This is a genomic window from Vibrio sp. 10N.222.55.A1 (genome assembly GCF_041473835.1).
Taxonomy (GTDB): Bacteria; Pseudomonadota; Gammaproteobacteria; order Enterobacterales; family Vibrionaceae; genus Vibrio; species Vibrio crassostreae_C.
On record NZ_JBFRSX010000035.1, the window covers coordinates 57,672 to 115,342 of the forward strand.

49 protein-coding genes, 2 pseudogenes and 1 riboswitch (1 of these 52 only partly in view) are annotated in these 57,671 nt (G+C 44.3%); of the genes and pseudogenes, 31 read left to right on the forward strand and 20 right to left on the reverse strand.

What is annotated here, in order from left to right; genetic code table 11:
* Both AB4493_RS11690 and cyoE read left to right on the forward strand, forming a co-directional pair.
* On the forward strand, positions 1 to 215 hold the 3' end of the coding sequence (locus AB4493_RS11690) for a heme A synthase (protein ID WP_372155001.1). The gene continues 841 nt to the left of window position 1, outside the view; 215 of the gene's 1,056 nt are visible here — the last part of the coding sequence; the start codon falls outside the window, past its left edge; it ends in the stop codon at positions 213 to 215.
* Positions 205 to 1,179 carry a heme o synthase gene (gene cyoE, locus AB4493_RS11695; protein WP_017064833.1) on the forward strand — a complete coding sequence of 325 codons (975 nt, stop codon included), beginning with the start codon at positions 205 to 207 and terminating at the stop codon, positions 1,177 to 1,179. Before AB4493_RS11690 ends, cyoE begins: the two co-directional genes overlap by 11 nt.
* 111 nt (positions 1,180 to 1,290) lie before the next feature.
* On the opposite strand, the gene gbpA is transcribed toward cyoE, so the two are convergent.
* Entirely contained in the window at positions 1,291 to 2,757 is a 1,467-nt protein-coding gene (gene gbpA, locus AB4493_RS11700) for an N-acetylglucosamine-binding protein GbpA (RefSeq protein WP_229648182.1), read from the reverse strand.
* A 72-nt stretch (positions 2,758 to 2,829) separates the two neighbouring features.
* Positions 2,830 to 2,919, reverse strand: a riboswitch (cyclic di-GMP riboswitch).
* 323 nt (positions 2,920 to 3,242) lie between these two features.
* Here gbpA and AB4493_RS11705 point away from each other — a divergent pair.
* The 4 genes from AB4493_RS11705 (at position 3,243) to aroG (ending at position 5,963) form a co-directional block, all read left to right on the forward strand.
* Positions 3,243 to 3,596, forward strand: a complete 354-nt coding sequence (locus tag AB4493_RS11705; protein WP_372155002.1) for an XRE family transcriptional regulator — start codon at positions 3,243 to 3,245, stop codon at positions 3,594 to 3,596.
* Positions 3,597 to 3,696: 100 nt separating this feature from the next.
* Positions 3,697 to 4,368, forward strand: a complete 672-nt coding sequence (locus tag AB4493_RS11710; protein WP_372098249.1) for a DUF3313 domain-containing protein — start codon at positions 3,697 to 3,699, stop codon at positions 4,366 to 4,368.
* A 13-nt stretch (positions 4,369 to 4,381) separates the two neighbouring features.
* Positions 4,382 to 4,597: a DUF3820 family protein gene (locus AB4493_RS11715; protein WP_004730103.1), complete on the forward strand. Its 216-nt coding sequence runs from the start codon at positions 4,382 to 4,384 to the stop codon at positions 4,595 to 4,597.
* Positions 4,598 to 4,910: 313 nt separating this feature from the next.
* Complete coding sequence (gene aroG, locus AB4493_RS11720; protein WP_017061746.1) at positions 4,911 to 5,963, forward strand: 3-deoxy-7-phosphoheptulonate synthase AroG; 1,053 nt, start codon at positions 4,911 to 4,913, stop codon at positions 5,961 to 5,963.
* Between the two features lie 110 nt (positions 5,964 to 6,073).
* On the opposite strand, the gene AB4493_RS11725 is transcribed toward aroG, so the two are convergent.
* From AB4493_RS11725 to AB4493_RS11735, 3 genes are all read right to left on the reverse strand, one after another.
* A complete protein-coding gene (locus AB4493_RS11725; RefSeq protein ID WP_017061745.1) occupies positions 6,074 to 7,498 on the reverse strand; it encodes a phosphomannomutase/phosphoglucomutase in 1,425 nt (474 codons plus the stop codon).
* Between the two features lie 15 nt (positions 7,499 to 7,513).
* Complete coding sequence (locus AB4493_RS11730; protein ID WP_372155028.1) at positions 7,514 to 9,049, reverse strand: mannose-1-phosphate guanylyltransferase/mannose-6-phosphate isomerase; 1,536 nt, start codon at positions 9,047 to 9,049, stop codon at positions 7,514 to 7,516.
* A gap of 86 nt (positions 9,050 to 9,135) precedes the next feature.
* The gene (locus AB4493_RS11735) at positions 9,136 to 10,305 is read right to left on the reverse strand and encodes a mechanosensitive ion channel family protein (RefSeq protein WP_017061743.1); all 1,170 of its coding nucleotides are present in this window, start codon (positions 10,303 to 10,305) and stop codon (positions 9,136 to 9,138) included.
* 186 nt (positions 10,306 to 10,491) lie between these two features.
* Between AB4493_RS11735 and AB4493_RS11740 the strand changes: the two genes are divergently transcribed.
* Both AB4493_RS11740 and AB4493_RS11745 read left to right on the forward strand, forming a co-directional pair.
* Positions 10,492 to 11,148 carry a TrkA family potassium uptake protein gene (locus AB4493_RS11740; RefSeq protein WP_372155003.1) on the forward strand — a complete coding sequence of 219 codons (657 nt, stop codon included), beginning with the start codon at positions 10,492 to 10,494 and terminating at the stop codon, positions 11,146 to 11,148.
* 19 nt (positions 11,149 to 11,167) lie between these two features.
* Positions 11,168 to 12,535, forward strand: coding sequence for a TrkH family potassium uptake protein (locus AB4493_RS11745; RefSeq protein ID WP_372155004.1), 1,368 nt, complete (start codon positions 11,168 to 11,170; stop codon positions 12,533 to 12,535).
* A gap of 98 nt (positions 12,536 to 12,633) precedes the next feature.
* On the opposite strand, the gene msrB is transcribed toward AB4493_RS11745, so the two are convergent.
* The gene (gene msrB / locus AB4493_RS11750) at positions 12,634 to 13,776 is read right to left on the reverse strand and encodes a peptide-methionine (R)-S-oxide reductase MsrB (protein WP_017061740.1); all 1,143 of its coding nucleotides are present in this window, start codon (positions 13,774 to 13,776) and stop codon (positions 12,634 to 12,636) included.
* A 200-nt stretch (positions 13,777 to 13,976) separates the two neighbouring features.
* Here msrB and AB4493_RS11755 point away from each other — a divergent pair, with 200 nt between their 5' ends.
* A complete protein-coding gene (locus tag AB4493_RS11755) occupies positions 13,977 to 14,375 on the forward strand; it encodes an OsmC family protein (protein WP_017061739.1) in 399 nt (132 codons plus the stop codon).
* Between the two features lie 161 nt (positions 14,376 to 14,536).
* Here AB4493_RS11755 and AB4493_RS11760 read toward each other — a convergent pair whose 3' ends face one another.
* From AB4493_RS11760 to phnW, 4 genes are all read right to left on the reverse strand, one after another.
* Positions 14,537 to 15,604, reverse strand: a complete 1,068-nt coding sequence (locus AB4493_RS11760) for an OmpA family protein (protein WP_102428795.1) — start codon at positions 15,602 to 15,604, stop codon at positions 14,537 to 14,539.
* 332 nt (positions 15,605 to 15,936) lie between these two features.
* Entirely contained in the window at positions 15,937 to 16,755 is an 819-nt protein-coding gene (gene phnX, locus AB4493_RS11765; protein WP_372155006.1) for a phosphonoacetaldehyde hydrolase, read from the reverse strand.
* Positions 16,756 to 16,847: 92 nt separating this feature from the next.
* The gene (locus AB4493_RS11770) at positions 16,848 to 18,269 is read right to left on the reverse strand and encodes an aspartate aminotransferase family protein (protein ID WP_372155007.1); all 1,422 of its coding nucleotides are present in this window, start codon (positions 18,267 to 18,269) and stop codon (positions 16,848 to 16,850) included.
* Positions 18,269 to 19,372, reverse strand: coding sequence for a 2-aminoethylphosphonate--pyruvate transaminase (gene phnW, locus AB4493_RS11775; RefSeq protein ID WP_372155009.1), 1,104 nt, complete (start codon positions 19,370 to 19,372; stop codon positions 18,269 to 18,271). Before phnW ends, AB4493_RS11770 begins: the two co-directional genes overlap by 1 nt.
* 367 nt (positions 19,373 to 19,739) lie before the next feature.
* Here phnW and AB4493_RS11780 point away from each other — a divergent pair, with 367 nt between their 5' ends.
* The 6 genes from AB4493_RS11780 (at position 19,740) to AB4493_RS11805 (ending at position 27,251) form a co-directional block, all read left to right on the forward strand.
* Positions 19,740 to 20,750, forward strand: coding sequence for a putative 2-aminoethylphosphonate ABC transporter substrate-binding protein (locus tag AB4493_RS11780; RefSeq protein WP_372155010.1), 1,011 nt, complete (start codon positions 19,740 to 19,742; stop codon positions 20,748 to 20,750).
* Positions 20,751 to 20,949: 199 nt separating this feature from the next.
* On the forward strand, positions 20,950 to 22,371 hold the full coding sequence (locus AB4493_RS11785) for an FAD-dependent oxidoreductase (protein WP_372155011.1): 1,422 nt from the start codon (positions 20,950 to 20,952) through the stop codon (positions 22,369 to 22,371).
* A 227-nt stretch (positions 22,372 to 22,598) separates the two neighbouring features.
* Positions 22,599 to 23,708, forward strand: a complete 1,110-nt coding sequence (locus AB4493_RS11790) for a putative 2-aminoethylphosphonate ABC transporter ATP-binding protein (RefSeq protein WP_017067332.1) — start codon at positions 22,599 to 22,601, stop codon at positions 23,706 to 23,708.
* A 21-nt stretch (positions 23,709 to 23,729) separates the two neighbouring features.
* Positions 23,730 to 25,439 (forward strand): putative 2-aminoethylphosphonate ABC transporter permease subunit, encoded by a 1,710-nt coding sequence (locus AB4493_RS11795; protein WP_372155013.1) that lies wholly within the window; start codon positions 23,730 to 23,732, stop codon positions 25,437 to 25,439.
* Between the two features lie 67 nt (positions 25,440 to 25,506).
* A complete protein-coding gene (gene phnR / locus AB4493_RS11800; protein ID WP_029235340.1) occupies positions 25,507 to 26,211 on the forward strand; it encodes a phosphonate utilization transcriptional regulator PhnR in 705 nt (234 codons plus the stop codon).
* A 137-nt stretch (positions 26,212 to 26,348) separates the two neighbouring features.
* Positions 26,349 to 27,251 (forward strand): multidrug transporter, encoded by a 903-nt coding sequence (locus AB4493_RS11805; RefSeq protein ID WP_372155015.1) that lies wholly within the window; start codon positions 26,349 to 26,351, stop codon positions 27,249 to 27,251.
* 133 nt (positions 27,252 to 27,384) lie between these two features.
* On the opposite strand, the gene AB4493_RS11810 is transcribed toward AB4493_RS11805, so the two are convergent.
* The 3 genes from AB4493_RS11810 to AB4493_RS11820 all read right to left on the reverse strand — a co-directional run bounded on the left by AB4493_RS11810 (position 27,385) and on the right by AB4493_RS11820 (position 31,632).
* Positions 27,385 to 28,167, reverse strand: coding sequence for a siderophore-interacting protein (locus tag AB4493_RS11810; RefSeq protein WP_017070633.1), 783 nt, complete (start codon positions 28,165 to 28,167; stop codon positions 27,385 to 27,387).
* Positions 28,168 to 28,367: 200 nt separating this feature from the next.
* Entirely contained in the window at positions 28,368 to 29,846 is a 1,479-nt protein-coding gene (locus AB4493_RS11815; RefSeq protein WP_080582209.1) for a peptide MFS transporter, read from the reverse strand.
* Positions 29,847 to 30,261: 415 nt separating this feature from the next.
* Positions 30,262 to 31,632, reverse strand: a complete 1,371-nt coding sequence (locus AB4493_RS11820) for an L-serine ammonia-lyase (RefSeq protein WP_017059518.1) — start codon at positions 31,630 to 31,632, stop codon at positions 30,262 to 30,264.
* A 356-nt stretch (positions 31,633 to 31,988) separates the two neighbouring features.
* On the opposite strand from AB4493_RS11820, the gene AB4493_RS11825 reads away from it, so the two are divergent.
* Positions 31,989 to 32,867, forward strand: coding sequence for a YdcF family protein (locus AB4493_RS11825; protein WP_017064809.1), 879 nt, complete (start codon positions 31,989 to 31,991; stop codon positions 32,865 to 32,867).
* A gap of 166 nt (positions 32,868 to 33,033) precedes the next feature.
* Here the strand turns inward: AB4493_RS11825 and AB4493_RS11830 are convergent, their stop codons facing one another.
* Entirely contained in the window at positions 33,034 to 33,294 is a 261-nt protein-coding gene (locus tag AB4493_RS11830) for a DUF333 domain-containing protein (RefSeq protein ID WP_017059521.1), read from the reverse strand.
* A gap of 302 nt (positions 33,295 to 33,596) precedes the next feature.
* Between AB4493_RS11830 and AB4493_RS11835 the strand changes: the two genes are divergently transcribed.
* From AB4493_RS11835 to AB4493_RS11855, 5 genes are all read left to right on the forward strand, one after another.
* Positions 33,597 to 34,115, forward strand: a complete 519-nt coding sequence (locus AB4493_RS11835; protein WP_017059522.1) for an NUDIX hydrolase — start codon at positions 33,597 to 33,599, stop codon at positions 34,113 to 34,115.
* Between the two features lie 228 nt (positions 34,116 to 34,343).
* Positions 34,344 to 36,107: an ABC transporter ATP-binding protein gene (locus AB4493_RS11840; RefSeq protein WP_102332038.1), complete on the forward strand. Its 1,764-nt coding sequence runs from the start codon at positions 34,344 to 34,346 to the stop codon at positions 36,105 to 36,107.
* Positions 36,101 to 37,885, forward strand: a complete 1,785-nt coding sequence (locus tag AB4493_RS11845) for an ABC transporter ATP-binding protein (RefSeq protein WP_017064807.1) — start codon at positions 36,101 to 36,103, stop codon at positions 37,883 to 37,885. The genes AB4493_RS11840 and AB4493_RS11845 overlap by 7 nt, the downstream gene beginning before the upstream one ends.
* Positions 37,886 to 38,120: 235 nt before the next feature.
* Positions 38,121 to 38,387 carry a hypothetical protein gene (locus tag AB4493_RS11850; RefSeq protein ID WP_017067627.1) on the forward strand — a complete coding sequence of 89 codons (267 nt, stop codon included), beginning with the start codon at positions 38,121 to 38,123 and terminating at the stop codon, positions 38,385 to 38,387.
* A 74-nt stretch (positions 38,388 to 38,461) separates the two neighbouring features.
* On the forward strand, positions 38,462 to 38,896 hold the full coding sequence (locus AB4493_RS11855; protein WP_017059526.1) for a hypothetical protein: 435 nt from the start codon (positions 38,462 to 38,464) through the stop codon (positions 38,894 to 38,896).
* A gap of 77 nt (positions 38,897 to 38,973) precedes the next feature.
* Here the strand turns inward: AB4493_RS11855 and AB4493_RS11860 are convergent, their stop codons facing one another.
* The gene (locus AB4493_RS11860; protein WP_082151303.1) at positions 38,974 to 39,489 is read right to left on the reverse strand and encodes a cytochrome b; all 516 of its coding nucleotides are present in this window, start codon (positions 39,487 to 39,489) and stop codon (positions 38,974 to 38,976) included.
* Positions 39,490 to 39,765: 276 nt separating this feature from the next.
* Between AB4493_RS11860 and AB4493_RS11865 the strand changes: the two genes are divergently transcribed.
* Both AB4493_RS11865 and AB4493_RS11870 read left to right on the forward strand, forming a co-directional pair.
* Complete coding sequence (locus tag AB4493_RS11865; protein WP_017067625.1) at positions 39,766 to 40,605, forward strand: tetratricopeptide repeat protein; 840 nt, start codon at positions 39,766 to 39,768, stop codon at positions 40,603 to 40,605.
* 161 nt (positions 40,606 to 40,766) lie between these two features.
* Entirely contained in the window at positions 40,767 to 42,023 is a 1,257-nt protein-coding gene (locus AB4493_RS11870; protein ID WP_372155017.1) for a peptidoglycan DD-metalloendopeptidase family protein, read from the forward strand.
* Between the two features lie 147 nt (positions 42,024 to 42,170).
* Here the strand turns inward: AB4493_RS11870 and AB4493_RS11875 are convergent, their stop codons facing one another.
* Positions 42,171 to 42,491 (reverse strand): heavy metal-binding domain-containing protein, encoded by a 321-nt coding sequence (locus AB4493_RS11875; protein WP_004730185.1) that lies wholly within the window; start codon positions 42,489 to 42,491, stop codon positions 42,171 to 42,173.
* Between the two features lie 36 nt (positions 42,492 to 42,527).
* Positions 42,528 to 43,493 carry a LysR substrate-binding domain-containing protein gene (locus AB4493_RS11880; protein WP_372155019.1) on the reverse strand — a complete coding sequence of 322 codons (966 nt, stop codon included), beginning with the start codon at positions 43,491 to 43,493 and terminating at the stop codon, positions 42,528 to 42,530.
* 91 nt (positions 43,494 to 43,584) lie between these two features.
* On the opposite strand from AB4493_RS11880, the gene AB4493_RS11885 reads away from it, so the two are divergent.
* Positions 43,585 to 44,610, forward strand: a complete 1,026-nt coding sequence (locus tag AB4493_RS11885) for a DMT family transporter (protein ID WP_017059531.1) — start codon at positions 43,585 to 43,587, stop codon at positions 44,608 to 44,610.
* A gap of 42 nt (positions 44,611 to 44,652) precedes the next feature.
* On the opposite strand, the gene AB4493_RS11890 is transcribed toward AB4493_RS11885, so the two are convergent.
* Positions 44,653 to 47,676: an HD domain-containing phosphohydrolase gene (locus AB4493_RS11890; RefSeq protein WP_372155020.1), complete on the reverse strand. Its 3,024-nt coding sequence runs from the start codon at positions 47,674 to 47,676 to the stop codon at positions 44,653 to 44,655.
* A gap of 321 nt (positions 47,677 to 47,997) precedes the next feature.
* Between AB4493_RS11890 and AB4493_RS11895 the strand changes: the two genes are divergently transcribed.
* The 4 genes from AB4493_RS11895 (at position 47,998) to AB4493_RS11910 (ending at position 51,583) form a co-directional block, all read left to right on the forward strand.
* Positions 47,998 to 48,744 carry a phosphatase gene (locus tag AB4493_RS11895; protein ID WP_017059533.1) on the forward strand — a complete coding sequence of 249 codons (747 nt, stop codon included), beginning with the start codon at positions 47,998 to 48,000 and terminating at the stop codon, positions 48,742 to 48,744.
* Positions 48,745 to 48,888: 144 nt separating this feature from the next.
* Entirely contained in the window at positions 48,889 to 49,284 is a 396-nt protein-coding gene (locus tag AB4493_RS11900) for a cytochrome b562 (RefSeq protein ID WP_017059534.1), read from the forward strand.
* A gap of 301 nt (positions 49,285 to 49,585) precedes the next feature.
* The gene (locus tag AB4493_RS11905; protein ID WP_017064798.1) at positions 49,586 to 49,936 is read left to right on the forward strand and encodes a hypothetical protein; all 351 of its coding nucleotides are present in this window, start codon (positions 49,586 to 49,588) and stop codon (positions 49,934 to 49,936) included.
* 111 nt (positions 49,937 to 50,047) lie between these two features.
* Positions 50,048 to 51,583, forward strand: coding sequence for a PepSY-associated TM helix domain-containing protein (locus AB4493_RS11910; protein WP_372155022.1), 1,536 nt, complete (start codon positions 50,048 to 50,050; stop codon positions 51,581 to 51,583).
* Between the two features lie 111 nt (positions 51,584 to 51,694).
* Here AB4493_RS11910 and AB4493_RS11915 read toward each other — a convergent pair whose 3' ends face one another.
* Positions 51,695 to 52,078 (reverse strand): VOC family protein, encoded by a 384-nt coding sequence (locus tag AB4493_RS11915; protein ID WP_102393573.1) that lies wholly within the window; start codon positions 52,076 to 52,078, stop codon positions 51,695 to 51,697.
* Positions 52,078 to 53,010, reverse strand: a complete 933-nt coding sequence (locus AB4493_RS11920) for a LysR family transcriptional regulator (RefSeq protein WP_017059538.1) — start codon at positions 53,008 to 53,010, stop codon at positions 52,078 to 52,080. Before AB4493_RS11920 ends, AB4493_RS11915 begins: the two co-directional genes overlap by 1 nt.
* 455 nt (positions 53,011 to 53,465) lie before the next feature.
* On the opposite strand from AB4493_RS11920, the gene AB4493_RS11925 reads away from it, so the two are divergent.
* Both AB4493_RS11925 and tdh read left to right on the forward strand, forming a co-directional pair.
* Complete coding sequence (locus AB4493_RS11925) at positions 53,466 to 54,659, forward strand: glycine C-acetyltransferase (protein WP_017064793.1); 1,194 nt, start codon at positions 53,466 to 53,468, stop codon at positions 54,657 to 54,659.
* Between the two features lie 110 nt (positions 54,660 to 54,769).
* Positions 54,770 to 55,801: an L-threonine 3-dehydrogenase gene (gene tdh / locus AB4493_RS11930; RefSeq protein WP_050649238.1), complete on the forward strand. Its 1,032-nt coding sequence runs from the start codon at positions 54,770 to 54,772 to the stop codon at positions 55,799 to 55,801.
* 111 nt (positions 55,802 to 55,912) lie between these two features.
* Here tdh and AB4493_RS11935 read toward each other — a convergent pair.
* A pseudogene (locus AB4493_RS11935) lies at positions 55,913 to 56,701 on the reverse strand (tyrosine-type recombinase/integrase); the annotation flags it as partial.
* Positions 56,702 to 56,764: 63 nt separating this feature from the next.
* On the opposite strand from AB4493_RS11935, the pseudogene AB4493_RS11940 reads away from it, so the two are divergent.
* A pseudogene (locus AB4493_RS11940) lies at positions 56,765 to 57,662 on the forward strand (IS3 family transposase); the annotation flags it as partial.
* Between the last annotated feature and the right edge of the window lie 9 nt (positions 57,663 to 57,671).

The window sequence follows — 57,671 nt, forward strand, 5'->3', positions numbered from 1 at the left end:
GCATGATTGTCGCAATAGTGTTGTTTACTCAAATCAGCCTTGGGATCAGTAATGTATGGTTTCACCTGCCAATCTCAGTTGCGGTTTTGCATAACCTAGTCGCAGCAATGTTGCTCATCAGCATGGTTGTAACCAATTTTGTGGTGTGGCAACGCAAACCGAGTGAGAGCTTGGTGAAGAACAGTGTATTACAAGGAGGTAATCATGGTCAGTAGAACGTCAACACAGTATGAAGTGGTGGCTCAAGACGCAGCCTTAACTCATAAGATAACAGCCAATAATGACATAACTTTAAGTAACGAAAAGGCTGAAAAAAACAAAGCCACTTGGAAAGTTTATTTAACGCTGACTAAGCCTAAAGTGGTGGCTTTGATGTTGCTGACAGCATTGGTTGGGATGTGTTTGGCCGTGCCGAATGGATTGCCTTTGCAACAAACTTTGTTCGGAATGATTGGGATAGGGTTAATGGCAGGTTCAGCGGCTGCGTTTAACCATTTGATCGATAAAAAGATCGACGGCCAGATGACTCGAACAAATCGACGCCCTTTACCATCCGGTGAGCTGAGTAGTGTGCGTGTGTTTAGCTTTGCAGCAGGTATCGGCTTATTTGGGTTCGCTACGTTAGTGGTGTGGGTCAATCAACTCACGGCTTGGCTAACCTTTGCAAGTTTATTGGGCTATGCGGTCATCTATACCATGTACTTGAAGCGAGCAACGCCGCAAAACATTGTGATAGCAGGGATCGCTGGTGCAATGCCTCCGTTACTGGGCTGGACGGCGGTTACCAATGAACTGCATTCAAATGCTTGGTTGTTGGTGATGATCATCTTTATTTGGACACCTCCTCATTTCTGGGCGTTGGCAATTCATCGTCGTGATGAGTATGCCAAAGTGAATATCCCCATGCTGCCTGTGACCCACGGAATCGAATACACCAAGACTTCTATTTTGCTCTATACCTTGCTGCTAAGCATCGTATGTATATTGCCGGTATTGGTCGGCATGAGTAGCTGGATATATTTGAGCGCTTCTTTGGTTCTCAACGGCGGGTTTGTTTATCACGCTTGGGTACTTAAATATCGTGATGAACCTAATATGGCGATGAAGACCTTTAAGTTCTCCATCTATCATCTCATGATCTTGTTTGTGGCTCTGTTGGCGGACCACTATCTACTTTGATAACTGATGCTTCAGCTGTTACAGAATAAGAAAACGGATGCTTTGGGCATCCGTTTTTGTTTGGTTGATGACTAAAACTCACCCAATACAAAGTAAGTATCTAGCGAGTACTTAGTCCACTTTGTTCCAAGCACTTTGCCAGTGTGAACCGACACCTGGTTCGTACTGAGTTGCTGTTGGAGCCCATTGAACACAGTAGCCAGAGTATGGGAACTCTTTACACTGATAAACGCCACCATCGCTGCTTAGAACCTTTGTTCCTGCTGTGTAAGACTCAATGCTTTCTGGGAACACGAAGTCGTAGTCGCCTGCTGGTGGCGGTGTTTGCTCGTCCATTAGGTGGAAATCAAGCGTGTTCTGATCCACTAAGTTACCTTGGTCATCTTTCGTCACAACCACAAGCATGTGGTGGCCAGCTTCAGACTTAGAAAGAGTCAGTTGAACATCTTCAACTTGTCCGTCTGTTAGATCCGATTTCTGAGATGCAAGTGCTTCACGGTGATGGTTGTACACGGTAAGCTCAGCTTGGATATCGCCTGTTGCCGCTAACGTAAGATCAAGCTGAGTAGGTTGGCTCTCATCGATAATGTACTCTGATTCTAAGCCCGAGACTTCAAGATCATGCTCGGGTTCTGGAGTATCAATCTTGTAGCCGATTTCGACACTGTTAAAGCCAGAGCCTGCTTTTAGATAAACAGGATTCGTGCCGTAAACGGGTGCGAAATCGCCTTGGTCATTCAATTGACCTGCTTTGATTTGCGTCTGCTCTTGGTTGATCTTAGAAGCAAGCGCGTAAGACCAGTTATTGGCTTTGCCTTGTTCAGAAGTTTCAATCACAAGCTCAGTGCTGTATGAAGCGTTCTCACCAGACTGGTCGAATACACGCGTATAAACAGCGTCACCAACATTCAGGTCTTGTGTCGGGTTGATTTGACCACCTTGATCCCAATCAGGAATGATAGGGCCGTCACCATCAAATTTCACGTCGATAACGTTGTAGAAAGCCGCTGCAGTGTCACCTACATCCCATACCGCAAGGATCACTTGATAACCTTCACGCTCTGGCACATTACACAAGTGACTGACTTGCATCGGTGGCTGTTCCATATTGCCTTCAACAACACAGAATGGCGTTAAGTCAAAAGAGCTGCGAGCCAACGGCTGGTTTGGATTCCAGTCGGGTTGAGTAATGTAATATTTCCAATCGCGAGTCTTGTGGTTAGCTGTGAATGTCCACTCGAAGTATTGAGAACCAGACTTGATAGGGCGTTTAACCCAGCGGTCTGCCTTTTGTTCGTCTAGTGCTGCTGCTAAAGAAGATTGCGCACTGGCGATTTTCCCATCAGCAGGGCCAACTTCTGGGAAGCCTTCAGGGCCTTCTACACTTTGTGGTTCGTATTGGATACCACCACAGTTGGTGTTTTTCTCTTGCGTATCACTCGCAGGGAACTTACATAGGGCAACACGGCTCTCAGCTACGCCATTGTTGTATGCCGAGACATAACCGTGACCGAAGCTTGCACCGCTTACGCTAAGAAGCGATAGCGCGATGAGTGATTTTTTTTGGAGTTGTTTCATTATTTGTCCTTACTGTATTTGGCCGACAAAAAAGAGAACACCCCGGCATGCATTTACACTTAGATTCTATTAAGTGGCGGCCCCGCTATCATAGACAGAATATTTGTCGACAGACCGGTGGCTTTGCGTCCTATTCTTTCAAATAGTTTGCCAGAAGTGCGTTTGAGCAATCGAAATGTAGCCAACCAGTTTTATAAATGCGAATCAATCGATTGAAATGTGGAATGCCAATCTCGAACTTTTAATTCTTGATACAAATTAACTTGCTATATGTTTAGTTCGTTAACGTATAAATTATTGATATAAATAAAGAAAGCATTTGATCTAATCGTTTTAGTGAATGACTTTGGGTTGTTTCGCTTCGCTCTGTACAACAATTGTGCACATATCAAAACCAAACCTTTGGTTTCCACTAACCGAACCCTGACACGCCATGTATGAAAAACCGGACAATTGATTGGTATGAATTATATAAAGGAGCCGGTATGGAATTCACAGAACTAGACAGAGACGCGTTGTATCAAACGTGGATGTCACAAAAATCGAGAATGCGAATTACGCAGATGGAGTTTTCAAAAAAGCTAGGCATGAACCAGCTTGATTTCTCAAGAGTGCTAAGAGGGGAGACGCTATTAACCATGTCTTTCATTAGTCATTTTTGTCGTTTACTTCATTTGGAACCAAGGAATGTATTCCCCTCGCTAAAAGAGGTCAATGAATCGGGGCCTAAAGTGGTCTACCTGAAAAGTAGAATGAGTGTTGATGGTGAGATCCAAAATGCTTATATTGAAGGAAATCAGGTAATTGTAGAGTACGCACACACTGTTCAACATGATTAATTTTAGAGTTAGCTCTGATTTTTAACCCCCTTTTTCTACAACCTTTTCACATAGGGTATGTCATACTTAATTAGATTCCTTAATTTTGACTAAGTGCGTTATGAACCCTTTAAAAGTCCTTTTGCTTGTTGCAACCAGCATTTTCTTGCTTGGTTGTGCAGGCGGCCCAATTAGAACCGCTACTAAATTTACCAGCTACGAAGATTTTCAGGCTGGGCCTGACGGAGGCGTCGACTTGGTTTGGGCAAGGGTTGGGCTACGTGACGCGCAGCGTTTGAAATCCAAGTTAGATGACTACGATTCTGTAGTGATCGACCAAATTTTTGTTTTAACAGAAGAAGGTTCGTTGGATCAGGAAGAGATTCAGGAACTCACTGAGCACATGGTTGCGCGCTTGGAAGATAAAATATCGCCTCATAAAACGATTGTCGATGAACCGACAGGAAAAACGCTCCGCTTGAGTATCGCTCTGAGTAACGTTGAAACGCCCAATCCGATCTTAGCTGTAACGAGCAGCGTTCTGCCGTTTGGCCTTGCGATGTCAACCATATCTAAGGTCACGACTGGTGAGCACACCAATGTTGGGAGTGCGAGTGTAGAGTTATTGGTCAGTGATGCTCAAGAGGGCACACCACTGTTTGCAGCCATCGACCGTGAAGCGGGTAACAAAGATTTTTCAACCATGATTGATTCGCTGGATGATGCCAAAGACGCGATCAACTATTGGGTTGAACGTTTAGGTGATACTCTACACAACATAGATGACGCATAGTAAAGACCGAATAATGCTAGAGAAAGAGAACCTGATTAAGTTGGCTCGAATGCAGATGCCATTTGGAAAGTACGCGGGTCGTACACTGATTGACTTACCTGAAGAATATTTGCTGTGGTTTGATAAAAAGGGATTCCCGTCTGGTGAACTCGGCGATTTATTGAAACTGTGCCTTGCTCTGAAAATTGAAGGGCTTGATAGTGTCGTCAAGCCATTGAAAAGAATGTAATTAAATAAAAGCTCACGCTGATCACGTGAGCTTTTTTGTTTTTGAGTTCGACACAATTTTACATGCATGATGTAGCTTGAAGAATGGCTCTTCTTACCTTGCTATAAAATACGCAATCGATAGCGTGTAAATAATGGTATACAGGGTGTTTTAAATATAAAACACAAAAAAAATTGCGTTTATTTTTAATTAGTGATTGAAACTAGAGTTTTTACTAGTTAAGTTACAGGGAACAAGAAGATTAGTGCTGATAGAAAGTGACGTGAGACAACGTACATTCAGCTCAAGGATAGAAAAAAGGAAGAAGTAAGCAATGTTCCAGACTGATGATGTAAGAATTAACAAAGTAAAAGAGTTATTACCCCCTGTTGCTGTTTTAGAAAAGTTTCCAGCGACAGAAGTTGCTTCTTCTACAACCTTTGAAAGCCGCAAAGCGATCCACAATATTTTAGAAGAGAGCGATGATCGCTTGCTTGTTATTGTCGGCCCATGTTCTATTCATGACACAGAAGCTGCTCTTGAGTACGGTAAACGTTTGAAAGTGTTGCGCGACGAACTTGGTGATAACCTTGAAATCGTAATGCGTGTTTACTTTGAAAAACCACGTACAACTGTTGGTTGGAAAGGTCTAATAAATGACCCGTACATGAACGATACGTTCAAGCTAAATGATGGCCTTCGTCTAGGACGTAAGCTACTGCTGGACCTAACTGACATGGGCATGCCAACGGCAAGCGAATTCCTAGACATGATCACGCCTCAATACGTTGCTGACCTAATCAGCTGGGGTGCAATCGGCGCACGTACTACAGAATCTCAAGTTCACCGCGAACTGGCTTCTGGCCTATCTTGCCCAGTTGGATTTAAGAATGGTACTGATGGCAACATCAAGATTGCAACAGATGCTATTCGCTCTGCTAGCGCTTCTCACCACTTCTTATCAGTAACTAAGTACGGTCACTCAGCTATCGTTGAAACAGCAGGTAACCCTGATTGTCATATCATCCTACGTGGTGGCAAAGAGCCAAATTACAGCGCAGAACACGTTGGTAAGATTAAAGAAGAGCTAGCAGCTTCTGGTCTTCCACAAAAAGTGATGATCGATTTCAGCCACGCAAACAGCTCTAAGCAGTTTAAGCGTCAAATGAACGTATCTGATGACGTAAGCGCACAAATTTCTGGTGGCGACAAAGCTATCTTTGGTGTGATGATTGAATCTCATCTTGTTGAAGGTCGCCAAGACCTGGTTGAGGGCAAAGCTGCAACGTACGGCCAATCTGTTACTGATGCGTGTATTGGTTGGGAAGACACTGAAACAGTACTTCGCCAGCTGGCAGACGCTGTTGAAGCTCGTCGTAACAAATAGACTAATTACAGTCAGCGATTAAGCTACTGAAAATTCAAAGCCCTTAGTTAGCAACAGCTAATAAGGGCTTTTTTGTGGATCTTAGTTGAAAACTGGAAGTGTCTGTATTCTTAAATGAGAAAAGACAGTAACTCGTCGACTTTAAGTGACAGTAAAGCTTTATCTTGTTTGGTTTCAACGTTAAGGCGTATTAATGGCTCGGTATTGGACTTTCTTAAGTTGAAGCGCCATGAGCCCATATTCATGCTGATTCCGTCTGTGTGATCGATCTCAACGGCATTATCTTGGTAGTGCGATAACACGCAAGCCATGACCTGCTCTGGGTCTGAGACTCTTCGATTGATCTCCCCGGAAGAGGGGAATCTATCTATACTAGTACTCGTTAATTGGTGAAGAGATTGTTGAGTTTTCGACATCAGCTCGATAACCAATAGCCAAGGAATCATGCCTGAATCGCAATATCCAAAATCACGAAAATAATGGTGTGCGCTCATTTCGCCCCCATAGACGGCATTCGTTTCACGCATCTTCTCTTTGATCAGTGCGTGTCCTGCTTTAATTCCAATCGCTTTTCCACCATGCGTTTTTGCGATTTCAATTGTGTTCCAGGTCATGCGCATATCGTGCAATACAGTCGTGTTAGGCTGTTTGACCAAGAATGCTTCAGCAAGCAACCCTACAATGTAATAACCCTCGATGTAATCGCCTTGCTCATCAAAGAAAAAGCATCGGTCGAAGTCTCCATCCCAAGCAATTCCAAGGTTGGCAGAATGCTCTAAAACGGCATCTCGAGTGGCTGCTTGGTTCTCTCTAATCAAAGGGTTTGGAATACCATTTGGGAAGTTTCCATCAGGGTTATGATGAACTTTGATGAAGGTGATAGGGACACCGAGTTCGTTAAATTTATTATCTAAAGCATCAATGATATGTCCTGCAACACCGTTCCCAGCATTAACCACAATCTTCATCGGTGACAGCTTTGATGGGGTTATGTACGAGAGTAGGTGCTCGACGTACGGAGCAAGAATACTGTTCGATCTACTAGAGTTACTTGGTTGTGCATGAACGAACGGTAAATTGCAGTTCAGCTCTTGATTAAGTTCTTCAATGCGTCGTTTGATTTCATCTAAACCACTGTTTTTACTGATAGGGCTAGCGTCTACACCGACCATTTTCATGCCGTTGTAATTGATTGGGTTGTGGCTGGCTGTGATTTGTATTCCGCCAATCGCTTTTAGGTAACGAGTCGCAAAGTAGACCTCTTCAGTGCCAGTCATACCTAGATCAATGACGGTAATCCCTGACTCGATTAAGCCTTTGGTCATGGCTTCTTGTAATGACAGGGAGGTTTTGCGGTTATCACGACCAATCACTACCTGCGCCAAACCATCGAGTGAGGTTTCAGGCTTAGCGGATAGGACGTATTCGCCAAATGCCTTACCGAGCAGGTAGGCGAGTGGCTCATTGATTTGTTTACCAATGACGCCGCGGATATCGTTGTTCTTAAAGCAGTTTAGGTCTAATGTTGGTTTCATCGATTTGTCGCTGCTTTATTTCGTTTGGTTGTGCTTTGATGAGTGGACTTGTTGCTTGCGCACGTCTCGCCCATAACTGTCTTGATATCGAATGATGTCGCCTTCACTTAAATGACTGCCTGTTTGTACTTCAATCATCTCGAGTGGGAGATCCCCTGGGTTCTCTAGGCTGTGAATATGACCTAAAGGGATGTAAGTGGATTGATCTTCTTCAACCAGATAGGTTTTCTCATTGTTGGTCACTTTCGCAGTACCCGCCACGACTACCCAATGTTCCGCTCTATGGTGGTGCATTTGTAACGACAACTTGTGACCGGGTTTAACGGTGATACGTTTAACTTTGTCGCGCTTGCCTAGGTCGATAACTTCGTATTTACCCCAAGGTCTAAACACCTCACGATGATGCACATGTTCTGTGCGACCCGCTTGATTTAGTTGACTGACAATCGATTTAACACCCTGAACCCTGTCTTTATTTGCAACCAAAATAGCGTCTTTGGTTTCGACAATAATCAGGTTGTCGACACCTACCGTCGCAACCAGCTTATTTTCAGCATGGATGTAGTTGTGTTGAGAGTCGACGGTTAACACATCACCTTCAATGACGTTATTGTGCTGATCTTTTTCGCTTACATCCCAGATCGCGGACCATGAGCCAATATCGTTCCAGCCGACATCCATCGGGATCACCGCGGCGTGCGAGGTCTTTTCCATCACGGCGTAATCGATTGAATCACTTGGACTGCTTTTGAATGCTTCAGCGTCTATACGGATAAAGTCGAGGTCGGTATTTTGCGTTGCAAGAGCGAGTTTACAAGCCGCTACTATCTCAGGGTGGTGTTCGGTGAGTTCTTCAACATAGCGTGATGCCTTAAACATGAACATGCCACTGTTCCATAAGTATTGTTCTGAGCGGATGTACTCTTCTGCTGTTGCTGTGTCTGGCTTTTCTACAAAGCATTCTATGGCGAAGGCGTGATTGATTGGCTGCTCTGTTCCATTAGTATCAGTTTGAGCACTGGAGGAAAGAGGCTCTCCCTGCTTGATATAGCCATAGCCAGTCTCTGGGGAGCTAGGTGTTATACCGAATGTCACCAGCTTGCCTTGTTTTGCATAATCAACACCACGACTAATCGCTTGTTGGAATTCAGAGGTTTTCGCGATGTGATGATCAGCAGCCAGCACTAACAAGATAGGGTCGGATGCGCTTTGTTCATTAAGCGGTGGTTTACTTAAAGCCTTTAGGGCGGCAAGCGCAATGGCTGGGGCTGTATTTCTACCGACTGGCTCTAGCAGAATACCACTATGTTGAATGTTAGCTGATCGAGCTTGTTCAGCGGCAATAAAGCGATGCTCTTCATTACAGATAATGAATGGGGCATCGCATTTACTATCCATCAAGTGCTCTTCAAGGCCTTGCAGGCGTTGAAGTGTGTGCTGAAGCATTGACTGGTCGCCGGCAATATTGAGAAATTGCTTAGGGTAAAGCTCGCGAGACAGTGGCCAGAGACGACTTCCGGAGCCGCCGGCTAGAATGACAGGTAAAATCATAGCGTGGTAATTAGGTGCATTAGAATACTGCCAGCATATTACCACGCTTCACGCTTATTACTTATCGATAACCAAGAAGGATATGACTATCGATGACCTTCCGTAGGGGAGTTCAACATGTCTTTGGGATCGCTAATATTCTGATTATCACCTAGGCTTTGAACGCTGTTATGATCTTGAACATTAGAAAAGTCTTGAGGGTCAATCTTGAGTGTCTGTGTTGGGAACGCGATGTCTGCATTGTGTTTATGAATAATCGCCAGAACCTGTAACAGAACGTCTTGCTTCACTTTGTGGTACCTGATCCAGTTGACTGTTTTTGTGAAGGTATAGATAAAGAAGTTGAGCGTTGATGGCCCAAATTTGTCAAAGTTAACGATCAACGTCTGTTTGGCATCAATATCTGGGTGGGTCTCGAGCATGGTTCTTACATCATCAACAATGAGCGCCAATTTGTCTGCATCTTGATAACGAAGACCAAAGGTTTCATTGATTCTACGATTCAACATTCTCGATGGATTCTCTACCACAATACTACTGAACACCGAATTTGGCACGTACAAAGGACGCTTATCAAAAGTGCGGATGATCGTCATGCGCCAACCAATGCGTTCGACAGTGCCTTCGATTTGACGATCGGGAGAACGTATCCAATCACCGACTTTAAAAGGGCGGTCGAAGTAAATCATCATGCCACCGAAGAAATTCGACAGTAAGTCCTTAGCCGCTAAACCGACGATCAAACCACCCACACCACCAAAGGTAAGTAAGCCGGAAAGGCTGAGCCCAAACGCCTGCATGATGGTTAGGCCGCCCATCACCATAAAGAACAAGCGAGCGACTTTCGCTATCGCTTGTACTGTGGTTTCGTCTCTGGTTTTTTGCTCTAAGACATAGGCTTCAGTGTTAGTGATCATTCGTAAGGTAAACCAAACGAATGTACAGATAATCAATATGTGTTTAAGCGTTTTTAACCAATTGATTTCATTGCCAAACTGGTCTTGAAGTATTAGCCCGATAGAGACTGTAGCAGGCCAACACCAAAGTAATGTGCTGACAGGGGTTTTTAGTGCTTCTAGCAGTAGATCGTCCCAGTGGAATGGGGTTTTCTGAACCAGAATTTCTAAGCGATTATGGATAATTCGCCAAGCTACCCAAGCGAGAAAACTCGCAATAGTGATGAATAGGACGCTGTTTGCCCAATCACTATGGCTCTGGTTGATGTAGGTTTGTACTTGGGTTATGAATTCATTCATTGTGTGTGCTGCCGCAGAAATTATGAATTGGAAATTAGCAGAAACTCGAGTTGTTCTCTACCTTTATAAATCAAGCGATTATGACAATAGTATAACCTTATTCTTGCAGAACTAACTTTTTTTGAGATAGAAACTAATGTAGGTTTGGCTATCCCGTGTAATTAAAATTTCTAAACAGGATTTCAAATGAGCGACAAACAATATGCAGTTATCGGTTTAAGGCGATTTGGTCTGTCTGTTTGCAAAGAGCTACAAAGTTCAGGGGCACAGGTACTGGCCGTCGATATTGATGAAGAGCGAGTGAAAGAAGCGGCGGCTTTTGTTTCACAAGCGATTGTTGCGAACTGTACAAGCGAGGAGACAGTTAAAGAGTTAAGACTCGACGATTACGACATGGTGATGGTGTCGATTGGCTCTGATGTTAATTCCAGTATTCTGACTACTCTGGTGGTAAAAGAGTCAGGCGCAAAAGCTGTTTGGGTAAAGGCGAACGATAAGTTTCACGGCAAGATTCTCTCTAAGATTGGTGCTGACCATATCATCATGCCTGAACGAGATATGGGCATTCGTGTTGCGCGTAAAATGTTGGATAGACGCGTTCTTGAGTTTATCGATCTTGGCAGCGGTTTAGCGATGACGGAGATTGTTATTGGTTCTAATTTGTTGGGTAAGAAACTTGGCGACCTTAAGCTGTGTAAAGAAAATGGTGTTGAAGTACTTGGCTTCAAGCGAGGACCGAACCTAACTAAAGCTCCAGAACTGGATGTGAGTTTAGAAATTGGGGATGTGGTGATCATCGCTGGGCCGAAAGAGACCTTATCTAGAAAGCTACGCAATTGGTAATTGGCAATAAGGTAACAGTATGAATTCGTTAAAACGAAAAGGTACTTTCTACACGCTTAAGAGTGATAAAAAGCCACGTAAAGGCTCTGAACCTAAGATTATCCTTACGAGCTTCTTAGGCGTACTTATCCCCTCTGCAATATTGTTGACGATGCCTGTATTCTCTGTGACAGGCCTAAGTTTTACGGATGCACTGTTTACAGCAACCTCGGCGATCAGTGTGACAGGATTAGGTGTTGTCGATACCGGTGAGCATTTCACCTTGGCGGGTAAAATCTTACTGATGTTCTTGATGCAAGTCGGCGGGTTAGGGCAGATGACTCTATCTGCGGTACTGCTTTACATGTTCGGTGTTAGGTTAAGCCTTAAACAACAAGCACTCGCGAAAGAAGCGCTTGGCCAAGATCGTAAGATTAACCTTCGTAAATTGGTTAAGAAGATCATCATCTTTGCATTAGTGGCTGAATTTATCGGTTTTGTATTGCTCTGCTTCCGCTGGGTACCTGAGATGGGATGGTCAACGGGCAGTTTTTATGCACTATTTCACGCGATTTCCGCATTCAATAACGCAGGGTTTGCGTTGTTCTCAGACAGTATGGCGAGCTTTGTTGACGATCCATTGGTGATCTTTACCTTAGCAGGCTTGTTCATTTTCGGCGGATTAGGCTTTACTGTCGTGGGCGACCTATCGACTAACTGGCGGAAAGGCTTCCAACATCTGCACTTACACACCAAGATTATGCTAACCGCCACTCCGACTCTATTGTTGGTAGGTACGGTATTGTTCTGGCTGCTGGAAAGAAATAACTCAGCAACCATGGAAGGGCTATCGACTCAAGGACAGTGGCTAGCCGCATTTTTCCAGTCGGCAAGTGCTCGTACTGCTGGCTTTAATAGTGTGGATTTGTCTCAATACACTCAGCCGGCATTGCTGGTAATGATTGTACTGATGTTGATTGGTGCCGGTTCTACCTCAACGGGTGGTGGTATTAAGGTTTCGACCTTTGCCGTCGCGTTTGTTGCGACGTGGACGTTTTTACGCCAGAAGAAACATGTAGTGATGTTTAAGCGAACCGTAACTTGGCAAGCGGTAACAAAGTCATTGGCCATTATTGTGGTAAGTGGGGCGTTATTAACCACCGCGATGTTTTTGTTAATGCTTACTGAAAAGGCAGCGTTTGATCGAGTCATGTTTGAGGTGATTTCAGCCTTTGCAACGGTTGGTTTAACAGCTGGCTTAACCGCAAACCTGACTGAGCCAGGTAAATACATCATGATTGTGGTTATGGTGATTGGACGTATCGGCCCCCTGACCTTGGCTTATATGCTAGCTCGTCCAGAACCTTCCTTGTTGAAATACCCTGAAGACACGGTGTTAACGGGTTAATTAGGTCCACGGGCTGATAAATAAAGCTCTGTAAATAAAAACAAAGCTAGCGATATGCTGGCTTTGTTGTCATAGGCTGATCGTTAATTGCTGAATGCCTATCCCTCAAACATCTCAACGTATTCCTCATAGCCTTCTTCTGCTAATTTATCCGCAGGGATAAAGCGCATTGCGGCTGAGTTCATGCAGTAACGTAACCCTGTTGGTTTTGGACCATCTTTGAATACATGCCCCAGGTGGGAATCGCCAAACTTACTTCGAACCTCTGTTCTTGGGTAAAGCAGTTTGTAGTCAGTAGTTGTGACGACATAAGCCTCGCTGATTGGCTGTGTAAAGCTCGGCCAGCCTGTGCCTGACTTGTATTTGTCTTTTGAAGAGAACAATGGCTCCCCAGTTACGATATCAACGTAAATACCTTCTTGCTTGTTATCCCAGTATTTGTTGTCAAATGGGCGCTCAGTAGCGTCTTCTTGCGTTACATCGTATTGAAGTGCTGTAAGCTTCGCTTTGATCTCTGCATCAGACGGTTTTACGTATGTTTTAGCATTCGCTGTCGCATTCTTACTGTCGATGATCTGACGTAGTGTTTTAGGGTTGTCCTTTCTATCATCACCGAAGATCTTATCTAGGTACTGATCGCGGCCAGAAGCATAGCGGTAGTAGTTATAACGAACCTTACTCTTCTTGTAATAATCTTGGTGGTAATCTTCTGCTGGCCAGAACTTCTCAAATTTTATCAGTTCTGTTTTTAGTGGTGCACCAAAGATATTAGCTTTGTCGATCTCCATCATGAAGTTCTGAGCAACATCTTTTTGTGCTTGGTTATGATAGAAAATAGCCGGTCGATAATGACGGCCTCGGTCTACAAAAGAGCCTTTGTCATCGGTTGGATCGATGTGTCTGAAGAATTGGTCAAGAACCTGTTCATAGCTAACAACATCAGGGTTGTAAGTCACGTTTATCACTTCGATGTGACCCGACTTGCCTGAGGATACTTGTTTGTAGGTTGGGTTTTCTAGTTCACCGCCAGAATACCCAGAGATAACGTCGGTGACGCCTGTCAGCTTTTCTAGGTCGGATTCTGTACACCAAAAACAACCACCAGCCAGTGTCGCGATTTCACTATTACCTGAATTAGCTGTTTTATCCATTGTATTGGCAGTGCCAGTCTGGCTTACAAACAGCGAAATCAGTGGTAGCGCAACCACGAGTGATACCAATATTTTAGATAATTTATTCATAGATACCTCATCTTGACGTTCTTCTCATTCGATTTTGAATGTACGAATAGAGACAGGTTTTAGATGGAAAAAATTGCATCATTCACAAAAAAATATGTCGCCGAGAAAATCTTGCTCATAAATGCCGCCAGTAGTAGGGTGTCAGTATTGATATCCAATAATAGACAGCGATGGCGGTTATCGTACATCTAAGGAACAACATGCAAGCAGAAGTTAAATGGGTCGAAGGCTTTAAATTCCTAGGTCAATCTCAATCTGGCCACTCTGTAGTAATGGATGGCAGTGGTGGTGCAACCGCGCCAAGCCCAATGGAAATGGTCCTTATGGCCGCTGGTGGTTGTAGCTCTGTTGATGTCGTCGATGGTTTGAAATCTGCAGGCCAGAACATCACAGGCTGTAACGCAAAACTTGAAACGACACGTCGTGAAACAGCACCAAAAATCTTTACTGTGATTAACATTCACTTTGAAGTGTCTGGTGACAACCTTGATCCTGAGCAGGTCGCTAAGGTGTGTGCGGATTCATTAGAAAAGTACTGTTCTGTATGTCTAATGTTAGGTGCTGGCGTAGAAATGACTCACAGCTGGGAAATCGTCTAGTCTTCTGATTGTACAGCTTGGCGGTAGGCTAATCTTTACGGCTTACGGCTTACGGCTTATCGCTTACGGTTTTTAGGCATAGCCAGACAAAGAAAAGGGCGGAGCACTTTAAAGTGCTCCTCCCTTGTTATTAAGGAAGTCGTTATTACGTTAGAATACGATTATTCCACTGTTTCAATGATAACTTCTTCAACTTGAACATCTTCTTGGTACTCGAAGCTTGGGATTGTTGCTTCCACACGACGGTTTTGAGCACGACCTTCAGCCGTATCGTTTGATGCGATTGGGTTTTCTTCCCCTTCACCAGAAGCGGTAATGCGATCAGCTTCAATACCTTGCTCTTCGATGTATGCTGCTACTGCTGCCGCACGTTTCTTAGAGATCATCATGTTGTACTCAGCTGCACCTGTTGAATCTGTGTGACCAACAATGTTAACGGTAGACTGAGGGTATGTTTGTAAGACTTCCACAATTGGCTGTATAGCGGCTTTACCTTCGTCTGAAAGTTCTGTGCTGTTAGTCGCAAATGTACCTTGAGAGAAACTCTCAGTTTGCGCTTTGGTAACCACTACCTCCGCTTCCTCTTCAACGACCACAGCTTCTGGCTCTGTGATTGGTTCAGAAGGTGCTTGAGTTACAGCCGCCGCAGAAGCTGCAGCCGCTGATGCGGTTGTATTACCCGTGCCGAAATTGTAGCTAAGACCTACTGTGACAAGGTTGGAGTTTAGGTCTTGGATGATCTTATCGTCAAAATCATCGAAGTATTGGTATTCCACTCTCAGCGCCCAATCGTCTGAAAGCTGTTTCTCGGCACCGATACCTAAGGCTAAAACAACGTCGTCTTCGTCATCGTGCATGATGTAAGCAGGACCTGCTTTAAAGAAGATATCAAACTCTTGTTTAATCGCTAGTCGATACATTGGGCTTAAAGAAATGGCTACGATAGAATCGCTGTATCTTTGAGTCGCTCCGTTGTTGTTAAAGCTGGTGTCATAATCACCTAAGTAATCTGCATTCAATTCTAGAGCAATGTTATCGGTAAAGTTGTAACCACCGTAAATACCGCCCGCCACTGAATCATCTTCACAATCAATGTTGTCGACACAAGCGCTATCTAGCCAACCCATGCCAACTTTTGCGCCTACGTATGTCGTTGCGGCAATTGATGGAGCAGCAGCGAAACCTGAAGCAGCTATCACAGCACACATGATTTTTGACAATTTTTTCATAATCTTATCCTTGGATTAACTCTTATTGTTATCTGAATGAGCCTTTAAAGCGACGACTTACTGATTGGGACACTGCAACAGTAGATCGTTCAAGGCGTAGATTCAGGTCGAACCTATCTTGGAACTGTTATTACATTGTTAGTACAGTTGCTTAGTATGGTCAATGAAATTGTTAAAAATTATATATTTAAGGTGCTATTTACAGAGGTTTTTGTCAATTAATTGCTGTCTCAAATGTTGGAAACGAAGAAACCTCGTATCATTTTTAGGCGATACGAGGTTTCATTTTCATGTGTACGGAATGTTTGGTTGGGTAATCTAGGTGATTACCGTTATGGGCGCTCACCAGCTAACAAACGTTTTTCAATATCTGCAATGACACCTGGTAGGTCTGCAATGGTATCGATTAGGTAGTGTGGGTTTGATTTGTTTAGCTTAACGCTTGCTTTTTCACGTGCAGCTGCCAGTGTTGTCTCGTCTGCATCTAAATATTCTTGATACGTTAAGCCTGCTTCGTTCCCCGATAATACAAGTCCAACTGTCCACATGCCTGCGTTGTGACCCTCATCGATCCCCGGTGCTGCGTCGTCTACTTTTACACACGCAGCAACGCTAGTTACACCTAGATCGATTACGTTTTTCAGTGCCATAAATGGAGCAGGGCGACCACCTTGAGGTAAGTCATCGGTCGCTACCACGTTATCTGGTCGGTAACCGTAATCTGCAGCAGCAGGAATTAAAACATCCATCACTTCACGTGGGTAACCTGAACAAGACCCGATCTTCACGTTCTTCTCTTTTAGGTTATTGACCACTTCTATCGCATTCAAAATAGGTGCTGCGTGATCGGCTACTTTCGCTTTTTGAAGAGGCATGAATGCCGCGTAGATCGCATCAACGTCTTCACTGGTCATCGAACGTCCGAACTGGGCATTCCAACGAGCATCAACAGCAGGGATTCGACCCACCGCTTGGATGTGATCCCATTTACCGATACCCATAGGTTCACGAGCTTCAGCTAAGTCGATGTCAAAGTCGAAACCTTGTTTGAATGCTTCAACGAAGATGCTAGTTGGAGCAAACGACCCAAAATCAACGATAGTGCCGGCCCAGTCAAAGATAACCGCTTGGAGAGGTGATGTCGTGTTCATAATAGTGTCCTATTTTTGTGTCACTCCCAGTTCAAAGTTCTGGGAAACAAATGGTTGTTTAAGGTTATTGGTTTAAATGTTGATTTCGAGAATTAAAGGTATTCAAAATCTTTGCAGACTTTGGCTATCGCTTTTTCGAATACAGACAGAGCGACTTCTAGCTCGCTGCGACTGATGATCAATGGCGGGCTTAATTGAATCACGTTACCTTGTGACACCTTAAAGCTCAGGCCATCGTTCAGACATTGGTAAAGTACTGCTTCTGCTTCATCGAACGCTCGGTTTTTGGTGATATGGTCAGTGACCAATTCCACTCCCCAGAGCAGGCCGATGCCGCGAACGTCACCAATGACTAGGTATTTCTCTTTCATTTGAAGCAGTTGTTCACGCACGAATGCGCTGTCCGCTTGTACTTTTTCAAGTAGATTTTCTTGCTCAATCACTTCCATCGTAGCCAGTGCCGCCGCGCAGCCAATAGGACTTTTCTCGTGGGTGTAGTGACCAAGTGATACTTGCGCTGCCGTGTTGTATTTGTCTTTAGTGACCATGGCTGCAATTGGAACCAAGCCCCCGCCAAAACCTTTACCGATACAAAGAATGTCAGGTTCGATATCAAAGGCCTGGTGAGTGAACCATTCGCCACTACGACCCATACCGTTTGGAATGTCGTCGATGATCAACATGACGTTATGCTTATCGCAGATCTCACGGATGCGCTTCCAGTAAGCTTTGCTTGGAACCTGAACGTCTGTGTTACGCACTGCTTCGGCAATGAAGGCTCCAATGCCACCTTCTTTTTCAATCACATACTCTAAATAGTCGGCATAGTGAACGTCGCATGCAGTTTCGTTTGTATTGACTGCGCTATTCTCGTTAAACGGGAAAGCGCCACGATAAGAAACGGCTGGTGGAATACGTTCTACGCCAGCCATTAATGGCCCCATGCCTTCGCGGAAACACGCTTCGCCCCCCACTGAAATTGCATCGAGTGACGCGCCATGGAATGAATCCCACAATGACACTACTTTGAAATTGTTGGTGACATGTCGAGCTAGTTTGAGCGCCATGCCGATCACTGATGTGCCACCAGGAGCAAACAACACGCGATTCAAATCACCACCGCAGATCTGTGTGAGTTTCTCAGCACACTGAACCGCAGTTTCATTGGTAAAGCGACGCGGTGAAAACGGCAATGACGCCATTTGCTGAGTCACTTTATTGATGATGTAGGGATGACCATAACCTAGCTGGTGAACATTATTGCCGTGAAAGTCCATGTACTTCTTGCCCGTCGCATCTTGAATGTAGATGCCTTCGGCTGCTTCAAGTGTGTCTAGGCAAGGCGTTGACATGGCTTGATGAAGAAACACGTCAGCATCACGCTTTAACATTACTTGAGTCGCATCATCGTTTAGCGACTCGTTCCATTTTTCGCGTGCTGGCGTGGTGTTCACATCGCCTTCGCTTCGAAAGTGTGTGGCCTTTAGAACTGGCTCTGGATTGGTCGTCGTCATTATTTGATGTCCCAGTACATAGCGTTTTTCACTGCGCTAATGAGAGCTTCAATGTCTGACGGATACACTTCACCAATGTTACCGATTCGGAAGCAGTCTGCGTTTGAAACCTTGCCCGGGTAAATCACAAACCCTTGCTCTTTCAAACGGTCATAGAATTCCTTGAATTGGTAATCGCTATGAGTTGGAGAATAGAAAGAGGTGATGATAGGTGAATGAAGGTCATCATTAAGCAGTGGTTCAAAACCAAGAGAACGCATACCTGCAACCAATGTGGTTTGGTTGGTTTGGTAGCGACTATGACGAGCTTCAATGCCGCCTTCCTGTTCCAGTTCAAGCAGGGCTTGGTAGAAAGCACGCACTGTGTGAGTCGGAGAGGTGAAGCGCCATTTACCATGGTTGCTTTCCATGCAGTACCATTGGTCAAACAGGTCAAGGCTTAATGAACGAGCCTGGCCTTTGCATTTTTCCAGTTCCGATTGCTTCGCAATAACAAAGCCGAACCCCGGTACACCTTGAATACACTTGTTTGCTGAGCTGATCATGTAATCGACACCTAAGTCAGCGATATCCATAGGGATGCCACCAAAGCTCGACATTGCATCGAGAATGACGGTTTTGTTGTGCTGTTTTGCCAATTTGGCAATGTCTTCAATTGGATTCAGCATGCCTGTCGTGGTTTCACAGTGCACAATCGCAACGTGAGTAATGTCTGAATCCATGGCCAATGCCGTTTCCATTTCGTTCAAGTCAGGCTGTGATGTTTCACCTGGGGAAACGACATGGCATGGAATGTTTAAGTATTCTGCGATTTGAGCAATACGAGCGCCGTACGCACCGTTATCAACAACAAGAAGCTTACCGTTGTTAGAGATAACGCTACCGATTGTTGCTTCTACCGAAGCGGTGCCGCTACCTTGCATTAATACGCTTGTATATCCCGCTTGCTTAGTCGCTAAAGTCACTAGCTTGCTACGAATCACTTCAACAACGTCTTTGTTGTATTCATCATCCCAAGTACACCAATCTTTTAACATCGCTTGGCGAACGGTTTCAGAAGTAGATAAAGGGCCCGGTGTCAGCAGTAAGTATTCGTTTCTCATGTTCAACTCTCGTGATTTTAATTTTGGACTATACCAATATTTAGAGTTACTTTAACAACCAATTTAAACGGTCGTAAATAGCCCAAACATCATTTTTACAAAAGCTTCATATTAAAAATGGTCACTTGTCTTGAGAAAGTTTTCGATCTTTAAATTGCCATTTTTCGTTCATTTAATCGTCACAAAAGCCAGTTAGCTTAATAATTGAAATCTGGTACATACCAATGTGTGGGGTGTGTGCCAACAACTGGAATGAATTTTTGAATATAGGTGCCTCTCGATAGGGCTTCTAGCTTTAACAACTTTAACTTTGGCAATTTTTAATTTTGGCAGCTTCTCACTTTAGAGTAGGGCCTGACTGGAGAAAATGATGAAAAACCGTTTTATGAAAGGATCACTTGCAGCATTAGTCACACTATTAGCTGGTAACGCTTATGCGGCACAGGAAGTGACGGTTTATACCGCTTTTGAAACTGACATCTTAGCGAAGTACAAAAATGCTTTTGAAAGCGAAAACCCAGACATCAACATCAAATGGGTTCGTGATTCAACCGGGATCATGACGGCAAAATTATTAGCTGAGAAAAACAACCCTCGTGCAGAAGTGGTGTGGGGCCTTGCGGGTTCTTCAATGGCATTGCTTAAAGAAGAGGGCGTCCTGAAACCTTATACGCCTCAAGGTGTAGAAGCGCTGCGCTCAAACCTCAACGATCCGCAATCTACTCAAGCTTGGTATGGCAACGATGCATTCTTCAATGCGGTTTGTTTCAACGAAGCGGTAGCGAAACAACTTAACCTACCAGCACCTAAATCTTGGGATGACCTAACCAAGCCTATCTACAAAGGTCATATTGCGATGCCAAACCCAGCGTCTTCTGGTACGGGTTATATGCAAGTGTCTGCTTGGCTACAAAACATGGGTGAAGACCAAGGTTGGAACTACATGCAGAAGCTAGACCAAAACATCGCTCACTACACGCACTCTGGTTCTAAGCCATGTGTTCAAGCGGGCATGGGTGAAGTCGCTATCGGTATTTCTATGGCGAGCCGTGGCGCTAAGCTGAAAACTCAAGGCGCGCCACTTTCAGTGATTACGCCTGAAGGTATCGGCTGGGAATCTGAAGCGGTAGGCCTTGTTAAGCCTTCTGATGCAGCACAACGTGTTATCGATTGGTCTATTTCTAAAGCGGCAAATGAGCTTTACATCGAAATGTACCCAGTTGTTGGTCACCAAGATGTGACAGGCAAAGCAGAGAACTTCCCTAATGTAGAAAAGAACATGGCAAAAATGGACTTCGCTCGCATGGGCAGTGAACGTGCAGACGTTCTTAAAACATGGTCTGAGAAGTTTGACGCTAAATCAGAGCCAAAATCTTAATCTGCTGAGCTTTTTAGTTCATGAGCTCCTTGGTTAATTATCTACCGAGCTTATTAGACACATGGTTTATTAGATATATGACTTATTAGACACGTAGTCATTAGATATGCAGCTCATTAGAAGTTAGAGATCAGTAAAGGAAGGCTTCGGTCTTCCTTTTTTAGTTTTACGCCTTTAGGTTTTAAGTAAGGTACAACAAATGACAAAGCACTACTCATATTGGTTCAAGCAAGCGTTAGAACAAGAGTTTGGCAACATCAATGAGGGGCTAGATTCGGCGAAGTCGCTCCAAAAAGACGTCAACTGTGATATCGCCATTGTTGGCGGTGGCTATACGGGTTTATGGACGGCGATTTTAATCAAACAACAGCAACCCGAAAAGCATGTTGTCGTGATTGAAAAAGGTCTATGTGGTAGCGGTGCTTCTGGTGCGAACGGCGGTTGCATGCTGACGTGGTCAACTAAGTATCCGACGCTGAAAAAGCTCTACGGAAAAGAACAAGCGAAATGGTTGGTTAAGGAATCGGAAAAGGTTATATACGAGATTGAAGCCTTCTGTAACGAACACAAGATTGACGCGCATCTATATCGAAGCGGTACTTACTACACGGCGACCAATGAAGCGCAAAAGGGTGGAATGGAGCCTGTTGTTAATGAGCTGGTTAAGCAGGGTATCAATAGCTGGAAGAAGTGCGACAATTCTTTGGCTGATAAAGCGGGATCTGATCGCCACATTGAGGGTTACTACTCAGAAGCTGCGGGTAGTGTGCAGCCAGCGTTATTGGCTAGAGGTTTGCGCCGAGTCGCGCTCGAACTGAGTGTCGAAATTCACGAAAACACAGAGATGACATCACTCGATTATGGCTCCCCAGCTCGAATTCAAACCAAAGGCGGTTCCGTATTTGCAGATAAAGTGATTTTGGCACTCAATGCGTGGATGCTCGATCACTTTAAAGAGTTCAAACGCAGCATTGTGGTTGTCTCTTCAGATATGGTGGTGACCAAGCCCATTCCGGAAAAGCTCAAGCAATTTGGCCCAGAGAAAGGGGTGGCGGTGGTAGATTCGCGTATCTTTGTCCACTACTACCGAGATACCCAGGACGGACGACTCATGTTGGGCAAAGGCGGCAATAAATTCTCGTTTGCGAATCAGGTTGAAAGCATGTTCAACCAAACGACTAACTACCTACCGATTCTCAATCAATCGTTTCAAAAATTGTTCCCTAAATTGGAACAAAGTGAATTCGATTACAACTGGTCTGGCGGCTCAGATCGTTCGGTCACCGGATTGCCATTTTTCGGTAATCTAAAAGGCCAAAGCAACATCTATTATGGGCTTGGTTACTCTGGAAATGGCGTTGCTCAAACCCGTATGGGCGGGAAGATTTTGTCAGCAATGGTACTCGATATCGACAATGCTTGGACGCGAAGCGGTTTAACTAAAGGCCCATTAGGACACTTCCCGCCAGAGCCATTCCGTTGGGTAGGTGCGATGATAGTGCGTGATGCGGTACGAAGAAAAGAGAACGCGGAAGATTCGGGTAGCACGCCATTGTGGCTAGATAAACAGTTATCCAAACTCGCAGGTGCGGCGGGCAAAGCCGACAAGGTTGAATCATAGATTAATCTAGCGTTTAAATTAGAAGTTTACATTGAGGCTCTCAGTGATTTATGGGCAAGTCACTGAGGGCTTTCAACGTTGAACTAACTTTCAATGTTGAACAAATAGCAATTTTTAATGCTTATTATATCTGCAATATAACTGTCATTTAGCTTCTATAAATTTGTCACTCAACTGCAATATTCTCAGTATAAATTTGGTATATACCATATAGAGAGTGCTGTAGTATGAGCAACCAAACTTATTTGAATATTGAAAACGTTGTAAAGCAATTTGGCCAATTTACAGCGTTAAAAGACATCTCCCTATCGATAGATAAAGGCGAGTTCGTCTGCTTCCTTGGCCCATCTGGCTGTGGAAAAACCACCTTATTACGTGCGATTGCAGGCCTAGACTTACCAACGTCAGGTTCTATTGAGCAGAACGGTAATGATACGACCTTCTTGCCACCAGAAAAGCGCGACTTTGGCATCGTGTTCCAATCTTACGCTTTGTTTCCAAATCTCACTGTGGAAGAAAACATTGCGATTGGTCTGAAAAACCAAGGCATGTCGACCAAAGAAGCCCTTGAGACGGTTGAGTCTTGGTTAGAGACCATTGGCTTACCAACGTCTGGTCAGAAATTTCCAAATCAGCTATCTGGTGGACAGCAGCAGCGTGTTGCTCTGGCTCGCGCATTAGCCTTGTCTCCAGGCTTGTTGCTACTCGATGAACCGCTTTCTGCGTTGGATGCGAAGGTAAGAACACACCTACGTGATGAGATCTGCCAACTGCAACGCAAATTGGGTATCACCACTATTATGGTGACGCACGACCAAGATGAAGCGTTAACGATGGCAGACCGTATTGTCGTGATGAATCATGGTGTTATCGAGCAGGTCGGTGCTCCTCAAGAGATCTACCAAAAACCTGTCAGTCGTTTTGTGGCTGAGTTTGTTGGTAGCATGAACTTTATTCAAGCTTCTGTTGCGGCTCAAGGCAAGATGCGTATTGCTGAGTCAATGCTGCCGTTACCTGGCTTAGATAATCTCACGCCAAATCTGGGTGATGTTTTTGATATTGCCGTTCGTCCAGAGCAAATCCAGTTTGTTGATCGTTTTAGTGAATCCTTGCCAGTGAGAATCGTATCAAGCGAATTCTTAGGGGCGTTTTATCGTGTTGAGTGTCAATTGCAACATGACTCAACGGCGAAAGAGATCATCGTTGATGTACCCGTCAAAGAGTTCAACCGATTGAAGCTGCGTCGCAGTGATATTCGTTACGTGGCGTTTGATCAAGAAGGCCTTAGAGCTTACTCATCGAAAAGCCTGCAAGTGATGAAAGACGAGGCGGCGTAATCAATCATGGAATCGACTCAAATGATGCAATCTAAGCTGCTAATTCAACGACGAGTACAACCTTTTCTGGCTCGGTTAAGCAAAGACAACGTAATTCTATTTGGGCTGTTGGCCTTTTTGTCTGTGGTCATGACGTTGTTTATCCTGATGCCATTGTGGGCAATGTTGAAAAAGAGTGTTCAGAACGCAGACGGTGAATTTGTAGGTTTACAGAATTTCGCTACGTATTTTGCGTCTCAAAGCCTGTGGCAGTCGGTAGGCAATACCTTCACGCTTGGATTGCTAGTGACCGTAATCGTGGGTGTCTTGGCGTTTGGTTATGCCTATGCGCTAACTCGTTCATGCATGCCTTTTAAGGGGCTTTTTCAAGTACTGGGTTCTGCGCCTATTCTTGCTCCGTCACTGCTTCCTGCAATCAGTCTTATCTTCTTATTTGGTAACCAAGGTATCGCTAAAGAAGTCTTGGGGGGCAACTCGGTTTATGGTTTGATTGGTATCTCACTGGGCTTGATATTTTGGACGTTTCCACACGCCTTGATGATTCTAACCACCTCATTAAGAACCTCTGACGCTCGCCTTTATGAGGCAGCACGTGCACTCAATACTTCATCGTTAAAAACTTTCTTTATGGTGACGTTACCTGCGGCAAAATACGGCTTGATCAGTACCCTGATCGTTGTGTTTACGCTGGTGGTTTGTGACTTTGGTGTGCCAAAGGTGATAGGTGGTAGCTACAACGTGTTATCGACTGACATCTTTAAGCAGGTGGTTGGTCAACAGAACTTCTCTATGGGTGCAGTAACCAGTATCTTGCTGCTATTACCTGCGTTGCTTGCGTTTACCCTTGACCGCTGGGTTCAAAAGAAACAAAAGAGCTTGTTTGATACTCGTTCTGTCGCGTACCAACCTGAACCTAGTTCACTACGTGATGGCTTATGTTTCCTTTATTGCACCATCATCTCTGCTGCTGTGGTTATTGTGTTGGGCATGGCGATATACGGTTCGATGGTCACCTTCTGGCCTTGGAACAAAGCGCTGACGCTAAACAACTACAACTTCGCAGAAATGAGTACTTATGGTTGGGCGCCATTCTTCAACTCCTTAACGCTTGGTGCTTGGACTGCGGTTATTGGTACTGTTCTGATTTTCTTAGGTGCATACTGCATTGAGAAAGGTCGCGCCTTCGGTCCTGTTCGTCAAGCGATGCAAATGCTCAGCGTTGTTCCGATGGCCGTTCCGGGTATGGTGCTGGGTTTGGGTTATATCTTCTACTTCAATGATTTGAGTAACCCACTTAACTTCTTGTATGGCACGATGGCGTTCTTGGTGATTAATACCGTGGTTCACTACTACACGGTAGGGCACATGACGGCGTTAACGGCATTGAAACAACTGCCTTCCGAAATTGAAGCAACAGCGGCTTCGGTAAACTTACCGCAATACAAGCTGTTCTTTAAGGTGACGGTACCTGTTTGTCTGCCGGCGATTTTAGATATTGCGACATACCTGTTTATTAATGCACTTACCACGACATCTGCGGTAGTATTCTTGTATTCTACCAATACGATTCCAGCGTCAGTATCAGTACTGAATATGGACGATGCAGGTCAAACCGGTGCAGCAGCAGCGATGGCGGTGATGATCATGATATCTGCAGCGAGTGCGAAGTTGATTCATATGCTAATCAACAAGTTATTCGATAAGCGCACCCAAGCTTGGCGTAAACGCTAGCGAACCACTTATATTGCAGTTGGCCAAGGAGTGGCTGACGACAAGAACAAGAATGAAAGGAAATGAAGTGCAGTACGTAAAAATCAAAGATGTCATCGTAGAGCAGATAGAGTCGGGGATGTTAACACCACGACAGAAGCTGCCTGCGGAACGTAAGCTGGCTGAATCGTTTGATACGACTCGAGTTACCTTACGCGAAGCCTTGTCTTCACTTGAAGCGGAAGGGCGCATTTATCGAGAAGACCGACGTGGTTGGTTTATCTCTCCCGAGCCGCTTCGTTACGATCCAACACAAACGCTGAACTTCACCAATATGGCTCTATCGCAGAATCGACAGCCGAAAACTGAGTTGGTGGCGGCGAAAGGAATGTTAGCAACCAAGGAGGCGACTCGGCTTCTTGAGTTACAACCTTTCTCGGACGTTTATCGAGTAGACAGAGTTCGTTATCTTGAAGATAGGCCGGTTGTGTATGTGACCAACTACATTCGACCAGAGTTGTTCCCTAACTTGCTTGATTATGACTTGTCTAAATCGTTGACGGACATCTACCGCGAACACTTTGGTGTGGTGTATCAGAAGATCCGTTACCGAGTGAGCACAACGTCTTTACTTGGCGAAACCGCGCAAGCCCTGCGTGCGACTTCTGGTTCTCCTGCAATGGTCGTAGAGCGTGTGAACTACAACCAAAACGGCGACCTGATTGACTGTGATATTGAGTATTGGCGTCATGACGCGATCAGTATTGAGTCAATCGCGCAGCTAGAGCGCTAGTCATACGTTATAACGTTGGCATATCTGCAATTATGCAGGATTGCCCAATTGAAACGCTCAAAGGTCTCTTATTCGGAGGCCTTTTTTATCACCTGTTGTCAGCCGTTGTGCTAATTCATCAATAATTTAGGAATGAAATGGAATTCTCTGCGATTGTAATCGTGATCATTTCGGCTTTGCTTCACGCGGGTTGGAACGTTCTAGGTAAATCTAATCAAGGCTCGGGCTCGTCTTTCTTTTTAGCCTCTGGCTTTGCCGCTGCCGCGATATTGACGCCTTACTTGATCTGGTATGTTCACAGTGTAGGGCTGTCAAATATCTTACTTCCATTCTGGCAACTGGTTTTCTTGAGTGGGATCTGTCAAATCATCTATTTAATCGGCTTAGGTGTAGCCTACAAGCAGGCCGATATTGGGGTGATTTACCCGATGGCACGAGCGCTGCCCGTGTTGATGGTGGGTTTAGGCACGGTGTTGATAGGCTATGAGCTGTCACCTAATCAATGGTTTGGCTTCACCTTGATTACCTTGGGTTGTTTGTTTGTACCACTTAAGAAGTTTTCAGATCTTAGGTTAAAAGCGTATCTCAACCTTGGCGTACTGTGGGCGTTAATCGCGGCCATTGGTACCACGGGCTATTCCATCATTGATAAAGAAGCGCTTCTGTTACTCGATCCTTTGAGCACACCAGTTATAACTAACAAGCACACCGCGATTTTCTACCTAGGTATCCAGTTCTGGGCAATTGTGATTCCGTTGAGTGTTTGGTTATTCGTAACCAACCAAAGAATCGAGTTTACTAATGCTTGGATACTGCGAAAGAAAGCCACGCTTGCAGGCATTATGATGGCTTCGACCTATGGCTTAGTGCTGTTTGCGATGACCATGACTGAAAATGTCAGCTTGGTTGTTGCTCTTAGGCAAGTGAGTATCATTTTCGGCGTAGTGATGGGGATCTACTTTTTAAAGGAAAAGTGGCACGCGACTCGCGGTGTAGGCGTCTCTCTAATTATTGCTGGCTTAGTTATCTCATTGACTTAAAAGCTCGCCGGAACGATTGGATATTTGTGCAGAGGCATCTATATTAAGCTAAATCAAAAACGCCCTTAGAGATACAAACTTCGTCAAGGGCGTTTTCTCTTTATCTAGTAAGAAGCTGTAGGTAGTAAAAGACTTAACCCGCTAAATCTTGAGCATCTTGCTGTTTCAACACTTTGTGGCCATCTTCAGTGACACCACGTTTCCAGTAGCTGCTGATGTAGATGTTCTCTTTCGCGACTTCTTTTTCGTTGCGGAAGTATTGTCTTAGCTCACGCATGCTTTCAAATTCACACGCTGTCCATATTGAAACCTGACCTTCTAACCATTCTGTGTTGCGCACGGTTTGTGAAAGTGACTCTGAGGTTTCATCTTCAATCAACCAGGTTACTTTGATACCTTGAGGAGTCTCAAGTACCTGCTTATCTGCTGCTGAGTTGATCTGAATGATAGCGTGCCCCGTTGCTGTTTCTGGGAGCGTTTTTACTTTTGCAGAAAGCGCAGGTAGGGACGTCATGTCTGCAACTAAGAAGAACCAGTCTGACTCTAGGTTAAGCCCCTGAATTAAACCAGGGCCAGCCACTGAAACCGTGTCACCCACTTTTGCGTTCATTGCCCATCGAGCCGCAAAACCACATTGCAAATCTGTAGTGATATGGCGAACAAAATCAACTTCAATCCACTGCTCTACAGGATTGTACTGACGAATGGTGTAAGTGCGCATGGTTGGGCGCTCACCTTCGTTTAGCTGGCTTAAATCAGTCGTGCCAAGTGGCGAGAATAAAAGCTTGATGTAGCCGCCGGCACATTCTGTTGGGTATTTACTTAATCCCTCACCGCTAAGCGTTATGCGCTGCATGTTTGGAGTAATTGTTGAGGTTTGAGTAACGGTTAATGTGATAGGGCTAGGCTTGCTCATATAAGGCTCTCTTAGATTTGGATTTCCACATCATAATCCTGAACTAAAAAACACTCAATACTAATAGTTATCATTTACTTTGATTTACACATGTACTACCTAACTTATACGACAGATCCTATTGAGAAACGGATCCTACAAAAAAGAGCCCTTTAGAAAACTAAAGGGCTCTTAGGATTGGTTTGACTCAGCGAACAGAATTAGCTGTTTGCTTGCTCTAGTTCAATCGTTTCTTCAGCGGCTTTCGCAGCTTCTAGCATCTTACGAATAATGAACGATGCTGCCATTGCGATACCTACCATCACGACGGCAAGAACAGTCAGCATTTGGAAGTAATCACCGTAAACCGTTTGCACGATCTCTTGTGTGATCTCTTGACCTTTCTCTAGTGCAATAGACGTTGAGAATACCGCGCCAACAATGCCTGATAGTGCGATAGCAACAGAGAACAAGCTTACTGAGAAGTTTTCAATGTGCTTAGGTGCAACAGACAGGATGAAGGCTACAACCATTGAACCTACAATCACTTCACCGAATGCTAGGAAGAAGTGAATCGCTAGGAAGACTTCTGGGCGGATCAGAATATCGTCACCAACTGTCGTTACTGCCATCGTAAGGATACCGAAAGCGATAGCCGTAAGGATGAAAGAGAAACCGACTTTGGTTGCAGTTGAGAAGTTAATGTTTTTCTTTTCTAGGTTAGAGAAGATACCCGCGATGATAGGGCCAGCAACCATACACCATAGTGGGTTCATTGCCATTGAAGCTTCAGGTGCGACAGGGATGAAACCAAATAGATCGCCACGCATTGTGTTGATCGCTACCATTGTCATCGAAGTCATCATCTGACCGTAGTACACGAAGAAACATGTCGTCAGGAATGTGATGATTAAGATAGTCCCCATTTTTAGCATGTCTGATTTCTTCGATTTCATCATCAAAGAGACAAAGTAGATGATCGCTGCACCACCGATTGCGTACACGATGTTTTGGCCAATATCCATGTTAGAGAACATGAAGAATACCAAGCCGATCATTGCTGCAGAAAGACCAAGGAACGCTGCCCAGTTTTTAGTGCTTACTGGTTTTTGGTCGATTTCAGCACTTGCTTCAACAAGGCCTTTGCGAACAAAGATCATCATCAGAAGCGCAGCACCGGCTAGCACCGCTGAAAGAAGGAAACCACCGTGGAAACCAACAACAAGTACTAGCATTGGGAACAGGTATTGGCCTAACAGAGCACCAATATTGTTTACTGAGTAGTTGATTGGGTAGCAGTTCTCAAAATCTTCTTGAGTTTTGAACGTGCGTTTGTAAAGACTTGGGTAAGAAGGGGACATCAAACCACGTGCATAACTTGCTAACGCAATACCACATAATGCCATCGGAACATTGGTTGCTGCTGCACCAAGTACCAGTAGAACGTAACCACTTGCGAACCCTAGGAAGGCAATGGTTAAAGATCGGTAGGCGCCTAAAAACTTGTCGGCGATAAAGCCACCTGCGATAGCAAATAGCGGTCCGATTGCAGAGAAAGCACCAACAACCATCATGGTGTCGGCTTCATTGTAGTTCAGATCTTCAAGGAAGAAACGAGTCAAGATCACCATGACGCCATAGAACGAAAGTCCGAACATCATTTGGCAGAACATCATTGATTTGTTTAATCTATTCCACATTATTTTATTCTCACGTTTGTATTAATATGTAGTGTAATTGCCCGATTATAATATCATTAGTAGTAATACATAAACTTAAACATCTGTCCCAAGCAGAACTTTACTCGATATATCTTTTCTTATGAGTGCATTCATATTTCTCATGAATGAGATTTGCAACGTTAGATTTTGCAAGTGGATGCATGGCGGTATGAAATTTAGCCATCATCATTTGTGGCTAAGTAATGAACTAATAAAGGGAAAGTTAGAGGTAGTCATTCTGTAAGTTATTTTGAGTGAGTATCACTTTCAATTAGCTGTTGGGCTTTAGCCAATAAAAAAGCCAGCTTGGTGGCTGGCTTTGTTGAGATATTGAAAACTAAGTTTACAAGAATGCTGTCTCTATAGAGGCTTTCTCCACTCGTGTTCCTGTCTTTTATTCACAAGGTGGTGCCATGTGGATCACGGCTAGGCCGCCTAGAGAAGTTTCACGGTACTTCTTGTTCATGTCTTTACCTGTTTGGTACATGGTCTCGATAACCTTGTCTAACGAGATAAGACACTTGCTGGTACGTTTCAATGCCATGCGCGATGCATTGATCGCTTTCATTGCACCCATTGCGTTACGTTCGATACATGGTACCTGTACTAGTCCGCCGATTGGGTCGCATGTCATGCCCAGTGAGTGTTCCATCGCGATCTCAGCGGCAATACAAATCTGTTCGTTGCTACCACCACGTAGGGCAGTTAGGCCTGCTGCGGCCATTGATGAAGAAACGCCGACTTCACCCTGACAACCTACCTCTGCGCCAGAAATCGAAGCGTTGGTTTTGTATAAGATGCCGATTGCGCCAGAGACTGCCAAGAAGTCTTTAAGCTGCTTGGTGTCTAGCTCCTTGATGAAACGATGGTAGTACATCAATACCGCAGGAATAACCCCAGCTGCACCGTTGGTAGGTGATGTAACGACCTGACCGCCCGCTGCATTCTCTTCACTCACGGCAAAGGCAAATAGGTTAATCCAATCCATGATCTCCATTGGATCGTTTTCAATCGAGGCATTCGCTTCAAGCTTTTTAAGCAGAGCAGGTGCTCGACGAGTGACTTCTAGGCCGCCATCAAGGATGCCTTCCGTGTCAAAGCCACGCTGCATACACAGAGACATCACCTTCCAAATTTGGTCGGCTTTCTGGTCAATCACATCCATACCTTGGAATGAAACTTCGTTACGTAGAATTAAGCCACCAAGGCTCAGTCCTTGTTGTTCGGATAGTTCAAGCAACTGATCAGCAGAAGAGAAAGGGAACTCAACTTGAGTTTCTGCTTCCTGTTTGCCGTTTTGTAGCTCATCAGCGGTTGCGATAAAGCCACCACCAATCGAGTAGTAGGTTTCCATATCCAGAAGGCTGCCGCTTTCGTTAAAGGCAGAGATAGTCATACCATTTTCATGCAGCGGAAGGTTGGTCTTGTGGAAGAGCAGATCGCTTTCTACATCGAAATAAATTTCATGGTTACCGCTAACCAATAGAGATTTATCTTCAATCGCCTTACGCATTGCTTGGTTAGCACTGGTGATTTTAATGGTGTCGGGGCGGTTACCTAGCAAACCTAACAAGGTTGCTCTGTCTGTGTGGTGACCAATACCCGTCAATGATAACGAGCCGTATAAGTCGATTTGAATACGCTTCACTTGCTTAAGCTGAGCATCAATTTTTTGGGTAAAGTTAAACCCAGCGATCATTGGTCCATTTGTGTGGGAGCTGGATGGTCCAACCCCAATTTTGTAGATATCAAAAATAGACAGCATAGTAACTTCCTGTGAAGACGGTTCGATGGACGAACTCTGTGTAAAATTTGTATTTGGTTAGTTGCACTTCTTTGAGTGAACCTGTTCTGTGGGTGAAACAGCTATGCGATAGAGCGTATTCATTGATTGAAAGGGCTCTTTTATCGACTAGTGCTAACAAGCATAGAGCGATGAAATACAAGAGCGTGCTATGTTTGCTGTAAAGCGACACGTTTATTCTTGTATTACCTAAGATGTCGCTATCAATAGTGAGCATTATTGCGAGCAACATATAAGAATTTCAAAATACTTTTGTTAACAAGTATTGTATACATAATTCACTCCATCTAATCCCCAAAACGAGACTTGAACATAAAATGAGCATTAATCACCTCCTTATTGTGCTGGGTAAGCGACTTAATGAGAATAAATTGACTGATGAAGGAATCAGTCGAGTTGATGCTTTGGTTGAGTATCTGGCGGAGCCTTTGGTAGAAGAGTCGAATCAGCAAACTGCGGTAGCATTTTGTGGTGGGCTAACAAAAGGGCAAACACTGTCTGAAGCCGACGCGATGCACCAGTACTTTAGAAAGCTTGAAAAGCAGCGTGAACATCCGTTTTCTTTAGGGGCGATTTTGCTCGAGCAGCACTCGACCAACACTGTCGAGAACATACAGAACTTGGCCTCAGAGATGATTGCAAGCGGGCTGTTTACTCGCGGGCAAAGTGTGCAAGTGACATTCGTTTCGAATGACTACCATTTACAACGTATATTCGAGATTCAATCGCTCATGGGCGAGCAAGGTTTGCTTAAAGTTCTCATCGAGAAGTGTTCCGCACTTGGGGTAGAGCAGCAAATAGATCGCAGGTTGGAGGCTCATGTTGCGGTGCCATACCCACATCAAAGTGCTCAGGGGCAATTGTTTCTGTTGATGGACGTACTGACGACCTACCGAGTTTATCTTGAAGGTGTTTGTGCGGGCGCATTTAAGCGAGATTTAGAGTTGGTTAGACGAGAGCCAGAAAGACTGTCTTTGGAAGCATTGATTACTGCCAAAGAGCTCGTTGGACGTTCATCTGACTTTGACATTGTGGAGAGTTTACTCCCAGCATTGGAGCGCTGTATCCAGCAGACTTCAGTGGGTACCGATGTAAAAAAAGTCAGGGAATACCTAGCTCTACTAGATACTAACCTGACTTTATTGAATCGTTATTTAGATCCGGAATCGGATCACACACATCGCTGGTGGCGATAGGTGATTATTTCTTTCTCGTGATGCCAATAACGGTCTTTAAACTCGCAAAGGCAATCAGACAGTAAGCTAGAAGCTTAGTGCTTTCTTCAGCGATGTTTTTAACCGCTCGAACGTAATCATCGCCCATAACATTGTGCCAGAAGGCTCATGTGTTTTTTTACAGTGATTAACTTTGGTTTTCTGAATCTTGCTCATGGTTATTGCGGTAGTACTCCCACTGTTCAATGCGCTCGCCGTCATCGAATACACAGTAAGTTGTACGCTGATTGTTTTCAGTAACCGTGTCTAATTCACCGTCCTGTTGAACACAATAAACCGCTGCTGGGTTAGCGACTGAAACACGTTGGCCCTCGCTATATTCTGCATAGTCGTTTGCACAACCGCCTAATACAACGGCACATACAGCCATCAAACCAATTTTCTTCATGTCTATCTCCTACGTGATAACTCTATAATCGAATGCGTTAAGTTCTACAGAACCAAATGAGAAGCTCTATGAAATTAGTATATTTTAGATTTCAGAAAAGGTTGTCCTAATTTGGTCAAGATATTGAAATAGGTTGATATTTCTTCATGTTTAACGACTTTTTGAGTGTTAGATCAAGCTAAGTGGATTCAAGTTACCGTAGGAATATCCCCGTCCGATCCGTTCTGGTTAGCGGTTGTGAACCTCGAATCTATTGATGATTATGATATGATGCCGCCAAATTCAGTAGAGCAGTCAGAATCATGAGACACCTAAAAACAACCATCCATCCTGATATCGACCATCTAGACAATAAAACGGTCTATAAGCGCAACGCTGCCCGTGCCATTGTGTTAGATGGTGAAGACATTCTGATGCTGTATACAGAGCGTTATCACGACTACACCATTCCTGGTGGTGGTTTGGATGAAGGGGAAGATGTGATCGCAGGTATGGTTCGTGAACTCGAAGAAGAGACTGGCGCGAAGAATATCCATAGCATCAAGCCGTTCGGCATTTTTGAAGAGTTTCGTCCTTGGTACAAAGACGATGCAGACATGATGCACATGATTTCTTACTGCTACTCATGCAAGATCGATCGTGAGCTTGGTGAAACGGCTTACGAAGATTATGAAGTGAAAAACGGGATGAAACCGGTGTGGATGAATATCCATGAAGCGATCGCTCATAACGAAAAGACCATGGCAGAGAGCCCTAAGAAGGGCATGAGTATTGAACGTGAAACCTTTTTGCTGCATTTGATTGCCAAAGAGATGCTTTAGCCGTTATCAATACTAGCCTGCTAAGCTATTTATTTGCCGCCACTTTTGGCGGCAAAGTTGTTTCTAGCAATGCTAAAACTTAATACCTGAAACTAATTATTGAATATGGTTGATATTGTCAACTAAGTGTTTTTGATGTATCTTTACCTCAGCGATGAACCTATCTAGCTTAACTGCCCGGTTATATCGTTAAATCTCGCTGTGAGCCTGCCCTAAACAAAGAATACTATGAATAAAAGACAGTTTATTGCCCATTATCTACGCATGAATCGCACCTCGTACTTATTGGCGATTGTGTTCATCTTTCTCGTCAACTGGTTACAAGTAGAGATCCCTCGTTATATCCAATTGGCGATAGATTTGATTGATGATGCCTCTTCAACTGGCCACCAACAGCTTCAAACCTATGTTTGGATTGTGGTCGGGATGTCGGTTGCCATGGTGGTGGTGAGAATTCTGTCTCGTATCTATGCGCTTAATCCGGGGCGAATTACAGAGGCCGCACTTAAAAGTACACTTCTACAAAAGTTGAATCGCTTACCGAGCAGCTTTCACGAACGCTTTGCTTCGGGTCGACTGATCTCGATTATCAACAATGACCTTAGTGGCATTCGACTGCTGTTTGGTGTCGGCTTCTTGCAGTTCTTCAATGCCTTGCTTGCGTTGTCGTTGACGCCTCTTTACATGTGGCGCATATCGCCAGAACTCACACTGTATTCGATCATTCCTATCTCAATCGCTTTTGTGATTTTCCGTGTGGGCTTCAAGCGTATGAAAATACTGCATTTAGAGCACATGAAGCGCCTACAAAATCTGTCTGCTCAACTAATGAGTTACCTGTCTGGGATTGATCTCATTAAGAGCCAGCAGATGTCACCTTGGGTGAAAGCCGAAACTGAAAAGCTGAACCAGTTATTGCTTGAATGCCGCCTTAAAATTACACGCATTCAAGTCTTCTTTATGCCGGTACTCGACTACGCCAATGACCTGATGAAAATCATCATTCTTGGGCTTGGTGGCTACATGTTAATGAGACAGGAACTCACACTTGGTGAGATTACCGCCTTTCTGACTTACTCGGTTTTGCTCGCTATGCCATTGATGCAACTTGGCAGAATCGCGACCATTTATCAGCGTGGCATGGTAGGTATTCAAAGTGCACAAACCATTCTTAATGCCAAAGTCCCGGAGCTTGATGAAGATAAGCTGACTGAACTAGATGTTGAATCACTGAAGGGAAAAACGTTTTCTGTTCGCAACCTCAGCTTCAGCTATTCAGGTGAAGAACGCGTGATTCTCGATGACATCAGCTTTGATATTCCAACAGGTAAGAAAGTGGGTGTGTTAGGCGGGATCGGAGCGGGTAAAACGACATTAGTGAACTGCTTAAACCACCACTTGGATGTACCACAAGGTTCTGTTTTCCTTGGTGAAAGAGATGTCACTAGCTTCTCACGCAGTGACTTACGCCGTTACGTGAAAACCGTGACTCAAGACCCTTACCTGTTTTCAGCAACCGTCGAAGACAATATCCGCTTTGGTAGCCTAGATACCGATTTGGCAAAGAGTCAGGTTGATGAAGTGCTAGAGCTCAGCCAGTTGGCTAGTGATGTGACACGTTTTGAACACGGCGATCAAACCTTAGTCGGTGAGAAAGGGATCATGTTGTCAGGTGGTCAGAAGCAGCGCTTAAGTATTGCGCGTGCTTTATTGCAACCCACCGACCTGATCATCATGGATAACGTTCTATCGGCTGTCGACTATGAAACAGAACGTAAGATCTTGGAAGGTTTGTTTAAACGTTTGGAAAATCAATCGGTTCTTGTAGTTTCACACCGCGTTAATGCCCTTGAATATATGGATGAAGTCATCGTGTTGAACGAAGGTAAAGTGATCGCGAAGGGCGACCACGCCACGTTATTGAAAACCTGTGATTACTATTACGATACATGGCAACTACAGCAGAATGAAACGGAGGCAGCAGCATGTTAAAACGTGTTGATCTCAAGTACCTCAAGCACTTTTTTAAGTTTGCTAAGAAATACAAAGGCTCTGCGATTCTGGGCATCGCTATGCTTCCTCTTTCTGTCATCACGAGCTTGTTGTTCCCTTGGCTGATCATTCAAGTGATCGATGTTCACCTGAGTCACGGGGATATGGATGGACTGCTCGAGTACGTCTTCTATCTCGTTGCCGTGCTGGTGGCGAGCTATGTGGTGGATACCACCTATTCGTACAACCTACGTAAAACCGGGCAATACACGATAACTGACATGCGCTCAGTGTTGTTTGCTCGCGTGCTCAAACTGCCACGCAGCTATTTTGATAACACACCGATTGGCGTAACGCTTTCACGATTAACCAGTGATTTGGAAACCATCGGCGAGACGTTTGTTCAGTCGGTTGTCGGGCTAGTTAAAGACAGCATCAATACCATTGCTCTGTTAGTGATGATGTTCTTTATTGATTGGCAGTTAACGATGATTGTATTGATCATTATGCCACCAGTGATGTATTTGACGGTTTATGTACGAAACCGACTTCGTGCACTCTATAAGGTGACTCGTTCTTCGTTGGCTCGCGGTATTGGCTTTTTACAAGAAGTCTTATTTGGCATGAAAACCGTTCAGATGTACAGAGCGGAAGAGCAAGTCGAGCAACGCTACCAAGGCTATACCGATGAGTTTTTAAGAGCGCAGAAGAAGATCAATAAATACGATGCGATTTTGTTCTCGTTTATCTCCGGCATCACTTCAATCACTATCGCGATTATGATCTGGTATGGCTCTGAGCAAGTGATAGAAGGAGCGCTCACCTTGGGTGTGCTGATTGCGTTCATCAATACTTTAGAGAAAGTGTTTGTTCCGATCCGAGACTTTACTTCGCAGATCGCTTCGATTCAGAGTTCATTTGCAGCGTTTGACCATATTGAAGAACTGTTTGTTGAGCCGACTGAAGAGGAAGGGCGTAACCTGCTGCCATCTAACAAGGTTGAGAAACAGCTTGAACAGTTTGTGAGCCTAGAGTTTAAGAACGTAAGCTTCCGCTACAAAGACGACTCTCCCTACGTTCTAAAGAATGTCTCGTTTGTATTGGAGAAAGGGCATCAAATCGCCCTTGTGGGTTCGACGGGTTCGGGCAAGTCGACGATTCTGCGTCTGATCTCTAAAACCTACCAAGATTATGAAGGCAGCATTTTGTTGAATGGAATAGAGCTGTCACAGATCTCAAGTGAAGACTCTGCTCATTTGTTCTCAATGATGATGCAAGACGTGCACTTATTTGAAGAGACCATTCAATTCAATATCGCGCTGGGCAAAACGCATCTATCTAGAACTGAGGTTGAACAGGCGGCGCGCTATGTTTATGCCGATAAGTTTATTGAACAATTGCCACAAGGTTATGACTTCCACTTGGAAAAGAACGGCTCCAACTTGTCTGTAGGGCAAACGCAGCTTATCTCGTTCGCTAGAGCGGTTGCACAGGGTGGTCAATTGATGATGCTTGACGAGGCGACCAGTTCGGTAGATTCAATCACCGAAGACCTGATTCAAAAAGCAATGCAGCGCCTTTTCAAGGAAAAAACTGTGATTGCGATTGCACACCGTTTGAGTACCGTTCGTCACTCAGATACGATTTTGGTGTTGGAAAAGGGTGAAATTGTTGAGCAAGGTAATCATCAACAGCTGGTGGCACACAATGGTATTTATGCTGGCTTGTTACAAGAATCGATTGTAGAAACGGGCGATTCTCAAGTAACGGTTGCCTGATCACCTCAAATCAGGTTTACCGTTATCGATACTATGAATTGGTGTTGCTTATGTTTCACCAATTTCTATTCTTTTCTAGTATTCCCAGTAGCTTAGGGAAAATAAAACATATTTTACGATTATTAATATGTTATGATCTCCCTACTACTAAAGGGGTGTCTTAGGGCATCGGGATGTATGCAAGCAAAAAGAACCGGCTTGTGTCAGTCACTTTCTGGCGAATATGGAATCGAAAATGTTGTTGGAAGAAGTTGTAGAAATTATCGAATTAACCGACTCAGACCATTTATCTCAAGCAATGGAACTGTTTAACGAGCATGGTTTTGTTGATACTGAGTCTTTACCTTTTATGAATGTTGTTTTTGAAACAGCACCAGATCAACTTGCGAAGAAGCTGTCGCAGATTGGTTTTAAAGGTTTAGTGCAAGTCGAAAAGAACGAAGATGCATCAGGCTTCACCATTATTGATGCTGACCGTGTTCTGCTAAAAGACTCTGCTTAGCTGCAAGATTCAGCTTAGTGAAAAGACTCTATCCAGTTCAGTAACACCCGTTATGATTATTTGAGGTTAACACAGTGACAACAGCAACCGTTTCATCAACAGAACAACACATTTCCAATGAACATGCGCTTTTAGGTGCATCGTTATTAGCGTCTCAAAAAGTTGAGTTGGCTCTGTTCAGTGTGATCTCTAAATTAGCTAAAGCGTTGCCGAAAGAAGCACAACAGCCACTCGATTTGGACTTGTATACCTTTCTAAGAGAGAAACCAAGCGAGCAAGCTGCTACGTTGATCTTGTACGAACAAACCTTTGGTGAGCAGCTTCCGTTAAAAACAAACGAACTTAACGATTTTATCTACCACAGAAATCTTGTTACTCGTGGCTTTTGGCGAGTGACTGGCGCTGATGTGAAAGGCGGTGAGAAGCTTGCTAACCCAGAGCTTTATTTAAAAGAGTTCTTAGCCAAATGCGAATATTGGCAAGTGATGATTGATACTCAAACCAAGTAATCAAATTGAAATAAGAAAGCCATAGCGAACATGCTATGGCTTTTTTGTTTGTGCAAACCGTGTTGAATTCTCTGAATCTAGAGCATCATCTTCAATACATAGTTCCTAGAGACAAAGTGATGTTTAAGTGCGGCACTGATATGCAGCACAATTAAACAGGCTAGGGCAATACAACTGGCACGATGTAAATAGAAAAAGAAGCCGTTGATTGCAGAGTCGGTAATTAGATTATTTACGCTCACTAACCAAAATAAAGAGTACGGTTCTTTTAGCATTAAGTAGCCGGTGCTGAAAACCATAAACATCACAAGATACATCAAAGAGTGTGCAAGCTTGGCAACGCATTTTTGCCCTTCAGGCACAGAGGTTGGCATGCTTGGCGACGAGCGAAAGTGGCTCCAGATATAACGAACCACAAGCAGTGGCGTCGCAACGGTCGCCAATGACATGTTGAGCACTGACAGAAAAGAAAACAGCTCTGGATGACTGGTGACATAGTGCATCACATACCCTGCGATCGTTGCATAGATGATTACAGAAGCCATTACCCAGTGCAGTACACGGCTTACTAAATCGTATCGTGGATTATTCAAATTAACCTCGTTCTGATCGTTATTAATATAAGATTCATCTCGATGCAATAAACCATTTTTCGGTATATTCGCATCGCGAATTAATCATATAGAACAGTATTACGCGGTATTTTTATAATTTAGAAATTAATGATGTTGCTTCAGGTGTTTTATAATTATCAATGATGTTTTAGAGTGTTAATTCCAATATGGACATAGCAAACTTGTCGACTTCCTAGCTTGTATGCCTATTACGAGATACAGTTAGTCTAAATATAAACATATAAGGAATGTATAATGCTTCGAATCTTATTGGTTGCAGTTATCTCGGTGTTCAGCACGATGAGTTTTGCAAGCGAAGATGTTAAGTACTCGGAACAAGAGTATTTGGATAGACCGCTGATGGAACGCTATATCTTGGATGAGTTGAAGCAGCTTCGAATGGAACAGCAGGATCTTGAAAGACGCTTGACCATTCAGATGACTGACCGGGAACTGACTGTGGCAGACAAGTCTCTGAATTACGCCAATGTAACCGTAACCTACTTCTTCTACATTATTGCTGGTGTGGCCTCTCTTATCGCGCTGGTGGGTTGGCAATCCATCAAAGAGCTTAAACACACAACTCAAGACATGGCTGATAAGCGACTTAATTCTATCGCTCAAGACTATGAGAAGAAGTTTAATGTTCTTGAACGGGATCTTAAGCGCAAGACCAGAATCATTTCCGACAACAACCGCGAAATTGAAATTATCAATGAGATTCATAACCTATGGTTGAGAGCACAGAACGCACAAACGGCAGAGCAAAAAATTGAAATCTACGATGAAATACTGAAGGTTCGTCCTGGAGATTTAGAAGCACTTACTGCCAAAGCTGACGCTGCTATGGATATACAGGAATACCACTGGGCAATGAGTCTTTGTAACCGTGTATTAGAAGTCGATGACCAAAATGCTCATGCCTTGTATCAACGTGCTTGCGCCTATGCTCGATTAGGGGCAGAAGGTCAAGCTATCGATGACTTAGAGCGCGCTATTGAAGCCAGTGGGTCCATGAGAGAGCTGCTAACTGAAGAGCCGGACTTTGAGATGCTGCGAGGCTTAGAACGCTTCGAAGTACTTCGTGAAGAGTAATATGAGGTAAAGATCCGTGTTAACTAAGGTGGTGGGCTTTGCATGCTCACCATACTTTCACACCTATCGCGCTATGGTTTCTTACATTTCATTTATTTTTTTGATTTAATTGTTATGTTATAACACTTTCTAAGTTCCTCGTTATAACCGCTAAGTATTTTATGAAGTTCCTCCGTATTGGTCTGATCGTTACTGCGATCAGCGCATTTTCCCTTGCTGCTTTGCTCTCTTTTCACTCCAAACCAGCACCAGAAATCTCTATCAAAATAACACCTTACCAAGGTTCTCAACCTAATGATAAGGAAGTCATCGACTCGCAAGCGACTCCCAACTCTTTGGTTAAGGTCCATTATTTTGTGAAAGTTGGCGATACCCTCAGTAACATATTCGAGTCATGGAATCTGCCTTATGAAACGGTTCATAAGATCATGGAAGCGGATCTTGAATCTTTGAAACTCGATACGATAAAACCTGGTGACCACTTAGAGCTGCTTGTCGATGGTGAGTCCAAACAGCTCGTAGAGTTGGTCTTTCACGAAAGTCTGGTTGAGCAAGCAGCCTTTACTCGAAATGATGATGGAAGCTTCAGCTATCAGTTCCATGAGATACCAGGCGAGTGGAAGGAAAAACTTTATGCTGGCAGTGTGCATGGTAGCTTTTCAACGTCAGCCTACAAAGCGGGGTTAACTACTAACCAGATAGCCAATATCACCCGCACACTAAAAGACAAAGTCAACTTCGCTCGAGAGCTGAGAGCTGGTGATAGCTTCAATGTATTGGTCAAAGAGCAGTACACGGATGATCACCTAACGGGTAAAACAGAAATTCAAGGTATCTCAATTCAATTAAGAAACCGAGAAGTCGCAGCTTTTCTAGCACCAGATGGTCTTTTTTATGACAGAGAGGGAAATAGTCTAGAGCAAGCCTTTGATAGATACCCAGTCGACAGAAAATTCCGAAGAATCACTTCTTCGTTCAATCCGACACGAAGACACCCAGTAACTGGGCGAATCTCACCGCACAATGGTACCGACTTTGCGACATCTGTTGGTTCACCTATCTACTCAACTGGTGATGGTCGAGTGGTGGCACTTCGTGACCACCCGTATGCTGGTAAATATTTGGTGATTGAACACAACAGCGTATATACGACGCGTTATCTTCACTTGAGCCGCTTCTTAGTTAAGAAAGGTCAGCAAATTAAGCGAGGTCAGAAAATTGCGCTATCGGGTGCTACTGGTCGTATTACTGGCCCGCACTTGCACTTTGAGGTATTGGTTCGTGGTCGCGCCGTCGATGCGATGAAGGCGAACTTACCAATGGCAAGCTCAATTATGCCTAAAGATAGAAAAGAGTTTTTGGCTCGAATTGCCTCTTTTGATGCCATGATTTCTGAGCCAGAAGATCGTGCGAGTTAGAGATATTCAAGTCTAGTTTGGCAGCGAATACAATAACGCCCCTTAGTTAGCGATTTAGCTAAGGGGCATTTTTAGAGAATCACACGATTAAGCGAATGAATCCGTTATTCGATGGATAGAGCTATTGAGCGATGGGTTTGCCACTGGCTAAGCAACCACCACCGCAGTGCCACTAGCAGACACCATCAACATGCCATTACCTGTACCCAAGACTTCATAATCGATGTCGACACCCACCACCGCGTTGGCACCCGCTTCAATCGCTTTCTGTTCTAACTCTTTGAACGCGTAGTTACGTGCTTTTTCCAGTTCTTTCTCGTAGGTGCCAGAACGTCCACCCACAAAGTCACGAATTCCTGAAAACATATCTTTGAAAACGTTCACCCCTAGAATGGCTTCTCCGGCAATAACCCCTTTGTAATCGACAATGCGTTTGCCTTCGACTGATTGTGTGGTGGTAATAATCATAATGGCCTCTTGTAAGCTTGCTGAGCTGTTACTCGCTTATTGGTCGATAGTTTGGTCTTGGTCTTGGTCTTGGTCTTGCTCTTGAGCGTCACCGTCCAGTGTTGTCTCTGAGCGTGTGAATTCATGTCTTAACCATGTTCTCAGTTTTAGCACACTTTCTTGTTTTAATTTGTTTTTTGGGCAAACAAAGTAAAAATCTTGGTGCGGGTTAGCAACCGGTTTACCCAATTCGACAAGCATCCCATGGCTGATATCATCTTTCACAAACAAGCGATGCGTTACTAGTACGCCTAACGAACGAATTGAAGCTTGCACCGCTTGAATGGAGACATCGAACGTCAAATTGCTATGGAATGTGGGCATTGGGATTTGGTAATTGTCGCACCACACTTGCCAGTCGTGTTGCCGCCTGAGGTTAAAAACGCCAATGGTCGGGTTTTGTTTGACGAGTTGTTCGACGCTCAATCCGGTCTGGTTTTTTAATATCGTAGGGCTACACACCAAGACCAGATCATCGTCGCCCAGTTTCTCGCTGTAATATTGTTCCCACTCGTTGGGTTTGCCATGTACAAGCGCAACATCGACCCCTTCCTGCTCGATATCGAAAGGGCCAGTTAAGGTGGAAATACGAATATCGAGTGAGGGAGCAAAAGCTTGGAAATCGGGGACACGGGGAATCCACCAGTGCATCGCGAGTGAGTTCACCATGTTGAGCGTGATACGGTGATCGTTAGGCGTTTTTGCCAATTCTTCTGTGGCTTCTATTACTTGTTCCAGTGCTGGCGCGACCTTTCGATAATATCGCTTACCTGCGGCATTTAGCACAACACGGCGACCTACACGTTGAAACAGCGGTTTGTTGACCAGTTGCTCCAGTGACTTGATAGCTTGGCTTACCGCAGAGTGACTGACGTACAGCACCCGAGCGGCGTCGGTCATGCTGCCAGTTTCAGCCACAGCAATGAAAGCATAAACGGATTTAAGCGGAACGAGTTTTTTCATTGGTAAGTTTTCCTTACAGTTATAGTTAATATTACTCGCTATTTTTCATCACGTCACGCCTCTAAAATAGGTGCCATAGGAGGTGATAATTATGTCTGATATTACCAAGGCGACGACTTTCATGTTGTTGTCGACGTTCAGTTTGTCTTTAAGTGGCTTGATGGCCAAGTATCTATCTGAAGTGATGCCCACTTCGTTACTCAGTTTTGTGCGTTTTTTGTTACCCAGTCTGTTTTTATTTCTTTTCCTGACTTTTTACAAAATCAGCAAGCCGACACGAGAAATGTGGAAACCTTTGGTGATGCGAGCGATCTTTATGGTGGCGTGTCAGTGGTGTTTCCTTACTTCACTGCAAACCTTAACGCTGGTTGAAGGGGTTGTGTTATTCAGTACGGGTCCTCTGTTTATTCCATTGTTAGAAAAGTTAATATTTAGAACCAAGATTCATACAACGACGATCGTGTGTTTAGCTGTCACTTTTGTTGGCGTAGTGATGATGGCGGGGGATTGGTCGCAGTTTGAGTTGGGTTCTGAGTTCTTTAGACCTGCGCTTCTGCTTGGACTTCTCGCGGGGGTATTTAATTCTGGCTCGCAAGTGAGTTTGTACCGAGCGTCTAAAACTAGCCTGACACCAGCAGAGCTTAACGCGTGGACCTTTTTAGTTGCGGCAATTATTGTGATACCAATGGTGGTGTTTACTTCTGTTTCTGCGGTGCCTGATGTACTTGAAAGTGCAGAGAAAGGAACCTTGTCGGCGTTGCTGTCTTTTGACGATTTACGCTGGATTGTTCTCGGATCACTTGGTCTTGCACTGTTTACCATCAATACCCAAATCTTCCGTTCCAAGGCGTATAAGCTTGCAGACAGTGGCTCCCAGTTGGCACCTCTGATTTTTACTAACATGCTGTTTAGCGCGCTTTGGCAGGGCTTGTTCTTTGATGATGTGTTTTCTACACAGCAGATGATTGGCATTAACCTGATTGTCGTGGCGAGCATCACCAATACATTGCTGGCAAAAAGACACAGCAAGGCGAAAGCCAAACAAAAACCGCACACCACAGTGGCTGTAGCGACTGTAGTGGACGTTGCGGTATTGGACTCGGCAGCTAAAAGCTAACCATTGAGTTATGGCTTATCCTCTGAATGGTTAACTTAAAACTTAGAACAATGAGCGTATGTATTCTTTTACTCGGTCGATGTGTTCGTGCGGGTCAATCTCGCAGCGTTGGTTCATTTCTAGGAATCGCTCAGCGTATTTATCGTAGATTTTGTTTTCCAAAAACAGCAGATACAACTTGGGATCGATATGACCGCTGGTGGCCATGTCGGTCATGATGTTGAGTGATTCGCTTAAGAGTTTACCTTTCTTATAAGGGCGATCACTAGAGGTGAGCGCTTCAAAGACATCAGCAATTGCCATTGCTCTGGACGGCAGAGGTAACTGGTCTTCGTTTAAGCCTCTTGGGTATCCCTTACCGTCGATACGTTCGTGGTGTCCGCTGGCGATATCCGGAATGTTTTGAAGGTAAGGCGGGTAAGGCAGCTTGTTGAGCATGGTGAAGGTTTGGATAATATGATCGTTGATCATGAAACGTTCTTCATCGTTTAGCGTACCACGGCGTACTTTCAAATTGTGCAGTTCACCTTGGTTGTATTTAACTTCTCCGGGCTTAAGTACAAACGCTTCTTGCCATACATCGCCAGGGTTAAAGCCATTGTCCCAAGGTATTTTATGCTCCGGTTTGTCTGCAAGCAGAGGCTCCATGACAGGCAAACCCTTTTCCTGACTTGTTGGCTCAGTTCTCTCTTTCTCAACCGACTCTTTTTGGGTGTTAAATCTCTCTTTTTCAGACCAAGACAAACCCAATTGATCATCCAGTGTACGTTTCCATTGGCGTTTGGCTATTTGATCTAAGCGTTCTAGCTGCTCTTCCGTCATAGATTCGCCGCCAAGATTACACTCAGCAACGAAGGCAAACTCCTCATCCAGTTCAGACAGGCTTTGTTCGAGTATTTTGAGTTGTTCTTCTTGTAGTGCACCGTTCGCCATCGCTTTCCAGTAATCGGTTTCCGCTTGCTGTTTCAACAACTCAAAACGCATTCGCACTTCGTGGATTCGGTCGTAAATGGTTTCCAGTTTTGTTGCCTTATCTACCACATATTCAGGCGTGGTCACCTTGCCGCAGTCATGAAGCCAAGCGGCGAGCATCAACTCTTCCCACTGTTTACTGTCCAATGAGAATTGCGGGTAATAGCGGTCATCATCTATGGTTGCTTGAGTTAGCCATTTGGTGAGCTCAGGCACTCGTTGGCAATGCCCGCCCGTATAAGGTGACTTGGTATCAATCGCCGATGCAATCAGCTCAATAAAGGCATTAAGCATGTCTTTTTGTTGCTGCATTTGGTCGATGTTGTCTTTCGCTATTTCCGCAAAGCTGAGCAACTCTCTTAAAAAGGCGTGCTTGTCTGCCTGCATCTTGGTAATTGGTCTCTCATAGCCAATTGCCACAATCCCTACCAACAGTTTCTCTCGGTTTAATAGTGGAAATAGGTACAGGTCTGAATTGAAGATCGAATCTTGGTAATAGTTGAGAACATTGTCTTCTCTGTTCAAATGGATCGTCTCACCAGATTTAAGCTGACACAGCAACCAAGGCGTGTGTTTGATGAAGTCATTGATGTCGGCCTTAAAAGGAAGAATGGCAAGGTTGGCTGCCGTATCAAACACGTCTTTCTCTTTGGATTGAGTGAAAAGGACAATGGTTTCTGCTTTGGTAATTAAATAGCTTTGATGAGCAATGTTCTTGGCTAAGATCGAAAACTCCTGATTCCCGGCGGTGTCTCGAAGTAGGGTAATCAGATCATGAAGCGTGTGTTCCATTAGCTCAATCGAGTGGGCGAGGTTAGCCACTTCTTGAATCATGCTTTTGGGATAATGAGTACGCCTGAAGTCGAACCGAGCGATGTTGTCGGTGAGTTGCATCAACGTATTGAGCGGCTGAGACAGTCGATTAGCAACAAACCATACGATAGCGAAGCAGATGAACAACATCCCAATCGCGACCGCAACTTGCTTGTCTCGCATCGAGATAAGATCAGCGAGCAGCTCATTGTGTGGCGTCGCTTCTGCCAAGTATAAGGTGACATTTTGAGTCAGTTGAACCGGCGTTAGCGTTAGTGCCCAAGTGTTTAAGTTGTACTCAACGTTTTTTAGATTGAGGTTAAACTTCTCTTCATCAGAGATAAGCGGCGCAATAACGGACGCTTTCAATGCTTCCATCTGTTCACGTTTGGGCACATTAAAGAAGCTTTGGTCTTGCTCACTGCCAGAGAGATTCCCCGTCGTTTGGTTGTTCGTTTGCTCAGTTTTACTTGTGTCATCAGATTGGGAGTCAGGCTTGGGTACTGATAGCTCAAGTTGATGCTGACCGAGAAGATTAAAATGTTGATCGAACAAGGCGAGTCGGGTTTGCGGAGAATAAGCTAATTCACTGATCTGAGAAGAGAGGGAACTCAACGTAAAGTCGGCACCAACCACATGCTTGCCATCGGCAGAACGCCTAGAGAGTGTAATGCCATTGGTTTGCAGGAAATAGAATAGATAGGGCTCAGAGAGTTGTATTGAGCCATCAGGCTTTGCGTTACGAAACCAAGGACGAGTGGTGGGGTTGAACTTACTCTCTGCTTGTCGAGTACTGATCACTTGATGTGCGCCATTAAGATAGGTAATAAAGTTTTCACCGTCTAGATTGGTGCTGCTGACCATCATGGTCGCTTTAGCGGGCGCGCTGTTTTCGGCTCTCTGTTTATTGGTGCTTAATGGACGAAAGATTCTGAAGTCACCATCTTCAGAACCATAAAATAGAGCGACCAAATTGGTGTTTTGCTTGAAGATGATATCGACCGAAGCAAGCCAAGAGTCTTTTTCGACAGCGGAAGCTTGATGAGCAACAAACGGGCTCACCGCCATCACATTTAAGGTTGTGATAACAGGGGCAATGGCTTGTTTAAATACTGATTCCAGTTTGTCGCGGTGCTCATTACTGATCTCGCGCACTGTGCCTAGCAGCAGCTCTTGGGAGTGCCGATAACTAATCGAAATCAATACCGCACCGACAAGTGTTGTCAAAATTAGGAAAAGGCTAGTGATGTGGATACTCAGCGGATATCGTCTTCTTCTCATCTAACACTCCAGTTTGTAGGCTGGTTTAAGTATTGACGAACTTGGGTAGGTTGCAAAAAATTGGCGCAATTACCGAGTGTGTGCGGTTCGACTTAGATAAGACCAAGCGCTGGCTGGCTCTGGTTAGCCACGTATTCCCGTGTCGTGTAAATGAACCAGTAATAAACCTTTATGTTTGGGTGCTAATTGTCACTTTCAGCTGATAAACTGGCCGAATTGTTGCCATTAGGCATTCATTTTCTGAAGTATTCTTTTCCTGAAAGAGATTCAGAGTTACTTTCTGAAAAACGTATTTTGACCGAGTGAAGAGGGCATTGATTCATGGAACTCAAAGTAGATACTCACACCCACACATACGCAAGTGGTCATGCTTACAGCACATTGATCGAAAACGCCAAGTCGGCAAAGCAAAATGGTTTAGCCATGTTTTGTACTACTGATCATTCAGAATCAATGCCGGGCGCGCCACACTATTGGTTCTTCAGCAATCAGCGTGTGCTCCCTCGTTTTATTGAAGATGTCGCAATTATTCGAGGTGTTGAGTCAAACATCATGAACACACAGGGTGAAATCGACATTCATCCGAGTGTGGATAAGAACTTGGATTGGGTGATCGCGAGTTTTCATGAGCCAGTATTTCGCCCATCGGATGTCGCTACCCATACAGAAGCATTGTTGAATGTGATTAAGGGCGGTCGAATTGATGCGCTTGGTCACTTAGGCAATCCTAATTTTGATTTCGATTTCGAAGCCGTTATTCAATGTGCGGTTGAGAACAACGTGGCGATTGAGATCAACAACACCACACTCAAAGGCAATAGCCGAGTTGGCAGTGTTGACCGCTGCTATGAGATTGCAAGAATAGCGAAAGCGAAGGGTGCATTTATTACAACAGGCAGCGATGCGCATTTCTGTTTAGATGTCGGTGGCTTAGACTTAGTCGCAGCATTGTTAGATGAAGTGGGCGTAGATTCGAGTAAAGTGATTACCCATTCGCCAAAGCAGTTCCTAGCCTTTTTGGCCTTGCGCGGTCGTAATGAAATCCCAGAATATTCAGATCTTGTTTAAGAGAATGTCGGCGGGTTTGCATTTCGACACAATCAATTTTTGTGCCTGAAAGATTTTTGTATACACTAGCCGAAAATAATAAAGTCGAAGTGCCACAGTAATGACGGCTCTAACTTCAAAGACACCGCTTCACTTGGAGAAACAATGAAAACTCGCTCAATCCTTTTATCTGGCTTAATCGCTGCTTCAGTATTGTCTGGCAACGCATTTGCTAATGTAGACCTTAAGAAAAACATGCAAGAAATGAAGCTTGCGTTCAAACAAGCGGCAGAAGCTCAAAGCATTGAAGAGATGCAAAAGCCTATCGTTCGTTTAGATACGCTAGTGGCAGAGCTGAAAACGGGTGTTTACCCAGTCGAGAAAGAAGACAACTTCATGGAAGGCTTCAAAAAGATCAGTGCATCACTGGATAGCATTGAGCAGAAGCTAGACCAAGGTGACTTAGCGTCGGCACAGCAAGAACTTCGTACTATTGATGGCCTTCGTGAAGAGTACCATGAGAAGCGTAACCCAAGCATCTGGAGCAAGATCTTCGGTTAATTCGTTAATCATGAACGTTTGCTAGATAGGTAACAAAGAGCAAACCTCAAGATTCGATTTCTAAAACGCCGCCTTACATTACCCTCTTTCGAGGAAGGTGTAAGGCGGCGTTTTTATTGTCTCTTTTATCGAAAGCCTGCTGCAAAGAGATGAGTATTACTTTCTTAGTTTTAGTGTTGTAACCAGTATTTAACGAAAAAGAGTGTGCGTTAGCTTCAATTTTTTAACTTGCTGTTAATCTTTACGTTTACCTATATTCCAAGTCCCTCATAATAAGGGAAATTTATAAAGACTTGGAATAATGCGCCGAACCTCGTTCAACTTCTTCATGTTACTTGCAACAGCATTAAGCTGGGCGCTAGTGACATTAATGCCTGTTATCAATGCTCATGGTAATAGTGCGGGAGTATGGGCGTCGTTATGTACGGTCAATGGCTTTGAATTGGTTCAAATCGAAGAAGGCGAACCTAATACTCATAAAGGAAAGCCGTGTCCGTTTAGCCATTTTTCCACGTTTCACCAAGATGAACTTCCCACTACACTACTGACAACTCGACTGAGTTCTATTGTCTCCGACAGCTACGCTTTTTTGGCTCTAAGCGAACGCTACACGAGGCAAGCCCCGCGCGGCCCTCCCTTTGTTATTGCTTAAACCTAACCCATTAAAATAATTAAAAAATAAAGTATTAAGTAAAGTTAAACATGCTCAGATTACTTTCTGATTTTTCAGAAGGTATGTTTGCGTGTGTCAAAGGAAATTATAATGTTGAGAAATGAATCTCAAACCCCTGCGAAAGCACAAGCAACCTCGCAGTCTAAAAGCAGTGCAACAACCGGTTCGGAAACCAATATAAAAAGCAAAGACCGCAATAAAACCCTCTACTTCCTCACATGGCGCTGGCACTTCTATGCTGGGCTATTCGTTATCCCGTTTATGTTAATGCTGAGCATTACAGGCTTGGTGATGCTGTTTGATGATGAAATCGAGTTAGCTTTTCATCACGATGCGATCGAGATTGTTGCATCGGGCGATCCGATTAAAGTGTCACAACAGTTAACTGCAGTGCAGAATCAATACCCACAAGGCTCGGTGACGCAGTTTGTTCCGAGTAAAGCCCCTGATCTCGCTAACCGCTTTTCGGTATCACTTGAAGACGGAACATCTGTTTTCGCCACTGTGAATCAGTACACTGGCGAAGTGGTCGGAGAAATTCCACGCAGCGATAGCCTGTACCAACTAGCGAATGATATTCACGGCACTTTGTTGATTGGTGATTGGGGTGATTATCTAATTGAAGTTGCAATAAGCTTGTCTATTCTGTTGCTCGTCAGTGGCATTTACTTATGGCTACCGAGAGACAACGCAAGCCGCGCTGGTTTTCTGAAGCTTCGGTTTGGTTCAGGAACGCGTATTTTAATGCGTGATCTGCATGCGAACATCGGTGGTACCTTATCGCTTATTCTGTTGTTGTTTATTCTATCTGGATTGGCATGGACAGGTTTTTGGGGCGGTAAGCTTGTTCAAGCATGGAGCACTTTCCCTGCTCAAATGTGGGACGATATTCCATTATCAGACAAAACTCATGCATCTCTTAACCATGGCTCAGAAGAAGAGCTTCCTTGGAACTTGGAGCAAACACCACTGCCTTTGTCTCAAGATAAGCCAGCAGAACACGTTCATCATGTGGAAGAGGCGACGGAACCTCATGATCACTCTAAGATGGGTGAAGATCACTCTCAACATGTGTTGTCAGCAAGCAACTTCGACATTGATGACGTTACTGAAAAAGCATACTCACTTGGTTTCACTCAATACAAGGTGAATTTCCCGCGTTCAGAAACGGGTGTTTACACGGTCACAGCCAACACTATGGGCGGTGACATCATTGATCCAACGCAGGACCGTACTACGCACCTCGACCAATACTCAGGTCGTATTCTGGGTGAGGTGACATGGCAAGATTATAACTTCATTGCCAAAACGTTAGCGGTAGGTATTTCATTGCATCAAGGTGACATCAGCATCATTAACAAGCTTCTAAATGCTTTGTTTTGTTTGGCGTTCATTGTTGTGTCCGTGACTGGCGGTGTGATGTGGTGGATACGTAGACCTTCAGGTCAAAGAAAGCTTGGCACGCCACCGAAGTTTGGCGATGCAGGGCTTTGGAAGACAGGTTTAGTGATCGTGATAGTTATTTCAGTACTGTTTCCACTGGCGGGAGCGACGATCGTGACAGCAATGCTGCTGGATTGGTTACTATTTTCACGCGTTGAGAAATTCAAGACGGCATTGAGTTAATTGATATACAAACTGACCTCCTTTTTGAGGAGGTCAGTTTCATTATTCAGATGACATGCTCTGTTTATTAAGAAGACGTTAGACTTGTACAGCTCTATATTTGATAAAGCTCTAGATTTCATAAAGCTCTAACGGAAGCCCGTCAGGATCGGCAAAAAAAGTAAATGCTTTACCTGTAAATTCATCAATTCGGATCTGTTCGACTTCGATTCTTTGTTCTTCCAAATAGCTTTTGATTTGTTGAACGTCATCAACACAAAAAGCTAAGTGTCTTAGCCCTTGAGCTTCAGGAAAGCTAGGCCTTTCTGGCGCGTTAGGGAAGCTGAATAGTTCTATTTGAGCACCATTAGGTAGCGCTAAATCAAGTTTGTACGACTGGCGAGCCTCTCGATAGTTTTCGGCAATGATCTCAAGTTTTAAAATCTCGGTGTAAAAGTGCTTCGATGCGTTGTAGTTTGAACAGATTATGGCTGCGTGGTGTATTCCTTTCAACATCAGTTTATTTCTCCTGCCAACTTGTCACCTAAGTGCTCCATGGCGTAATCAATGAATACACGCAGTCGAGCGGGCATGTACTTGGTTTGAGCAAACTGCATCGCAATCGCACCATGGTAATTACTCTTGATGGTCCAATCTTCCAACACTTGTACTACAGACCCTTCAGCCAACGCATCTTGAATCACGAAGTCATGGAAAATACCGACGCCTAGACCTTCTTTCACACCTTTCAGTCGCATCTGCGAGTGGTTAACTGCGTAACGTCCACTGACGGGTACTGTGTGAAATTCATCATCTTTAAGAAAATCCCAAATGTGATCTTTGTCTGTCTCTGCAAGATACAAACAGTCGTGTTCAGACAGCTCGGTAGGGTGGTGAGGAATCCCCTTGGCATCTAAATAGTCAGGGCTTGCACACAACACGAGGTTTGTTTTTCCTAACTCTTTCAATACTAAGCTTTCGTCGGGCTTATCAGTCAGGCGGAAAGCAATGTCGATGCCTTGACGTAAAATATCGATGTCGCCGTCAGCCGCTCTCAATTTAAGTTGGATTTCTGGATACTGATTTAAGAATGGAACAACGAAAGGCTGCAATACCGAATTCAAGAAGGCTTCAGGCGCCGCTACCGTTATCGAGCCTGCAGGTTCGGTATGGTCGGAGGTAGACAGTTCAACGGCTTGTTGCGCTGCGTTGATCATCACCACACTCTGATCATAAACCAATTGACCCGCTTGCGTAATGATAAGGGTACGAGTGGTACGCTCAAACAGTTTCACCGATAGCGCTTTTTCCAAGCGGGTGATGAGCTTACTCAAGGCTGACGGTGTCACGCCTAACTGTTTTGCTGCAGCCGTAAAACTACCTTCGTTAACCACCAAAATGAACGAGGCGAGATCCGGAAGCAGGGCGATGAGTTTTGGGTTAATCATAAGTATCCAGTTAAGCTAGTTTCAACGATGAACTTAATGGTCATTGTGAGCGATTTACTTTGATTTGTGAATCAATTTCATTAATTGATTGACGTGATTGCTCTGATAGGTTGTTGTGTTTGAAGCTCATCTGTATAGCGGCGTTGCTGCTGCGCATTCTGAGATGAAAAATTGAGATTTGATATGAAAGCGAAATTAGACGGAAATTATAGCTAATTTGGCGTTTAAAAAAGCAGGTGAAGGGCGTTAATGTGCCCTATGTCACTGGGATGAACTATTATTAGTGCCTGTGATTCATTAATGTTTTTCCAACTAAAGGGATAATCGGAACGGGGATGTTCAACTAGAATATAGGCATAAGTTTTACAGTGTAAATGATCGTGTTGAGATCGTTTACATCCCTACATAAAGCGGCGCGCGATGCTGCTAAATTATAACTAGGAAGGAATGAGACAATGTCTTCTGCATTTTACCAACAGATTCAAACTCAAATCGAAGAAGTTAAAGAAGAAGGTCTTTACAAGTCTGAGCGCATTATTACTTCTGCACAAAAAGCAGCGGTTTCTATCTCGACTGGTGAAGAAGTACTAAACTTCTGTGCAAACAACTACTTAGGTCTTGCTAACCACCCAGCTCTTATCGAAGCAGCTAAAGATGGTATGGATCAGCACGGTTTTGGTATGGCTTCAGTACGTTTCATCTGTGGTACTCAAGATTCTCACAAAGAACTAGAGCAAAAGCTTTCTACGTTCCTAGGTAAAGAAGACACTATCCTTTACACATCTTGTTTTGATGCAAACGCTGGTTTGTTCGAAACAATTCTAGGTAAAGAAGACGCAATCATCTCTGACGCACTAAACCACGCATCTATCATCGATGGCGTTCGTCTGTGTAAAGCAATGCGTTTCCGTTACTCGAACAACAACATGGAAGAGCTAGAGCAGCAACTTATCGCTGCTAAAGAAGCTGGCGCTCGTCACACACTAATCGTAACTGACGGTGTGTTCTCAATGGACGGCGTAGTGGCTAACCTTCCTGCTATCTGTGACCTTGCAGACAAGTACGATGCACTAGTAATGGTTGATGACTCTCACGCAGTGGGCTTCATGGGCGAAAACGGAGCGGGTACTCACGAGTTCCACAACGTTGTAGACCGTATCGATATCATCACTGGTACTCTTGGTAAAGCAATGGGTGGCGCTTCAGGCGGTTACACTTCTGGTAAGAAAGAAGTGATCGACTGGCTACGTCAGCGTTCTCGTCCATACCTATTCTCTAACTCTGTTGCTCCTGCAATCGTATCTGCGTCTATCCGCGTTCTAGATCTTCTTGCGGAATCTGGCGACCTACGTACTCAACTATGGGAAAACTCTGCTCACTTCCGTACTCGCATGGAAGAAGCTGGCTTCACTATGGGCGGTGCAGACCACGCAATCATCCCAATCATGCTTGGTGATGCAAAAGTAGCGGCTGAGTTCGCTGAGCGCGCACTAGAGAAAGGCATCTACGTTGTAGGTTTCTCTTTCCCTGTAGTACCAAAAGGTCAAGCTCGTATCCGTACGCAAATGTCTGCTGCACACTCTCGTGAGCAACTAGACCGCGCAATCGATGCGTTCATCCAAGTTGGTAAAGACATGGGTATCATCTAATTTTAAAGGGGTGCCACGAGCATCCTTTAATTAGATAGAACAACACCCAGTAGAACATATAGATTTTTGATTCTCGCCTTACAGTTAGGCGAGATGAACTAGGTAACATTATGAAAATTAAAGCACTTTCTAAGCTAAAGCCTGAAGAAGGCATTTGGATGACCGAGGTTGAAAAACCTGAAATGGGTCATAATGATCTTCTTATTCGTATTAAGAAAACCGCAATTTGTGGTACTGACGTACATATCTACAACTGGGATGAGTGGTCACAAAACACAATCCCAGTACCTATGGTAGTAGGTCACGAATACGTGGGTGAAGTTGTTGGCATTGGCCAAGAAGTTCGTGGTTTTGAAATCGGCGACCGTGTATCTGGCGAAGGTCACATCACATGTGGTCACTGTCGTAACTGTCGTGGCGGCCGTACTCACCTTTGTCGTAACACAACAGGTGTTGGTGTTAACCGCACTGGTGCGTTCTCTGAGTTCCTTGTGATTCCTGCGTTCAACGCATTTAAGATCCCTGCAGAAATCTCTGACGATCTAGCTTCAATCTTTGACCCGTTTGGTAACGCAGTACACACAGCACTTTCTTTCGACCTAGTTGGCGAAGACGTGCTAATTACTGGTGCAGGCCCAATCGGTATCATGGCTGCAGCTGTTGCTAAGCACGTTGGTGCTCGTCACGTTGTAATCACTGATGTAAACGAGTACCGCCTAGATCTTGCTAAGAAAATGGGTGTGACTCGCGCAGTAAACGTGATGGAAGAGAAGCTTGAAGACGTAATGTCTGATCTTGGCATGACTGAAGGCTTCGATGTAGGCCTAGAAATGTCTGGTAACCCATCTGCGTTCAACAGCATGCTGACTAACATGAACCACGGCGGTAAGATCTCTCTACTAGGTATTCCACCATCAGATATGGCAGTAGACTGGAACCAAGTAATCTTTAAAGGCTTGGTTATCAAAGGTATCTACGGTCGTGAGATGTTCGAAACTTGGTACAAGATGGCTTCATTGATTCAATCTGGCCTAGATCTAACACCAATCATTACTCACCACTTCAAGGTTGATGACTTCCAAAAAGGCTTTGACGCTATGCGTAGCGGGCTTTCAGGAAAGGTTATCCTTGATTGGGAATAGTCTAAATTAGGCTCTCATTAGCAAAAGGCGACAGGTTAAATTGTCGCCTTTTTTACGTCTAAAACCGCTAAATAACGCTCGATTACAGTGGCTGTCGCCATTTTGTCGCCATTAATTTTCTAAAGGATTGAGGTGAACTGCCTGCATCAAATGCTCGGGAGCAAAGTGAGAATACGCCATTGTCTGCTCAATTTTTGTGTGACCTAGAATCCGCTGTAACACCAAAATATCCCCTTTATTCATCATAAAGTGCGAAGCAAATGTATGCCGTAGAACATGCGTTGCTTGCCCACTTGGAACATGATTAGGTAAAGCCCTTTTAATGTAGCGCCAGGAATCCTTATAAGTAGTGTCAAAAATCTTATGGTCGTTCACTGCGATATCTAAGATCTCATGATACAAAGCAGGTGAGATGGGCACACTTCGATTTCTCTTACCTTTTGTCTCGGTGTAAGTTAGCTTGAATTCAGCTACTTGTGAACGGGTAAGAGTGAGAGCTTCACTTATACGAGCACCGGTGGCTAAGCAAATCTTAGAGATTACAATGAGCTGTGGAATCGAGACTGTAATTACGCGGTTGAAATTCTTCAGGTTAAATAGGAACTCTTCAATTTGTGGCTTGGTTAGATATGCCACGTTCTTCTCGCTAGTTTTGATTGTATCGATAGCTTCAATCGGGTTGGGGTATTTCCATTGATTGTACTTGATTAGTTTCTTGAACATTCCCTTTAGATAAATCAATTCCATGTTATGTGTTGTTGGTGAAATCTCAACAGATTTATTTTTGCCACGGTAAGGTATTCGTGTTGCACGATAGTCCAAGTAGTCTCGTTCTTTAAGGTGGTAGGCAATCGGGTTACCTAATCCTTCAATTGTTTTGGCTATCAGATCCCGAGCTTGCTGATCCGCACCAGTAGTTTTGGACACTGAGTTAAGTGAGTACAATCACTAATGAGGTGAACCATAACAAGCAAGAAGAAACGTATTATCCATTCTCCTGAATTTAAAGCCGAAACCCTGAAGTTGGCAGAGAAAGTGGGAGTCGCTACAGCTGCAAGACAGCTCTCGTTACATGAATCTCAGATCTATGGTTGGCGAAAAGCCACAAAGAAGAATTCTAATATTAGCCAACGAGAACAAGAATTGGCCGTTGAAGTCGCTAAGCTAAAAAGGCAGTTGGCAGAGCAAGCAGAAGAGCTAGACATCGTAAAAAAGGCCGCCACCTACTTCGCGAAAAATCTAAAGTAAATTGCTATGAATTTATGCTCGAACACCTGCTGAGTTTCAGTATTTCCCGTATGGCTAAGGTGTTCAGAGTTTCTTGAAGTGGGTTTTATTATTGGGTTGAGAACCGCCACAAGGCGATTCAACGTGAGACAGAGCGCCAAAAGCTTGATACCAAGGTAAAAGAAGCCTTTGACGTTAGCAAAGAATGAGATGGCTCAGACGTATTCAGAAAGAACTGGCAGAGAGCGGTGATAACCATAATGTTAAGACCATTGCCGCCAGTATGAAACGTCAGGATTTAGTAGCGAAAGCAGCACGCAAGTTTAAGTGTACAACGGACAGTAAGCATAAAATGCCCGTTGCTCCGAACTTGCTCACTCAAGATTTTAACGCAACGGCTCCGAATCAAAAATGGGCAGGAGACATTACTTATGTTGCCACAAGCGAAGGCTGGCTGTACTTAGCTGTCATTATTGACCTATATTCAAGGCAAGTAATTGGTTGGTCTATGGATACGAGAATGACGGCCTCACTGGTCTGTGATGCCTTATCGATGGCTTTATTCCGTCGAGGATTCCCTGAGCAGGTTATAACTCATAGCGATCGAGGTAGTCAGTACTGCTCGAAAGACTATTTCAATTGC

Excerpts from the sequence above, each read along its gene's own strand:
- cyoE (WP_017064833.1), top strand. The coding sequence starts at position 205 with ATGGTCAGTAGAACGTCAACACAGTATGAAGTGGTGGCTCAAGACGCA.
- gbpA (WP_229648182.1), bottom strand. The coding sequence starts at position 2,757 with ATGAAACAACTCCAAAAAAAATCACTCATCGCGCTATCGCTTCTTAGC.
- AB4493_RS11705 (WP_372155002.1), top strand. The coding sequence starts at position 3,243 with ATGGAATTCACAGAACTAGACAGAGACGCGTTGTATCAAACGTGGATG.
- AB4493_RS11710 (WP_372098249.1), top strand. The coding sequence starts at position 3,697 with ATGAACCCTTTAAAAGTCCTTTTGCTTGTTGCAACCAGCATTTTCTTG.
- AB4493_RS11715 (WP_004730103.1), top strand. The coding sequence starts at position 4,382 with ATGCTAGAGAAAGAGAACCTGATTAAGTTGGCTCGAATGCAGATGCCA.
- aroG (WP_017061746.1), top strand. The coding sequence starts at position 4,911 with ATGTTCCAGACTGATGATGTAAGAATTAACAAAGTAAAAGAGTTATTA.
- AB4493_RS11725 (WP_017061745.1), bottom strand. The coding sequence starts at position 7,498 with ATGAAACCAACATTAGACCTAAACTGCTTTAAGAACAACGATATCCGC.
- AB4493_RS11730 (WP_372155028.1), bottom strand. The coding sequence starts at position 9,049 with ATGATTTTACCTGTCATTCTAGCCGGCGGCTCCGGAAGTCGTCTCTGG.
- AB4493_RS11735 (WP_017061743.1), bottom strand. The coding sequence starts at position 10,305 with ATGAATGAATTCATAACCCAAGTACAAACCTACATCAACCAGAGCCAT.
- AB4493_RS11740 (WP_372155003.1), top strand. The coding sequence starts at position 10,492 with ATGAGCGACAAACAATATGCAGTTATCGGTTTAAGGCGATTTGGTCTG.
- AB4493_RS11745 (WP_372155004.1), top strand. The coding sequence starts at position 11,168 with ATGAATTCGTTAAAACGAAAAGGTACTTTCTACACGCTTAAGAGTGAT.
- msrB (WP_017061740.1), bottom strand. The coding sequence starts at position 13,776 with ATGAATAAATTATCTAAAATATTGGTATCACTCGTGGTTGCGCTACCA.
- AB4493_RS11755 (WP_017061739.1), top strand. The coding sequence starts at position 13,977 with ATGCAAGCAGAAGTTAAATGGGTCGAAGGCTTTAAATTCCTAGGTCAA.
- AB4493_RS11760 (WP_102428795.1), bottom strand. The coding sequence starts at position 15,604 with ATGAAAAAATTGTCAAAAATCATGTGTGCTGTGATAGCTGCTTCAGGT.
- phnX (WP_372155006.1), bottom strand. The coding sequence starts at position 16,755 with ATGAACACGACATCACCTCTCCAAGCGGTTATCTTTGACTGGGCCGGC.
- AB4493_RS11770 (WP_372155007.1), bottom strand. The coding sequence starts at position 18,269 with ATGACGACGACCAATCCAGAGCCAGTTCTAAAGGCCACACACTTTCGA.
- phnW (WP_372155009.1), bottom strand. The coding sequence starts at position 19,372 with ATGAGAAACGAATACTTACTGCTGACACCGGGCCCTTTATCTACTTCT.
- AB4493_RS11780 (WP_372155010.1), top strand. The coding sequence starts at position 19,740 with ATGATGAAAAACCGTTTTATGAAAGGATCACTTGCAGCATTAGTCACA.
- AB4493_RS11785 (WP_372155011.1), top strand. The coding sequence starts at position 20,950 with ATGACAAAGCACTACTCATATTGGTTCAAGCAAGCGTTAGAACAAGAG.
- AB4493_RS11790 (WP_017067332.1), top strand. The coding sequence starts at position 22,599 with ATGAGCAACCAAACTTATTTGAATATTGAAAACGTTGTAAAGCAATTT.
- AB4493_RS11795 (WP_372155013.1), top strand. The coding sequence starts at position 23,730 with ATGATGCAATCTAAGCTGCTAATTCAACGACGAGTACAACCTTTTCTG.
- AB4493_RS11805 (WP_372155015.1), top strand. The coding sequence starts at position 26,349 with ATGGAATTCTCTGCGATTGTAATCGTGATCATTTCGGCTTTGCTTCAC.
- AB4493_RS11810 (WP_017070633.1), bottom strand. The coding sequence starts at position 28,167 with ATGAGCAAGCCTAGCCCTATCACATTAACCGTTACTCAAACCTCAACA.
- AB4493_RS11815 (WP_080582209.1), bottom strand. The coding sequence starts at position 29,846 with ATGTGGAATAGATTAAACAAATCAATGATGTTCTGCCAAATGATGTTC.
- AB4493_RS11820 (WP_017059518.1), bottom strand. The coding sequence starts at position 31,632 with ATGCTGTCTATTTTTGATATCTACAAAATTGGGGTTGGACCATCCAGC.
- AB4493_RS11825 (WP_017064809.1), top strand. The coding sequence starts at position 31,989 with ATGAGCATTAATCACCTCCTTATTGTGCTGGGTAAGCGACTTAATGAG.
- AB4493_RS11830 (WP_017059521.1), bottom strand. The coding sequence starts at position 33,294 with ATGAAGAAAATTGGTTTGATGGCTGTATGTGCCGTTGTATTAGGCGGT.
- AB4493_RS11835 (WP_017059522.1), top strand. The coding sequence starts at position 33,597 with ATGAGACACCTAAAAACAACCATCCATCCTGATATCGACCATCTAGAC.
- AB4493_RS11840 (WP_102332038.1), top strand. The coding sequence starts at position 34,344 with ATGAATAAAAGACAGTTTATTGCCCATTATCTACGCATGAATCGCACC.
- AB4493_RS11845 (WP_017064807.1), top strand. The coding sequence starts at position 36,101 with ATGTTAAAACGTGTTGATCTCAAGTACCTCAAGCACTTTTTTAAGTTT.
- AB4493_RS11850 (WP_017067627.1), top strand. The coding sequence starts at position 38,121 with ATGTTGTTGGAAGAAGTTGTAGAAATTATCGAATTAACCGACTCAGAC.
- AB4493_RS11865 (WP_017067625.1), top strand. The coding sequence starts at position 39,766 with ATGCTTCGAATCTTATTGGTTGCAGTTATCTCGGTGTTCAGCACGATG.
- AB4493_RS11870 (WP_372155017.1), top strand. The coding sequence starts at position 40,767 with ATGAAGTTCCTCCGTATTGGTCTGATCGTTACTGCGATCAGCGCATTT.
- AB4493_RS11875 (WP_004730185.1), bottom strand. The coding sequence starts at position 42,491 with ATGATTATTACCACCACACAATCAGTCGAAGGCAAACGCATTGTCGAT.
- AB4493_RS11880 (WP_372155019.1), bottom strand. The coding sequence starts at position 43,493 with ATGAAAAAACTCGTTCCGCTTAAATCCGTTTATGCTTTCATTGCTGTG.
- AB4493_RS11885 (WP_017059531.1), top strand. The coding sequence starts at position 43,585 with ATGTCTGATATTACCAAGGCGACGACTTTCATGTTGTTGTCGACGTTC.
- AB4493_RS11890 (WP_372155020.1), bottom strand. The coding sequence starts at position 47,676 with ATGAGAAGAAGACGATATCCGCTGAGTATCCACATCACTAGCCTTTTC.
- AB4493_RS11895 (WP_017059533.1), top strand. The coding sequence starts at position 47,998 with ATGGAACTCAAAGTAGATACTCACACCCACACATACGCAAGTGGTCAT.
- AB4493_RS11900 (WP_017059534.1), top strand. The coding sequence starts at position 48,889 with ATGAAAACTCGCTCAATCCTTTTATCTGGCTTAATCGCTGCTTCAGTA.
- AB4493_RS11905 (WP_017064798.1), top strand. The coding sequence starts at position 49,586 with ATGCGCCGAACCTCGTTCAACTTCTTCATGTTACTTGCAACAGCATTA.
- AB4493_RS11910 (WP_372155022.1), top strand. The coding sequence starts at position 50,048 with ATGTTGAGAAATGAATCTCAAACCCCTGCGAAAGCACAAGCAACCTCG.
- AB4493_RS11915 (WP_102393573.1), bottom strand. The coding sequence starts at position 52,078 with ATGTTGAAAGGAATACACCACGCAGCCATAATCTGTTCAAACTACAAC.
- AB4493_RS11920 (WP_017059538.1), bottom strand. The coding sequence starts at position 53,010 with ATGATTAACCCAAAACTCATCGCCCTGCTTCCGGATCTCGCCTCGTTC.
- AB4493_RS11925 (WP_017064793.1), top strand. The coding sequence starts at position 53,466 with ATGTCTTCTGCATTTTACCAACAGATTCAAACTCAAATCGAAGAAGTT.
- tdh (WP_050649238.1), top strand. The coding sequence starts at position 54,770 with ATGAAAATTAAAGCACTTTCTAAGCTAAAGCCTGAAGAAGGCATTTGG.